The 57,671-nt window shown below is 44.0% G+C and carries 55 protein-coding genes, 1 pseudogene and 1 riboswitch (2 of these 57 running past the window's edge); of the genes and pseudogenes, 18 read left to right on the forward strand and 38 right to left on the reverse strand.

All coding sequences use genetic code 11. From position 1 onward, the window contains the following. On the reverse strand, positions 1-383 hold the beginning of the coding sequence (locus tag OCU60_RS08650; protein WP_083602608.1) for a sigma-54-dependent transcriptional regulator. It extends 991 nt beyond the left edge of the window; the window shows 383 of its 1,374 coding nt (coding positions 1-383); the start codon lies at positions 381-383; the stop codon falls past the left edge of the window. Between the two features lie 281 nt (positions 384-664). Between OCU60_RS08650 and mobA the strand changes: the two genes are divergently transcribed. Next, entirely contained in the window at positions 665-1,255 is a 591-nt protein-coding gene (gene mobA, locus OCU60_RS08655) for a molybdenum cofactor guanylyltransferase MobA (RefSeq protein ID WP_074372488.1), read from the forward strand. Positions 1,256-1,301: 46 nt separating this feature from the next. Beyond that, positions 1,302-1,853, forward strand: a complete 552-nt coding sequence (gene mobB / locus OCU60_RS08660) for a molybdopterin-guanine dinucleotide biosynthesis protein B (RefSeq protein WP_074372489.1) — start codon at positions 1,302-1,304, stop codon at positions 1,851-1,853. A 65-nt stretch (positions 1,854-1,918) separates the two neighbouring features. On the opposite strand, the gene nagK is transcribed toward mobB, so the two are convergent. From nagK to OCU60_RS08675, 3 genes are all read right to left on the reverse strand, one after another. Then, positions 1,919-2,830: an N-acetylglucosamine kinase gene (nagK, locus tag OCU60_RS08665; protein WP_074372490.1), complete on the reverse strand. Its 912-nt coding sequence runs from the start codon at positions 2,828-2,830 to the stop codon at positions 1,919-1,921. Between the two features lie 242 nt (positions 2,831-3,072). Then, complete coding sequence (locus OCU60_RS08670; protein WP_074372491.1) at positions 3,073-5,154, reverse strand: methyl-accepting chemotaxis protein; 2,082 nt, start codon at positions 5,152-5,154, stop codon at positions 3,073-3,075. A gap of 138 nt (positions 5,155-5,292) precedes the next feature. Further along, a complete protein-coding gene (locus OCU60_RS08675; protein ID WP_074372492.1) occupies positions 5,293-5,634 on the reverse strand; it encodes a DUF3802 family protein in 342 nt (113 codons plus the stop codon). Between the two features lie 297 nt (positions 5,635-5,931). On the opposite strand from OCU60_RS08675, the gene OCU60_RS08680 reads away from it, so the two are divergent. The 3 genes from OCU60_RS08680 to OCU60_RS08690 all read left to right on the forward strand — a co-directional run bounded on the left by OCU60_RS08680 (position 5,932) and on the right by OCU60_RS08690 (position 9,434). Then, positions 5,932-6,801 carry a fructosamine kinase family protein gene (locus OCU60_RS08680; protein WP_074372493.1) on the forward strand — a complete coding sequence of 290 codons (870 nt, stop codon included), beginning with the start codon at positions 5,932-5,934 and terminating at the stop codon, positions 6,799-6,801. A 119-nt stretch (positions 6,802-6,920) separates the two neighbouring features. Then, positions 6,921-7,643 carry a riboflavin synthase subunit alpha gene (locus OCU60_RS08685; RefSeq protein WP_074372494.1) on the forward strand — a complete coding sequence of 241 codons (723 nt, stop codon included), beginning with the start codon at positions 6,921-6,923 and terminating at the stop codon, positions 7,641-7,643. A 420-nt stretch (positions 7,644-8,063) separates the two neighbouring features. Continuing rightward, the gene (locus OCU60_RS08690) at positions 8,064-9,434 is read left to right on the forward strand and encodes an MATE family efflux transporter (RefSeq protein WP_074372495.1); all 1,371 of its coding nucleotides are present in this window, start codon (positions 8,064-8,066) and stop codon (positions 9,432-9,434) included. A gap of 155 nt (positions 9,435-9,589) precedes the next feature. Here OCU60_RS08690 and OCU60_RS08695 read toward each other — a convergent pair whose 3' ends face one another. The 7 genes from OCU60_RS08695 to OCU60_RS08725 all read right to left on the reverse strand — a co-directional run bounded on the left by OCU60_RS08695 (position 9,590) and on the right by OCU60_RS08725 (position 15,478). After that, complete coding sequence (locus tag OCU60_RS08695) at positions 9,590-10,432, reverse strand: DNA ligase (protein ID WP_083602609.1); 843 nt, start codon at positions 10,430-10,432, stop codon at positions 9,590-9,592. A 171-nt stretch (positions 10,433-10,603) separates the two neighbouring features. Beyond that, the gene (locus tag OCU60_RS08700; RefSeq protein WP_235862160.1) at positions 10,604-11,779 is read right to left on the reverse strand and encodes a tetratricopeptide repeat protein; all 1,176 of its coding nucleotides are present in this window, start codon (positions 11,777-11,779) and stop codon (positions 10,604-10,606) included. A gap of 2 nt (positions 11,780-11,781) precedes the next feature. Then, the gene (locus OCU60_RS08705; protein ID WP_074372498.1) at positions 11,782-12,408 is read right to left on the reverse strand and encodes an energy transducer TonB; all 627 of its coding nucleotides are present in this window, start codon (positions 12,406-12,408) and stop codon (positions 11,782-11,784) included. Further along, the gene (locus OCU60_RS08710) at positions 12,408-12,812 is read right to left on the reverse strand and encodes an ExbD/TolR family protein (RefSeq protein ID WP_021020272.1); all 405 of its coding nucleotides are present in this window, start codon (positions 12,810-12,812) and stop codon (positions 12,408-12,410) included. The genes OCU60_RS08705 and OCU60_RS08710 overlap by 1 nt, the downstream gene beginning before the upstream one ends. After that, positions 12,809-13,348, reverse strand: a complete 540-nt coding sequence (locus OCU60_RS08715) for a MotA/TolQ/ExbB proton channel family protein (RefSeq protein WP_074372499.1) — start codon at positions 13,346-13,348, stop codon at positions 12,809-12,811. The genes OCU60_RS08710 and OCU60_RS08715 overlap by 4 nt, the downstream gene beginning before the upstream one ends. Next, entirely contained in the window at positions 13,348-14,709 is a 1,362-nt protein-coding gene (locus OCU60_RS08720; protein ID WP_074372500.1) for a MotA/TolQ/ExbB proton channel family protein, read from the reverse strand. Before OCU60_RS08720 ends, OCU60_RS08715 begins: the two co-directional genes overlap by 1 nt. A 1-nt stretch (position 14,710) precedes the next feature. Then, positions 14,711-15,478 carry a DUF3450 domain-containing protein gene (locus tag OCU60_RS08725; RefSeq protein ID WP_074372501.1) on the reverse strand — a complete coding sequence of 256 codons (768 nt, stop codon included), beginning with the start codon at positions 15,476-15,478 and terminating at the stop codon, positions 14,711-14,713. A gap of 217 nt (positions 15,479-15,695) precedes the next feature. Here OCU60_RS08725 and OCU60_RS08730 point away from each other — a divergent pair, with 217 nt between their 5' ends. The 5 genes from OCU60_RS08730 (at position 15,696) to OCU60_RS08750 (ending at position 19,701) form a co-directional block, all read left to right on the forward strand. Continuing rightward, positions 15,696-16,430, forward strand: a complete 735-nt coding sequence (locus tag OCU60_RS08730) for a glycerophosphodiester phosphodiesterase family protein (protein WP_074372502.1) — start codon at positions 15,696-15,698, stop codon at positions 16,428-16,430. Positions 16,431-16,890: 460 nt separating this feature from the next. Further along, on the forward strand, positions 16,891-17,088 hold the full coding sequence (locus OCU60_RS08735) for a hypothetical protein (RefSeq protein ID WP_074372503.1): 198 nt from the start codon (positions 16,891-16,893) through the stop codon (positions 17,086-17,088). A gap of 403 nt (positions 17,089-17,491) precedes the next feature. Beyond that, positions 17,492-18,040, forward strand: a complete 549-nt coding sequence (locus tag OCU60_RS08740; protein ID WP_074372504.1) for a hypothetical protein — start codon at positions 17,492-17,494, stop codon at positions 18,038-18,040. Between the two features lie 81 nt (positions 18,041-18,121). Beyond that, positions 18,122-18,559, forward strand: coding sequence for an NUDIX hydrolase (locus OCU60_RS08745; RefSeq protein WP_074372505.1), 438 nt, complete (start codon positions 18,122-18,124; stop codon positions 18,557-18,559). 584 nt (positions 18,560-19,143) lie between these two features. Then, positions 19,144-19,701, forward strand: coding sequence for a hypothetical protein (locus OCU60_RS08750; RefSeq protein WP_083602610.1), 558 nt, complete (start codon positions 19,144-19,146; stop codon positions 19,699-19,701). A gap of 211 nt (positions 19,702-19,912) precedes the next feature. Here the strand turns inward: OCU60_RS08750 and OCU60_RS08755 are convergent, their stop codons facing one another. Next, positions 19,913-20,659 carry a chromosome partitioning protein ParA gene (locus OCU60_RS08755; protein WP_074372507.1) on the reverse strand — a complete coding sequence of 249 codons (747 nt, stop codon included), beginning with the start codon at positions 20,657-20,659 and terminating at the stop codon, positions 19,913-19,915. Positions 20,660-21,151: 492 nt separating this feature from the next. Beyond that, positions 21,152-21,245: riboswitch (glycine riboswitch) on the forward strand. Between the two features lie 107 nt (positions 21,246-21,352). Between OCU60_RS08755 and OCU60_RS08760 the strand changes: the two genes are divergently transcribed. Continuing rightward, the gene (locus OCU60_RS08760; protein WP_074372508.1) at positions 21,353-22,720 is read left to right on the forward strand and encodes an alanine/glycine:cation symporter family protein; all 1,368 of its coding nucleotides are present in this window, start codon (positions 21,353-21,355) and stop codon (positions 22,718-22,720) included. Between the two features lie 14 nt (positions 22,721-22,734). Here the strand turns inward: OCU60_RS08760 and OCU60_RS08765 are convergent, their stop codons facing one another. Both OCU60_RS08765 and OCU60_RS08770 read right to left on the reverse strand, forming a co-directional pair. Continuing rightward, positions 22,735-23,748: a zinc dependent phospholipase C family protein gene (locus OCU60_RS08765; RefSeq protein ID WP_074372509.1), complete on the reverse strand. Its 1,014-nt coding sequence runs from the start codon at positions 23,746-23,748 to the stop codon at positions 22,735-22,737. A 187-nt stretch (positions 23,749-23,935) separates the two neighbouring features. Further along, a complete protein-coding gene (locus OCU60_RS08770; protein ID WP_074372510.1) occupies positions 23,936-24,784 on the reverse strand; it encodes a DUF4123 domain-containing protein in 849 nt (282 codons plus the stop codon). A 418-nt stretch (positions 24,785-25,202) separates the two neighbouring features. Here OCU60_RS08770 and OCU60_RS08775 point away from each other — a divergent pair, with 418 nt between their 5' ends. Together OCU60_RS08775 and OCU60_RS08780 are read left to right on the forward strand one after the other, a co-directional pair. Beyond that, positions 25,203-26,687 (forward strand): carboxypeptidase M32, encoded by a 1,485-nt coding sequence (locus OCU60_RS08775; RefSeq protein ID WP_074372511.1) that lies wholly within the window; start codon positions 25,203-25,205, stop codon positions 26,685-26,687. A 245-nt stretch (positions 26,688-26,932) separates the two neighbouring features. Next, a complete protein-coding gene (locus OCU60_RS08780) occupies positions 26,933-28,213 on the forward strand; it encodes a hypothetical protein (protein WP_139302098.1) in 1,281 nt (426 codons plus the stop codon). A gap of 468 nt (positions 28,214-28,681) precedes the next feature. On the opposite strand, the gene OCU60_RS08785 is transcribed toward OCU60_RS08780, so the two are convergent. From OCU60_RS08785 to OCU60_RS08810, 6 genes are read right to left on the reverse strand one after another with little or no spacing between them, the layout of a single operon-like run. After that, complete coding sequence (locus OCU60_RS08785) at positions 28,682-29,278, reverse strand: deoxynucleoside kinase (RefSeq protein WP_074372513.1); 597 nt, start codon at positions 29,276-29,278, stop codon at positions 28,682-28,684. Beyond that, the gene (locus OCU60_RS08790) at positions 29,268-31,247 is read right to left on the reverse strand and encodes a TIR domain-containing protein (RefSeq protein ID WP_159439451.1); all 1,980 of its coding nucleotides are present in this window, start codon (positions 31,245-31,247) and stop codon (positions 29,268-29,270) included. Before OCU60_RS08790 ends, OCU60_RS08785 begins: the two co-directional genes overlap by 11 nt. Position 31,248: 1 nt before the next feature. After that, the gene (locus OCU60_RS08795; protein WP_074372515.1) at positions 31,249-31,884 is read right to left on the reverse strand and encodes an Nmad2 family putative nucleotide modification protein; all 636 of its coding nucleotides are present in this window, start codon (positions 31,882-31,884) and stop codon (positions 31,249-31,251) included. Beyond that, the gene (locus OCU60_RS08800) at positions 31,884-32,351 is read right to left on the reverse strand and encodes a TIR domain-containing protein (protein WP_074372516.1); all 468 of its coding nucleotides are present in this window, start codon (positions 32,349-32,351) and stop codon (positions 31,884-31,886) included. The genes OCU60_RS08795 and OCU60_RS08800 overlap by 1 nt, the downstream gene beginning before the upstream one ends. A gap of 8 nt (positions 32,352-32,359) precedes the next feature. Beyond that, the gene (locus tag OCU60_RS08805; protein ID WP_074372517.1) at positions 32,360-33,340 is read right to left on the reverse strand and encodes a thymidylate synthase; all 981 of its coding nucleotides are present in this window, start codon (positions 33,338-33,340) and stop codon (positions 32,360-32,362) included. A gap of 15 nt (positions 33,341-33,355) precedes the next feature. Continuing rightward, a complete protein-coding gene (locus OCU60_RS08810) occupies positions 33,356-34,306 on the reverse strand; it encodes a nucleotide kinase domain-containing protein (RefSeq protein ID WP_074372518.1) in 951 nt (316 codons plus the stop codon). Positions 34,307-34,809: 503 nt separating this feature from the next. On the opposite strand from OCU60_RS08810, the gene OCU60_RS08815 reads away from it, so the two are divergent. Further along, positions 34,810-35,169: a plasmid recombination protein gene (locus OCU60_RS08815; RefSeq protein WP_074372519.1), complete on the forward strand. Its 360-nt coding sequence runs from the start codon at positions 34,810-34,812 to the stop codon at positions 35,167-35,169. A gap of 294 nt (positions 35,170-35,463) precedes the next feature. Continuing rightward, positions 35,464-36,381 (forward strand): annotated as a pseudogene (locus OCU60_RS08820) (IS481 family transposase); the annotation flags it as partial. A gap of 229 nt (positions 36,382-36,610) precedes the next feature. Here the strand turns inward: OCU60_RS08820 and OCU60_RS08825 are convergent. Both OCU60_RS08825 and OCU60_RS08830 read right to left on the reverse strand, forming a co-directional pair. After that, on the reverse strand, positions 36,611-37,357 hold the full coding sequence (locus OCU60_RS08825; RefSeq protein ID WP_074372522.1) for an AraC family transcriptional regulator: 747 nt from the start codon (positions 37,355-37,357) through the stop codon (positions 36,611-36,613). Between the two features lie 120 nt (positions 37,358-37,477). Next, positions 37,478-37,939 carry a carboxymuconolactone decarboxylase family protein gene (locus tag OCU60_RS08830; protein WP_074372523.1) on the reverse strand — a complete coding sequence of 154 codons (462 nt, stop codon included), beginning with the start codon at positions 37,937-37,939 and terminating at the stop codon, positions 37,478-37,480. Between the two features lie 874 nt (positions 37,940-38,813). Here OCU60_RS08830 and OCU60_RS08840 point away from each other — a divergent pair. Then, complete coding sequence (locus OCU60_RS08840) at positions 38,814-39,545, forward strand: helix-turn-helix domain-containing protein (protein WP_074372525.1); 732 nt, start codon at positions 38,814-38,816, stop codon at positions 39,543-39,545. Here the strand turns inward: OCU60_RS08840 and OCU60_RS08845 are convergent. The 16 genes from OCU60_RS08845 to OCU60_RS08920 all read right to left on the reverse strand — a co-directional run bounded on the left by OCU60_RS08845 (position 39,542) and on the right by OCU60_RS08920 (position 55,699). After that, a complete protein-coding gene (locus tag OCU60_RS08845) occupies positions 39,542-41,032 on the reverse strand; it encodes a lysozyme family protein (protein WP_139302099.1) in 1,491 nt (496 codons plus the stop codon). The two genes, OCU60_RS08840 and OCU60_RS08845, sit on opposite strands and share 4 nt — an antisense overlap. An 85-nt stretch (positions 41,033-41,117) precedes the next feature. After that, positions 41,118-42,080: a hypothetical protein gene (locus OCU60_RS08850; protein WP_074372527.1), complete on the reverse strand. Its 963-nt coding sequence runs from the start codon at positions 42,078-42,080 to the stop codon at positions 41,118-41,120. A 77-nt stretch (positions 42,081-42,157) separates the two neighbouring features. Then, positions 42,158-42,553 carry a DUF4280 domain-containing protein gene (locus tag OCU60_RS08855; RefSeq protein ID WP_074372528.1) on the reverse strand — a complete coding sequence of 132 codons (396 nt, stop codon included), beginning with the start codon at positions 42,551-42,553 and terminating at the stop codon, positions 42,158-42,160. 2 nt (positions 42,554-42,555) lie between these two features. Continuing rightward, positions 42,556-44,151 (reverse strand): hypothetical protein, encoded by a 1,596-nt coding sequence (locus tag OCU60_RS08860; protein WP_074372529.1) that lies wholly within the window; start codon positions 44,149-44,151, stop codon positions 42,556-42,558. 5 nt (positions 44,152-44,156) lie between these two features. Next, entirely contained in the window at positions 44,157-45,230 is a 1,074-nt protein-coding gene (locus tag OCU60_RS08865; RefSeq protein WP_074372530.1) for a type VI secretion system protein IglI family protein, read from the reverse strand. Then, positions 45,217-46,062 carry a hypothetical protein gene (locus OCU60_RS08870; protein WP_074372531.1) on the reverse strand — a complete coding sequence of 282 codons (846 nt, stop codon included), beginning with the start codon at positions 46,060-46,062 and terminating at the stop codon, positions 45,217-45,219. Before OCU60_RS08870 ends, OCU60_RS08865 begins: the two co-directional genes overlap by 14 nt. Then, positions 46,055-46,294 (reverse strand): hypothetical protein, encoded by a 240-nt coding sequence (locus OCU60_RS08875; protein ID WP_074372532.1) that lies wholly within the window; start codon positions 46,292-46,294, stop codon positions 46,055-46,057. The genes OCU60_RS08870 and OCU60_RS08875 overlap by 8 nt, the downstream gene beginning before the upstream one ends. 3 nt (positions 46,295-46,297) lie before the next feature. After that, entirely contained in the window at positions 46,298-47,842 is a 1,545-nt protein-coding gene (iglH, locus tag OCU60_RS08880) for a type VI secretion system baseplate subunit TssF/IglH (protein WP_074372533.1), read from the reverse strand. 4 nt (positions 47,843-47,846) lie between these two features. After that, positions 47,847-48,275, reverse strand: a complete 429-nt coding sequence (locus tag OCU60_RS08885; RefSeq protein WP_074372534.1) for a hypothetical protein — start codon at positions 48,273-48,275, stop codon at positions 47,847-47,849. Then, on the reverse strand, positions 48,272-48,616 hold the full coding sequence (locus tag OCU60_RS08890) for a GPW/gp25 family protein (RefSeq protein ID WP_074372535.1): 345 nt from the start codon (positions 48,614-48,616) through the stop codon (positions 48,272-48,274). Before OCU60_RS08890 ends, OCU60_RS08885 begins: the two co-directional genes overlap by 4 nt. Next, entirely contained in the window at positions 48,600-50,057 is a 1,458-nt protein-coding gene (tssK, locus tag OCU60_RS08895; protein WP_074372536.1) for a type VI secretion system baseplate subunit TssK, read from the reverse strand. The genes OCU60_RS08890 and tssK overlap by 17 nt, the downstream gene beginning before the upstream one ends. An 83-nt stretch (positions 50,058-50,140) precedes the next feature. Then, positions 50,141-50,716: a hypothetical protein gene (locus tag OCU60_RS08900; RefSeq protein ID WP_074372537.1), complete on the reverse strand. Its 576-nt coding sequence runs from the start codon at positions 50,714-50,716 to the stop codon at positions 50,141-50,143. Positions 50,717-50,744: 28 nt separating this feature from the next. Beyond that, on the reverse strand, positions 50,745-52,727 hold the full coding sequence (gene tssC / locus OCU60_RS08905) for a type VI secretion system contractile sheath large subunit (RefSeq protein WP_074372538.1): 1,983 nt from the start codon (positions 52,725-52,727) through the stop codon (positions 50,745-50,747). Continuing rightward, complete coding sequence (locus OCU60_RS08910) at positions 52,727-53,323, reverse strand: type VI secretion system contractile sheath small subunit (protein ID WP_074372539.1); 597 nt, start codon at positions 53,321-53,323, stop codon at positions 52,727-52,729. The genes tssC and OCU60_RS08910 overlap by 1 nt, the downstream gene beginning before the upstream one ends. Before the next feature lie 30 nt (positions 53,324-53,353). Further along, the gene (locus OCU60_RS08915) at positions 53,354-55,099 is read right to left on the reverse strand and encodes a hypothetical protein (protein ID WP_074372540.1); all 1,746 of its coding nucleotides are present in this window, start codon (positions 55,097-55,099) and stop codon (positions 53,354-53,356) included. A 57-nt stretch (positions 55,100-55,156) separates the two neighbouring features. Beyond that, the gene (locus OCU60_RS08920; protein WP_074372541.1) at positions 55,157-55,699 is read right to left on the reverse strand and encodes a transcription termination/antitermination NusG family protein; all 543 of its coding nucleotides are present in this window, start codon (positions 55,697-55,699) and stop codon (positions 55,157-55,159) included. Between the two features lie 552 nt (positions 55,700-56,251). On the opposite strand from OCU60_RS08920, the gene OCU60_RS08925 reads away from it, so the two are divergent. Both OCU60_RS08925 and OCU60_RS08930 read left to right on the forward strand, forming a co-directional pair. Next, positions 56,252-57,064, forward strand: coding sequence for an antibiotic biosynthesis monooxygenase family protein (locus tag OCU60_RS08925; RefSeq protein ID WP_074372542.1), 813 nt, complete (start codon positions 56,252-56,254; stop codon positions 57,062-57,064). Between the two features lie 253 nt (positions 57,065-57,317). Further along, positions 57,318-57,671 carry the 5' portion of a DUF2799 domain-containing protein gene (locus OCU60_RS08930; protein ID WP_074372544.1) on the forward strand. 267 nt of this gene lie beyond the right edge of the window, so only the first 354 of its 621 coding nucleotides appear in the window; it begins with the start codon at positions 57,318-57,320; the stop codon falls past the right edge of the window.

Below are 57,671 nucleotides of genomic sequence, written 5' to 3' on the forward strand. Positions count from 1 at the left end.
ACGGTATATTTTTGGGTTTCAATCAACCGTTGTAAGGCACACTTAACCGCTTGCTGAATCTGATGCGCATTTAGCGGGGGCAAGAGATAATAACGTCCTTGAACAAGATCTGATTTGAGCTCATTTTCATTCAACAGCAGCAGAATCTCACCTTCAAAAGATGACGAGATTTGAGTAAATTCATGGGATTGGCACGCATTGACATCCAGAATAATCAGGTCATAAAGCGCCAATAACTGACGATCATCTTGCGGATGACTCATCGTATCTAATCCGGAAACCAAACCCGATAAAGCACGGACAAACTGCACTAAAACTTCTGGCTGATGACTAATCACCAGGACAGAAAAAGTCAGAAATTGTCGTTCGGTTAGTAATTTCACAAGTATGACTCTCGGCTAGATGATCTGCTGTTTTCAGGTAAGGAATCGATTATTCAGAATGACATACGGAATATTGTCGCCCACCTTGACACTATTGTCACCATTTCATGAAACGATTCATCAAATCCATGTTATTTCTGCAATCGTTTCGTGATCTTATTTCAAAAGTCATCAAACCAGAGACTTTCGTGTATACCACCAGCCAAGTATTGATATTGTAGTTGAGATAAATTGTGATTGAGATAAAGTGAATGCTTGTCTCGGTATGAAGTAAATATTATATGCTCGAAGAACATCAAATCACTTGGGTGATTCTTGCCGGAGGACAATCTTCGCGGATGGGCGGTCATGATAAAGGATTGTTGGTTTATCAGGGACGGCCATTAATTCAGCGGGTGATTGACGCACTGCAACCTCAAGTCTCCTCTCTTTGGATCTGTGCCAACCGTAATCAGGCAGCTTATCGGCAATACGCGCCTGTCATTGAAGATCTTTATTCGGATTATCCCGGCCCCTTGGCTGGGCTACACAGCGCCTTAAAACATGCTGAAACGGAATGGGTTGGCATTCTTCCCTGTGACGGCCCACAAGTCAGCCATGATTTGGTTGAGCGCTTCTGTCAGGCAAGCGAGAGCGGTGGAAAGGTCTATGTCGCTCATGATGGTGAAAAATATCAGCCGGTTTATGCACTGGCTCACCGTTCTGTGCTCAGTCCGCTTGAACAATTTCTGGCACAAGGCGAGCGAAAAGTGATGCGTTTTTTTGATCAGGTCGGTGCCCGAGCTGTTGATTGTCACGATATTCAGTCGATGTTCATGAATGTGAATACCCCAGAACAATTGTTAAATCCGCAAGATCAGCAGCTGGCTTAACCCCAAATCCTGAACCCAAAACAACTTTCTAAGGTACATCGTTAACATGACGAGTCTTTCAGACAAACTGCCCAATATTGCAGTGCTCGGCTTCGCTGCTTTTTCCGGAACCGGAAAAACAACCCTGCTTGAATCATTAATTCCTGCCTTGATGGCGCATGATATCCGCGTGGGGGTTTATAAACATTCACATCACGTCATCGAGCAAGATAAACCGGGAAAAGACAGTTTTCGACTGCGCAAAGCCGGTGCATTTCAGACATTGCTCTCAACACCGGCGCGAGCCATTCTGACGACTGAATTTCCCGAGACATCGACATCTCCTGATTTCTATCATTTGCTACACCAGTTTGATACAGAGAGTCTGGATATCATTCTGGTTGAAGGATGTAAGGAACAACGCTTTCCCAAGATAGAGTTACACCGTCACGAAATTAACAAGCCATGGCTCTATCCTGATGACCCGGATATTATTGCGGTCGCGACGGATCACATGATCACCTGTCCTCTGCCTTGTCTCGATTTGAATGACACCGCTCAGATTGCTGAATTTGTGATGCAATATGTACAAGGCTTTCAGCCGTCATCAATACAGTAAACGGCATTGCAGCCTGAATCAATCAGGCTGCTAAACCACCGTAGAACAGATAAACATCATCGTTTTCAAGATTGAAGATTCAAAAATGCAGCCCCCCGGACACCACCGGTTGCACCGTATTTTGCTCTTCTGATTTCCGGACATTGTGCGATTGGTAACAAATAGCGCGAGATCCGTTGCGGCAGCTCCTGATAGAGCCGTTCAAAATTTGATAGTCCGCCACCAAGCACAACGGTATGCGGATCATGCGCCGTAAATATATTCCCGAGACATATCGCCAGCAATTCGATGAAAAAATCAATAAAGTCACTTGCTGTCTTATCATCTGCGTAAAAATTCTCAATGATCTCAACGGCAGGTTTGAATTGGCCGTACTGGTGCTGATACAACCCCTCAAAACCGCGACCAGAAATATAGCTCTCCAGACACCCTTGCTGACCACATCCACATTGGAATAAAGGCGGATTGTCTCCTAACCAAAACCATGCATCAATTGGTATCCGCATATGACCGACTTCTCCTGCAACATGATTTCTGCCGGAAAAGACTTCACCGCGATAGACAAGTCCGCCCCCAAACCCAGTGCCTAAAATCAGTCCCATGACTGAAGGACTGTCCCGCAGTGAGTCATCCCACGCTTCAGACAAGACAAAACAGTTCGCATCATTGTCTATCCGGACGGGGCGTTGTAGTCGTTTTTCCAAGTCGTGACGTAAGTGACGGCCATTGACACTCGGAATATTGGCCGTCAGCAACGAGCCATCATCAACACGTTCTGTGCCGGGAAGTCCCACACCAACTTGACCAACACAGCCCAAAATTTCATCATACTTTTCAACCTGCTCTGCGATCACTTTGATAAACTGGTCGTAATCCTTCAGCGGGGTTGGCAAGCGTTCGGTTGCGACTCGGGTCAAGGTTGTATCGAATGCACCAAACTCAATTTTCGTTCCACCGACGTCAAAGCCATAGTACATGGCGCGCCTCCTTCATAATACGATAATGATCATTGTGTGACCGTTGCGGGCAGAGCCCCTGACGGTGACACTGCGTATCAGGAGACTATTTGCATACGAAAACCATACATACATTTGGATGTGATGCAACCAAGCTACCCATCACAATCGTACGGTTTGACCGTATTCCAATGCAGAACAATGATACATCCAGACATGAGCCGGTGCCAAACATGATGCTCGGCACCGCAATAAGATGGGATTTAAGCAGATGCAGCGGCTGTAGCAGTCGCTGATAATTGATGTGGTGCTAATTGATATTGTGACAGCATGGCCTGCTGCTGGTTGGCGATGTCGGAAACCTGCCCGGCACTACCGACGACTTCCTGTAAACTTAACGCCGTTTGTTGCCCTTGTTCAGCAATTAAAGCGATGGAATGATTCACCTCTGCTGTGGCTTTTTCTTGCTGTTCTGCTGCGACAGAGATCTGCTCAACCCGCGCACAAATACCTTGCACCGATGATTCAATCGAGGTAAATGATGATTTGACGTCTTCTCCTGATTCTAATGCCAGTGACATCTGGAGGCGCGAATCATTCACAGCCTGACGAGAACGATTCGCCGAGGTAACCAGCTCTGACATCAACTGACGAATGTTGGTGGTCTGCTCCGACGTACCGCTCGCTAACTTTCTCACTTCATCTGCGACAACAGCAAATCCTCTGCCCTGCTCACCCGCTCTGGCAGCTTCAATCGCTGCGTTTAATGCCAGCAGATTGGTATTATCAGCAATCCCGCTGATCAGATTGACCATCCCCTGAATTTGATCAACCCGCTCAACTAACTCATTCATTGCCTCATCACTACTGTCCAGTCGAGCATTGAGAGATTTCAATGCATCCTGATTCTGAAGCAGCACTTCGAGCCCTTTCTGAGCATGAGAAACGGATAGTTGGCTTTCCTGATGGGTCTCACCGGTAATTGATGCGATGTCACTAACCGATGCTTCGATTTCCGTCATGGTTGTACTCATGCCTGCCAGCGCTTCATTCTGGTGTGTCAAACGTCGTTGACTACTTTCTGAAGCTTGATGACTGATTTCAGAAGCCTGATAGAGTGATGAGGACGTTTCCGTAACTTGATTGAGTGACAGACGGATCGCGTCAATCACTTCATTCAGATTTCTGGCAACCCGTCTCAGTTCTGACGGGCCTGATTCAATCAGCGTATCCGAGAAGTCTTTTTGCGCGAGAGAATGCAATTCTTTCAGAATATGACGCAGGCTATGCAGCACCCAGCGACGTAAAAGAAACCAAACCATCACCAAAACAAGAATCGCAATCACCATGAACCATATCTGAGCCGTGGTTGTCAGACTGAGCGTTTCTTTTACCAGAGACTGATTCTGCTTAATCTGCTGACTGGCACCCTGTGAAATTTCATCCAGTTTTTGAATGGTTTGGGTTGCAATATCGATCGCTTGATTGAGTTGCTCATCCTGTTTGTGGATCAGGTCAATTTGAGCCAGTACCTGCTTGATGACACCGTGGTCAGCAAACCCTTTCTCCATGAGTTCGTAAGGTGCCGTCAGACTGGCAAACTCAGACACTTCAGGATACATTTCCCGAAAATCATCAAAAGCCAGTGACACTGCAGATTCTCGGGTTCTCAGCGTTTTATAAAATTGTTGCGCAGCCGCTTCATCTTTCTCCATCATCAGCATCAAAAACAGACTTTCCATTTTGGCGGCATTCGCGACAAAACGATTTGCAGCATCCATTGCTTCCGGATTTTCAAAAGCCAACATGTTGGCAATCCGGTTCATTTCCGGTCCGATAGAACTCACACCATAACGAAAAGTATCTGCGGCATCTTTTAATTGCACTTGCTCTTTTAACTTCTCAGCTTGTATCGACATCAATGAACGGCTGAGAGAGGCAAAGGTCTCCACATTGTGAATAATCGTATCAGCCTGAGCCTTGGTGAAACTGCTCTGCTGAACCGTATCGTCCGCCTTTTGCGTGAGCTGTTCTAGCAGACCTTGCGTGGCATTGATTTTTTGATCAATGTCAGCACGAATCTGAGTCAGTTGATCTTGTTGTGCGGTGCGAATACCGGCACTCATCAGCTTGGTATTCTCTAGAATTGCTTGCACAAGTTGTGCATTGGTAATTGCCAGAGGGAATGCCCGGTTAGAGAGGTGATCAAAGTGTCCGGCGACAGAATGGAGCCCGCGGAGTCCCTGATAAGAAAGCAGCACAACAAACAGAATAAAGGCTACGAAACAAGCGCTGATGATTCTGATAAGGGAAGATGAGGAAAAAAATTTGAAAATATTTAGCATCTGAGTTGGTCATCTGGTGAATACCTGCGTTGATGCTAAGAATAAAAAATTTCAGCCGTGTAACAGTTATATGACAAATACGTGACAGTGATAGTAATATTACTAAATGCTAACATGACAACTAATTATTCTTCATACTCAGTCATATTTTGCAACAGCCGTGTCAAACAGATTCTTCATTAATGAGACAAATTCATCCAGAAAACTAATCTGCTCATTGGTTGCTTTTTTCTTCCAGCACCCAGCCAGCACTTCTTCCAAATCTTCGGCAACCAGATCCGCTTCTTTCAGAAGTTGAAAACGGACACTTGAGTGAAGGTCAGGATTCTGTTCGAAAATATCCATAATATTACTTGCGACTAAATCCGTCACAACGTCTTCAACACTCTCCTGACCGATATCACCTTCGTGCATGAACACGTCGAGATTTAATGAGAGATGCTCGATCAATGCCAAATAGCCTTCGGTTTCTACAACCACTTTTGTACTCCACGATGATTCATGTCTAAGCCAGCGATTACTTCTATTCTAATTATAGAACGCAATTTTTACAGTAGTACTGTTCAGAAAATTATTGTTTTTGAACGTTTAGCACAGTCTATAGATAATTTGTAACAAATTTCAAGAACAGAATGTTCCAATCGGAACAGCAGAATATGCATTAAATCACACAATTCAGAGGATGTACCCTATCCAAGTCACTATTAATTATAAAGAATAGGAAAAATAATTCACTCTCACCTAGACTTACGAAGGCGTCGTTGCGAGGTAATCGTTATGTGGCAAGGTATCATAGAACAACTATCACTTACATTAGGCAAAGAGTTTCAACTTCATGAGAGACAAAAAATTCATGGTGGTGATATCAATGCCAGCTATGTCATCAGTGACGGACAAGAGAAGTATTTTGTCAAAGTCACGGAGAAAGATGGACTCTCACAATTGATTTGCGAGCAAGATAATCTCAAGGCTCTTGCGCGCAGTCATTGTGTCAATCTTCCCAAAGTACGATTGGTCGGCAGTTCAAAGACGCATGCTTTTCTGGTGCTGGATTATATCCATTTAAAACCGTTGGAGAGCGGAGAACGCAGTTACCTTTTCGGTGAACAGTTAGCTCGTCTCCATCAATGGGAAGAACAAAAAGAGTATGGCTTTGATCAGGATAACTATATTGGTGTGACCATCCAGCCCAATTCATGGAACAAAAAGTGGCATCGTTTTTTTGCCGAACAGCGAATCGGCTGGCAATTGCAACTGCTTTATGAAAAAGGCATCGTATTTGTTGATATCAATAAATTTGTCGATATCATCGCCCAGCGACTTGGATCTCATCAACCCAAACCTTCATTACTCCATGGTGATTTATGGCACGGAAATGTGGCAGACAACGGACTCACCCCCTTCTGTTTTGATCCCGCCAGTTATTGGGGGGATCGAGAATGCGATATTGCCATGACAGAGCTATTTGGTGGATTCGAACCTGAGTTCTATCAGGGGTATGAAAGTATTTTACCGTTAGAATTGGCATATCAGGAACGCAAGCATATTTATAATCTCTATCACATCCTCAATCACTGTAACTGCTTTGGCGGCCATTATCTTGATGATGCCCAACAGTCGATTCGCTATATTTTAGAAGAATCATAGTGAGGTAATCATCACCGGACTTGAGACGATTCATCATGAGAGAAGACACTAGGAATTAAGCGACAACTGGTTCAAAATACCGACGACACTGTCACACGGGTATAACAGGAGAAATAACGATGTTCACAGGTATCATTCAGTCGGTCGGTCTTATCTCATCAATCAGTGACCACAAGGGAATAAGAACATTTAATATTGAGTTTGAACCTGGTTTTTGTACCAACCTGGAAATTGGGGCGAGTGTTGCTGTTGATGGCGTTTGCTTAACGGTGACAGAGATAGTCACCAGCACCACAGTGAAGTTTGATGTTATGCTTAAAAGCCTGGAGATTACGACGCTCAGTGAATACGGGCAGAACCAAAGAGTCAACGTTGAACGTGCCGCAAAAGATGGCGCCGAAATTGGCGGCCACCCACTCTCGGGACACATTGATTTCAAAACGTCAGTGCTTGACGTGCAACAAATCGATGACAACTATCGTGTCCGTATTTCAGCACCGCGCGAATGGGGTAAGTATATTTTCCCCAAAGGGTATATTGCTTTAAATGGTGCCAGTCTGACGGTGTCGGATGTGAATAAAAATGAAGGCTGGTTTGATGTTTGGTTGATCCCGGAGACCCGAAGAATGACCGCTTTCGAAGAAAAGCAGAGCGGTTCAAACATTAATGTGGAAATTGAACGTGGTACGCAAGTCATTGTAGACACGGTTCGCGATGCCATTGATGAGAAAATGGGCGCTTTAATGCCATTATTCGAGCAGTTCTTAGTCTCAAATAACACCGATGTTGAGTCTATCGGTCAAGCCGCTCAAAAAGCACTCTCCAAGTCCGACCACTCATAATCGGTTGCATGCTCAGCGAGGGGCAGAGCCCTTCGCTTTAGTCATACCAAGCACCAAGCGCAACTATATGAATATCAAAGATCTTTTTTGCGCGCTCTTCGAACCGCTTTTACTGTACTTTGAACGATTCCTATCAACATTCTTGCTGCCTCCTGAGTATGACAGTGATAGAATATATTCAGACGACATCCATATGACGCGAATATAATAGCTGCATTGAATATCGTTAAGCAGGGATATGCAAGATGAGGTGACTCCGGTTTATCCATGTCATCTCAAGCAGGGCTCAGGCTATCGGGCTGCAGTAATATACCGAATGACACGCAAGATATCGAATACGATCGCTGTCTGGAACATTGGGGTATATATGAATAGCAGTGAATTTAACTCGTTTTATTTTTTGTCTCATTGGGTAATTTTGTGCATCTCTATAAAGCAGAAACAAAAAAATTATTTAACCTTGCAGTTCCCGTTTTAATCGCCTCAGTGGCGCAGACGGGAATGGGGTTTGTTGACACCGTTATGGCTGGTGGTGCCAGCGCTGTCGATATGGCCGCTGTTGCCGTCGCCGGTAGTATCTGGATGCCAACGATTCTTTTCGGTATGGGGATTCTAATGGCCTTAGTGCCAGTCATTGCTCAGTTGAATGGTGCCGGCAAACAGAGCAGCATTCCTTACGAAATTCAGCAAGGCATCTATGCAGCGCTTTTACTGACAATTCCGGTCATTCTCATTTTATTGCAGACCAACCAAATTATGGTCTGGATGGATATCGATCTCCCTCTGGCGGTAAAAACCCGCAATTACATGTATGCCATGATGTTTAGTGCGCCGGCCTTCTTGCTCTTTCAAGCGCTGAGAAACCTGACGGATGGGATGTCGATGACCAAACCAGCTATGGTGATTGGTTTCCTCGGCTTACTGATTAACATTCCTTTGAATTGGATCTTTGTCTACGGTAAGTTCGGTGCACCGGCATTGGGCGGTGTGGGGTGTGGGGTCGCGACAGCGATTGTCTATTGGCTGATGTTCTTGATGTTATCTTTTTATATCGTCACAGCAAAACGACTGGCACCGTTCTCCCCTTTCAAGTCACTTTCTCGTATCAATAAGAAAGAACAAATACGGATTTTCAGTCTGGGGCTACCGGTCTCGGCTGCCATTTTCTTTGAAGTGTCACTCTTTGCCGTGGTTGCCCTTCTTGTTGCCAAATTGGGGGCAACCGTTGTTGCTGCACACCAAATCGCCGTTAACTTCTCATCGATGGTATTTATGCTCCCGATGAGTATCGGTGCTGCGGTCAGTATCCGTGTGGGCCATAAGCTGGGTGAAGATGACTTTGATGGATCGATCATTGCCTCAAAAGTCGGCATCGGCTTAGGTCTCAGTACAGCGGTGATCACCGCAACATTAACGGTCTTGTTCCGTGAACAACTGGCTTGGATGTATACAGATAATCTTGAAGTCATTGCATTGGCGGCTCATCTGCTGTTTATTGCCGCGATTTATCAATGCACCGATTCAATTCAAGTTGTCTCTGCCGGTGCCTTGCGAGGCTATAAAGACATGAAGTCCCTTTTCTACATTACTTTTATTGCTTATTGGCTATTCGGACTGCCTTTCGGTTGTATTCTGGCCTTTACCAACTGGATTGTAGAACCCATGGGCGTCGCCGGATTCTGGGTCGGATTCATCATTGGCCTCTCTTCAGCAGCATTGATGCTGGGCGCTCGACTCGGATGGATCTTCAAACAACATGCGGTGCCTAAACTGAATGTGGCTTCGTCATAATCACCTGATGATTTGCCAATAACGGGGATGCATTGCATCTCCGTTATTTTTTTGAGTCTCACTGACCTGAAATATCCGTTTTCCATTTTTACACCCAGTCATTGCTATACTCAGCCATATCTAAACCCGGTCATAAAACATCGCAATACGCAGATTCAGGGCAACCATTCACGGAGAAAGCGCGCAAAGCGAGGTTTTCCTTTCGCCGTCATCCGGTCATAACGATAAGTAATCCAGCTCCCGATAGTCGGTGGAGACGCTCTCTGCTGATCGGTTAAACCACTCCCAACATAAAATTCTACCCCTTGGCGATTCCTGACCAACAACGCCCCGACTTGATTTCGATACTTCCCTTTTCCGTTTTTGTAACCAACTATCTGCGCTTCATCATCCCGATAAGGTTTTATCTTGAGCAAAGTATCACTCCGGCCAGAATGATAGACAGCATTCCAGTCACGCAACATGAGCCCTTCACCATTCGCTTGGGTAATACGCTGCATCAATTTGTCCAGCGCCTTTTGAGATGTCAGAGCAAATTGCTCAATCAGGTGAATATGGGCGGTGTCGGGCTGACTGAATAGCCATGAGGCAATTTTATGATAGCGCTGATGATAAGGACCGATACCAAAGGGAATATCGAACAGCATAAATGACATCTGCTGCCAGCTTTTCGGATCAGGACGCTGATCCAAAATTGTCTGCTGAACCAAGTGAAATTGCCCTCTTCCGGCCCAGAGTTCCCCCTCTACCGGAAACGGTGGCAGTTGGCGTAAAAACCACTGCGGTGCATGAATTGGCGTACCATTTCGAGTCCGTAACTGCCTGCCGTCCCAGACACCCCGAATACCATCCAGTTTTTCGCTGGCTCGGTAGTGGTTGAATTCAAGTTCATAACGGCCGGGAGTATATGTGTTGGCCAGCATGACTTGTTCAGGAGAGTCATCATGTAATCCGGCATCGGCCCCCTGTGACAGCATCAGGAGCGAAAGAAGAGTCATTTTTATTTTCACAGCGGCAATATCCTGTTATCGGTTGATCGGTCGATAACATGACAGCGAGTGTGAAGGGCGTCATCTCATGTCTGGCTTGAATTCGAGGGAGTATTCGGTTTCTCATTCACCAGCAACATGATGGCTCATCAATGTTGTGATATGACTCGCAACCCGCCGCTAAGATTCTCGGTTCTGTCGATATACATGCAGCTGAGTCAGATATTTAATCCAGCTTTTAGCTTCGCGAGACGGGTGAAGCCGATCAGCCTTCTTCGCTTGACTAAGCGCCTGCTCAAATTGGTTCAGCTTGTAAAGTGCTTGCGTCCGTAACAGCGCAATATCGGCTGGTTTATCATGTCCTTGTAACAAAGCCAATGCATCGAGCGCATGCTGATAATTGCCCTGCTGAAGCTGTAAACGCGCGACGTACCGATAATATTTTTTATCGTGTTGTGCAGCGAGCTGCCAGTTTTCAATCGCTTTATCCCACTCTTTTGCCTGCTGCCAGTAGTATGCCGTTTGGATAATCTCTTCGAGTGCCGGTGTCGGTTGCGCCACCACCCCAGCCATGACCCGGGCCGCTCTTTCCGGAATACCGTTTTGTGCATATAGATTCGCGAGCAATTTCAGGTTTTGCTCAGAAAGTGCCACCCCTTTCAAGCGCGCGAGTTCTAACGAAGCAAGCGCCGAACGGAACTGTTTCGTTTTGATCTCCATATTCACTAACTGTAGCCACAAGTTGCGTTGGTCCGGTTCGAGTGTCAATAATCGTTTAATGGTCGGAATCGCTGCTTGATAGCGAGTGAGCTGGATTTGTGCGCCCAGTTTAATTGAGAGTGGTGTCACCGCATCCGGCAGCCGGAATTGTTCATATCGGGAGATTGCAGCCAATGATTGTTGCCACTGAGATAACTGATAATAAATTTGTCCGATCCGAAGCCAGAGTTGAGACACGTCTTTTTTCGGTGGTGCCGCTTCTGCCAGTTGCCGATAATAGGTAACGGCTTCTTGATACTGATGATCATTGGCTAGCAAATCAGCCAGCATCCGCTTAGCCGTCCAAGCCAGATCATCTTTGAGCTGACCAGATGTGACCGCGTAACGAGCCTGCTCAATCGCCGGTTGACTTTGTTCATTTTGCCAGTAGTAATTGGCTAAGATTAACGCAACATAAGCCTGATCTTGTGGTTTCGCTGCGGTGACCGCCCGCAATGTCTGAATCGCTTGTTCCAACTGCTGCTGTTCAGCCTGTTTTTGCGCTTGAACCACTTGAGCGGCGACATGACGACTCAGTTCCACCGCGGAGACAGTGCTGGTATATAACCATAACAAACCGATAAAAATATATTTCATCTTCATTTATCCATCTCAAACTTGATGATCTGAGTCATCCCCACCTGCTTCTCCGCCTTGCCGTTGACAATTCTGGGCTGAAACTTCCACTGGCGGATCGCTCGTCTGGCCGACCGATCAAAGATCCGTTTCGGCTGACTATCAATCACTTGCACATTGACCGCCCGCCCACTTTCATCAATATCAAACTGTAAGGTCACCGAGCCTTCAATTTCTCGTCGCTTCGCCCGGGGCGGATAATCCGGTTTGATCTGATAGAGAGGAATCGCTTGCCGACTACCGCCGAGGGCACTGATATCAAATGCAGGTGCCTGAATCGCGACCCCTTCCAAACCGACAGATAATCCCAAATCAGGGACGGATGCCATCATCGGAACATGATCGACTGCCGACTGTTGCTGAGCGGCCGAAGTCATCTGTGGTGCTTCAGGCGGCTTTGGCTTTTCCGGCACAGTTCTCTGACGCCGTTGCACCGCATCATCCGGTTCAGTCATCACCATATTGAACTGCAAAGCACGGTGTTCTTCCGGTTTCTGGTGCGAGCCGTTATCCACCATCCAAGCCATAAAGCTAAACAGAGCGACAGAGAAAACAATGGCGACCGGCAGAGCACATAACCAGCGCATCATTACCGTTTCTCCGCTGCCAACGCGATTTGTTTAACACCGGCACTTTTGGCGGCGTCCATCACTTGGACGACCGTCCCGTTATAAGCGTGTTTATCGGCTTGAATCACCAAGGATGCATCGGGTTTATCCAGTAACATCTGTTCCAATGTAGCCTGCACCCTTTCAACATCGACACGCCGCTTATCAATATAAATATCATTCGCAGCCGTTATCGCCACAAAAACACCAGCCTGTTTCTGACTCACCGCATGGGCAGCTTGCGGGCGGTTGACTTCGACACCGGACTCACGCACAAAAGAGCTGGTCACGATAAAAAAGATCAGCATGATAAATACGATATCCAGCATCGAGGTCAAATCGACCTGTGCTTCATCCTGCTTTACTGAGCGTCTTCCCAGCCTCATAAACGACTCCTCAGCGATTTTTCGAGTTTCATTTCCAGCCACTGACATTTTTTATACAGTCGGGCATAGATAAACATCCCCACCAGCGCAGCAACCATACCCGCCATGGTCGGCAGTGTTGCCAGAGAAATGCCTGAAGCCATCAGTTTCGGATTACTGCTGCCTTGATTCGCCATCACATCAAAGACCGAGATCATCCCCGTCACCGTCCCGAGTAACCCTAACATCGGGCAAATACTCACCAGCACTTTGATAAAATTCAGGTTCTGATACAGTGCATCGTGAGCCTGCCCCAGCCACCCTTCACGGACTGAGCGGGCATACCATGACGTCTGATCATCACGTTCCGTCCACACTTGGATCCAGTGACGCCTCTGTTTGGGAAACTGAAAAAACAGATAGATCAAGCGCTCAATCACCAGTAACCAGTTCAAACAAACAACCGCAGCCAACCACCAGAGCACCGTACCGCCCTGAGCCATAAAATGGTTCAGCGGTAGCAACAGTTGCTCAAACGGCATGAAGAAACTATCCATCACGCAGCATGCTCCAAATCATCTTTTGAGACTTGATCGTTCTCTGCTTGTGCAGCAACTAAACCAATCCCCTGCTTTTCAAGGATGGTCCGAATACTTTCTGCCTGAGAAGAAAGGATGTTGTGTGCCAGTAACATCGGCATTGCGGCAACCAATCCCAGCACCGTGGTGATCAGCGCCATGGATATGCCACCGGCCATGACTTTCGGATCCCCGTTACCGAACTGCGTAATAACCTGAAATGTTTCGATCATACCGGTCACCGTGCCGAGTAACCCCAGCATCGGGGCTAATGCGGCAAGTAATTTGAGCATTGACAACCCTTTTTCGAGATGACTTTGTTCATCAACAACAACTTCCAGTAAACGGAGTTCCAATGCTTCAACGCTACGATTTTTTTCTTTGTTATACACACTCAGCACCCGGCCTAACGGATTGTTGCCCGGTTGCTGAGGCGCTTTAAGCTGTGCTTTAATTTTTTGCTTGATCATCGCCAGAGAAATGCCTCGCAAAATCGCGATGACAAGACCAATGGCAAGCAGACCCAGAATGATATTTCCGACAACACCGCCCGCTTTTAACCGATCAAGTAAGGTCGGTACATTTGCAAGCTGAGCCAGCAAGGTTCCTTTTGACGGATCAATCACCAGCGGCTGGGTCTGACCGGCCAGTAATGGCGCAATGCTGCTCAGTGTCGGACCATCATCGGGTTGTTTGAGATAAGGGAACGCGATCTGCTTGTTGTCATCCCAGTTCATGTACCCTTGGGCGGATATCAGGCCAAATGAACCGAGACGGGCTGCGGCCTCCGTGCTTTTGACCCCGGAGTCATTGACATAAGGCACCTTCACTTGAGTGACTTCACCACTCGCGCGAATTTGTTCGTTCATGCTCTGCCACAAACCATTAAGCTGCTTGAGTGACGGCAGAGATTTCGCAGCGACAATATCATCGACAACAGGTGTATACGTCTGTCGATCAATTTGCGTTATCGAATGAGACAAATCTGATTTGAGGGTTTTGGCGTTTTGCCGCACCACACCGAATATTTCACCCAGAGAGCCCGTTTCAAGCCGGAGTTGTTCTTCCTGCTTCGCCAACGCGCTTTCATTGTGACTGAATTGGGACGTCAGTGAATCGATCTCTGTTTGCAGGTCAGCTTTGGCTTTTTGTAAACGTTTCGCTTCTGCTCGCAATGTTTGCTCGGTTTCTTGAAACGATTTTTCCCGCACTCGGTTATGTTGTCGTTCTTGCTGTTGTGCACTTTGGGCTTGATTGACCAAGGACGTCTGGCTGTTCTCGGCCATAACCGGCAGCGTCAGACTCAATAAACAAAGGCTGAGGCATACTTTCAATTTCATCTTATTTCGCCTCCGTGACAGCTAGAGAAACCGGCACATCCAATAAAGTCGGAGCAATATGTTGATTGGCTAAATCAAACGCCTGATTGATACGCGTTAACTGCGCTGTATCACCATGGATCCACTGATGAGATTGCATGTCCCACACCCAGAACACCTGATGATTTAAACTTCTTGCGAGCAGGCTTAAACGACCGATATGGAGAATATCAACTTCACGGGTCACACCATCCGATGTGGTCATTTCATCCTGATAAGTCGCGATCTTATTCCCGTAATCCATTTCGATTTGATAGGCCTCTAAAATACGACGATACTTTTCCGCCTCACTCACATCGGCTCTTCCCATCAACGTAGTCAGTTTTTCGACGCGCTCCCGGCGTTGGGCAAGCTTGATCGGCTTATCTTGTGCAATGATCTGTTTGAGTCCGTCGATCATGTGGTACATCAAAGGAACAATCCCCTGTCGGGTTTCTTTGATATCGCTGATTTGCTGCACCAGACTGGTCATCTCTTGGTTCTGACTATCAATCAATGTCTTCAAGTGATGACGATACACCTCTAAGTTATTGACCTCTTCTCTCAATCTTTCAATTGATGCTTTGAGTTCAATGGAGGCCGAGGCACTTTTATCAATCACTTTCTGGCTACGGACGGAGGCTTGATTGGTCTTTTTCTGAATGGATTGAGCCTGGTCTACTGGTGCTGCAAGTATTGGAAATGCTGTTAATGCAGCCAAAACGAATGCACTGGATCTAAAACGATTCATAAGAATAAAGTTGGTTGCGTCAAATTGCTCTCATCTTAATGAGAAAAAATCTCATTATCAATAGGTAAATCAAATCTACTGCTCGATTGGCATGAAATATACAGCCGCCACGCCACGCGCTGATTGGGACTGCTTTCTCCAGATATTCAGACTCGATGCTATCGTTTACAGCCACTTCAGTCTATTATTTGGGGCACATTTTTGTAAGGAGTAAACAATGCTGCCCCGAATCGTCGGACACCGCGGTGTCGCCGGAAGTTATCCGGAAAATACCATGGCCAGTATCATGGCCGCGATTGACCTCGGCCTCGAATGGATCGAAGTGGATATTCAACCCACCAAAGATCAGGCACTGGTTGTCTGTCATGACTATAAGATTAATCGGTGCAGTAACGGGCGGGGACGCATTGATGAATTGACACTCGATGCGCTGCAACAATTCGATTTCGGCAGTTGGTTTGCACCAAGCTTTGCCGGAGAGAGGATCATGACCTTACAAGAATTACTCAGAGTGGTGAAAGCCACAGGGATCCATGTCAATCTCGAAGTGAAACTCGATCATGATGCTGTCAGGCCGGTGATTGCTTCACTCAAAAAAGAGCTTGAAACGAGCAATGTCTCCCCCGATTCAATTTTATTATCCAGTTTTCACCATGACGTCATGCGTGAAATGAGTCATCAGCTTGCTGATTTTCGTCTCGGCGTTTTGGCGGAAAGAGCGAATATGAAAGTCATGCGGCTGATTGACGAAACATCAGCCTTCAGTTGCCACCTCAATGCCCGCTGGCTCACCAAAAAACAGATCAAAAAGCTGCGCGAAAAGTCAGTTGAGATTTGGTGTTATACCGTGAACAACCCACGCTTTCGTCGTCTGTCTGACGTGGATGCGATTTTCAGCGACTTTCCGCAACGATTTTTAGCACCGGCAACGGCACAAAAAACAGAAGGTTGATGCAGAAGTGTTTAATATAAGCTGATAGTCTGAATGCAATCTATCAGCTTCGTTTCCCCGATATGACTGGATCTTACAGGCTACTCTAAATTAGTTTTGTCCAATTCCTTTTTAAAACTGACTGTCCCCAAATTCACTGATTCCTATGCTCAACATCCCAAAATCTCATACTTTTTTCATACTTTTGTCGATCTAAAAACTGATAGCCTGTGAATGCACTGGCAAAATCCAGTGTCGGGATTAGGAACCCTGTCTTTCCTTCACAAGACATGTAAAATGCTAGCTGTGCTGGTATTTTCATGTAACTTCAGCACGCCTGAATTATGGTGGGCTGGATAGGGGCGCTTTGGCGCACCGTTTCTTGTGAGCGGTAGTTCCTAACCCTGTTCAGTTCACCACTCAAAGATTAGGAACCTTTGTGTGGTGGTATATCGTTCATCACAAGAAGAGGTTACAACCTATGTACGAAACCATCCCTTACGATCATCAATTCGCCCAAAAAGCCCGCGAATACCTGCGCCAGTTAGAAGAAATGTTTGAAGCCGAACAGCGGCACAACAGTCAAGAGCTGCGCAACGTGCTGCTGTATCTGAATAACCTGATTACCACCCATTACGTGCGCTATCATGAGGAGTCAGATGAATCAGATTTGGTATGATGATTGATTGGTTTATTTAATTTTCGAGCCGCAATTGCGGCTCGTTTTGATCAAGTTCTAAGAGCCGGCCCTGCTCGCGGGACTGAATCACATGCTGAGCATCGTAGGTGTATTGTTTGCGAGAAAATTTTGATGATTAAAACGGTGGTAACTATGCCCCATAGTGTGCCAGCCTAAGACTTGGGACTCATTTATTTTGTCATTCATTGACCTGCTTTTACTAATGAATAATTATGTACTTAGTTTGGTATGGTGTGTTAGGCAGAGATTGTCTGTAATTGTCACGTTGGTTATACAAAATTATTAGTGAAAACAAATTGATAAAAAATTAATTCTGTATTTTCTGCTGAGTTTATACAGACAGAGTCTAGTTAAAAGGTACTGTTATGCCTAAAGGAGCCGCATGGACTGGCTTACATTTCTTTCTTCTGTAATAGATTCGATTGCGTGGCCATCAGCTCTGATTGTAGCCGTTGTTTTGCTTTGGACTGAGTTGGTAGAGGCAATAGGCCGGATTCAGAGCATCAAGCACAAAGAAACTCAGATTGAATTCAGCAATCATATTCAAGAAGCGAGCCGGGAAGCTGAGAGTTCGCTGCCAGAACTGGCTCTGCCCGAAACAAAGGAATTTACACGGCGCTTAGAGTTAGCTGAGCTTTCGCCAAGAGGAGCAATTCTTGAATCATGGCTAGACGTCGAGGTTGCCTTGGAGGAAATGGGAGCGAGGTATGGGATTCCCGCAGAGGAGATGAAGAGCTCAAACACGCACATGCTTCAGCTCAAGCTCGCAGATTACAATACGTTAGGCAAAGGAACATTTGGCCTACTACAACTTTTGAGGGAAACGCGTAACAAGGCTGTTCATCTTACTGACAAAGAAGTTAAAACCGATGCGGCCAAAGAATACGTTTCCATGGCTAATCGTATAGTTACGCTGCTTCGAGAGGCATAACCAGCCGCTGTTGCCGGACAATTTTTCCACCGCTTCGCGGCTCCAAAATTGCCGCAAAGCTCAGCGTTAGAGAAAAAATCAATGAGAGCACCATTTCAAGTATTAGTATTTCCGTATCAAATACTCAATGAACAACCTCGTTACTTGATCGGAAAACGAAGTGATAATGGTGTATGGCAAGCTATTTCAGGCGGCGGTGAAGATAGTGAATCATTTATCGAGGCAGCAAAGCGTGAACTTAAAGAAGAAACTAGTTTAATTGGCTGTGATTGGCAGCAATTGGACTCATTGTGTATGCTCCCCAAAGTGTACTATGCTGGCCATGAAAATTGGACTAATCATCAGTTTGTAGTGCCTGAATATTCTTTTTCAGTTCGGGTGTCTACTGAGCCTCAGCTATCAAATGAGCATACAAAATTTCGTTGGTGTGGTTTTCAAGAGGCTAGTGAACTTTTGAAATATGACTCAAACAGAATAGCCTTATGGGAACTTAATCAAAGGCTTAAGAGTAATCTTTGAAAAATCGCATAACAAACGATTAAGATTTCAAGGTACTTTTCTAATCTAGTTCATGGGGTTGGAGCATCATATCTAACTCATTTATGTCCAGAAGTGTGCTGAGGGGCATGAAACACGAAAATGCCCCAAAGTGAGCTGGCACAATTTTTTCTCTTCAACTTAGATACGCGTTTTTTGCAATACTTGAATTCATGATAGCTAGAAGTCATGACCTAAGCCTATTTTGTTGATGTTGCCAAAGTTATTATTCAGAACTGTGTTTTGGAGGGATTGGATGAAACACTATGCATGGCAATCTAGTTGACCATTAATTTTTATTCACTTAAAATGTGATATGCATCACACTTTAATTGAGCGGGGATATATGAATCATCAACAATTCAAAACTCAGTGTTCTTATTGTCAGGCAGAAATTGATTGTTATTTACCAGTTGGAAAGTTATTAAGCTTCAGTAGTAATTATACCGTTGAGTGCTCAGTTTGCGGAGCAAATCATGTGTTCAAACTTCCTTATGGCACGTCAGGCTTCTTTTCCAGCGACCTTGCAAAAGGCAATCCGATGCTCGAGGAATTATAGAGGCGGCATGAATAAAAGATTTTCTGGACGAGATCCATTACGTAAATGGCTGGCTACTGTCAGTGGTGTGGTGATTTCAACCATTGTGTTGGTCAATGATGTGGACAAACTGGTGATCAATACCACTAACCCTAAGATGCTATCTCAACTTATTTATGAGCGTTCAAGCGAGTTTCTAGATCAACCATATTTGGTCAACTTTGAAAAGTCTGAGGATAAAAAAACAGATGTATCTATTGATTATTCAAAAATGATCATGGTTACTGCTTGGGAAGCAACATTAGCTCGTAATGGCAGGCGCATAGGTGGGTTAAAGCTTTTGCTCAAAGAGTTAGGCTCGTATCAGTACTGTTGTACGAGTATAATTGAAAATCGCGCCTTTAAAATTGCTGGTTTGTGGATAGTAGAGCCAACAATGCCAAACGAAATTGAAGAGCTAAAGTCAATCTTGGATAAGTTTGCGATATCATATGCTTTCAGTGATGGAAGTGGATTTATGACACTTAATAACTTTCGTTTTAATGGCAATGGAGTATCAATATACCCAGATATGCTAAGCAGCTAACAAATGCTCAAATCTCCAACATACTTTTCCTAATCCAATAGGAACGTTCTAGAGCATTAGATCTAACGAGTTTCTGTCCAAAAATGCCCCGTAGGATGCAGAATGTAGGTGTACGATGAAGTCACACGGTATAATCAAAACTGTCAGATCCAGTCGGGATGAATACAGATAAGCCAATAAACCGGAACGCCGTCCCGGTTCATTCACACATCTACTCATCAATCCCCAGATCTTTTGCCAGTGCCTGAATCTCTTTCAAATCCATCTGATTCACTTTGATCAGTTGGTTGACTTTACCCAAACGTTCATTGGCAGCATCTTGTTGATCACAAGCATCAGAATGGGCATCCCAAGAAGTACCTTGTAAATAAAGGTCACACTCTTTCTTCAATTCTTTCTTTTTCTGCTGGAGCGTGTCCCGCTCTTGTTCCAGTGACTCTAGGGATTGCTTTACTTTGAGTTCTTTCTGGAACAATTCTCGCGAACGCTCAAACATTGTCGCTTGAAGATCGGCCTGATGATTGAGCCGGTTATTCACTTTGTTGACCTGCGTGATCTTAGATTGCTCATTCGATAACTGCTTCGCCAGCGCTGTTTTTTCCTGCGTTAATTGGTCTATTTTTCCATTCAACACATCTAACTGTTGCTGGTAGGTATTTTTTTGCTCGGCCAGCTTCTGATCAAACTCTTTACTCAATTGCTGAATTTTCACATGCGTTTGTTGGTCTGAATCTACCAGTGTTTTCTGGTTGGCTTGTTCAAGCTGATGATAACGTGTTTCCAGTGTCTGATAACTCTGCTGCCAACTTTGCCCCGACAACAAGGCACCAATCAGTCCGCCTGCGGCAATACCGATGACGGCAGCAATACCAATGTAGAGATAAGTTCGTTTGTCTCTTTGTTCAATAACAACAACGTCTTCATCTCCATCATCCAAATTGTCAGATTGTTTATTCACAATAACTCCATCTGCTTTAACGTATTAGTTCACTTACAACAACGGCAATCAGGTAAATTACAAAAGCGCTACAAAGAACGACAATGATGCCCTTCTGTATGTTTTCACGAGTGTCGTATCGAACCAAAACATATGCAAGCGCAATCAAAACAATAATTGCAATGAGTCTAACCATAATTATTCCGCCTTACTCATCTGGGATTTATATCATGATTCTTTTATTTAAGGTCAGAGGAAAGTTGATAATACATCAAGTCATCATTTTTTATAGATTTACGTAAATTCTGTAAGTGACATCACAAATTTTTTGGATTAACATCAGCCCGTAAATCATCAAATCAGATGATTGTTCCAGTGAAGACTACAGGAGAGAGGTTGTTAACCTAATTTTAACATTAGAGCTAACATTTCCCACCGAAGAAGTAAATCTTTCAGGTGTATCACGCTTAATTTTGAGGAACGCTTAATTTTGAGGATACGAGGACTGTAGTTGGAGGAACCTCTGGAGAGAACCGTTGAATCGGTCGCCGAAGGAGCAAGTCCCATCCGGGATGAAACTCTCAGGCAAAAGGACAGAGGAGTGAAAGGCCCATTTTTGAAATTTATTCAACGCATCGTCCGTAATTTCAGGACGATCACTTTATAATCAACCTTTCCTCTTCTCCTTATTTGTACTTATTTTAAGGGGAAATCATGCAAAACCTGCAATCCATATTTAGTGCTATCGATAGTTTTATTTGGGGACCACCATTACTCTGTTTATTGGTCGGAACCGGTATCTACTTCACGTTCAGTCTCGGACTACTGCAATTTCGTCACCTGCCCACGGCGTTAAAACTGGTGTTTGGCCGTTCCCCGCAAGGGAAAACCGGTGATGTTTCCAGCTTTGCGGCATTATGTACCGCCCTCTCCGCAACCATTGGGACCGGCAACATTGTCGGTGTCGCAACCGCCATCAAACTCGGTGGACCCGGTGCGCTGTTCTGGATGTGGTTTGCGGCCTTGTTTGGTATGGCCACCAAATACGCAGAGTGCTTGTTGGCCGTTAAATATCGCAAAACCGATGAAAAAGGCCAGATGGTTGGCGGGCCAATGTATTTTCTACAGTACGGGGTCGGCTCAAAACTACTGGCAACTGCCTTTGCAGTGTTTGCGATTGGTGTTGCATTCTTTGGGATCGGAACATTTCCGCAGGTCAACGCGATTGTCGATGCATCACAACTCTCATTCGGGGTGTCCCGAGAACTCGCGGCCGGTATCCTGACGCTGCTCGTTGCCATTGTCACCATTGGCGGCATTCAGTCGATTTCGAAGGTTGCCAGTAAAGTGGTGCCGACCATGGCCTTATTTTATATTCTGGCCTGTCTGTCGATCTTAATCATGCAAGCGGATCAGTTTGTTCCTGCGGTCCTGCTGGTGATTCAGTCCGCCTTCACATCAACGGCCGCAACCGGTGGTTTTGCCGGTGCAACCATTATGTTAGCGATTCAGGCCGGTGTCGCTCGCGGGGTATTTTCCAATGAATCCGGCCTTGGCAGCGCACCGATGGCGGCCGCGGCCGCAAAAACCGATTCTTGTGTGCGACAAGGGTTGATCTCGATGACGGGGACATTCTTCGATACGATCCTGATCTGTACCATGACCGGGTTGGCGTTAATCCTCACCAATACATGGCAGGGGGATTTGTCCGGTGCCGCCATGACAACCCATGCGTTTGCGCTCGGTCTTGATTCAGCAACGGTGGGTCCGCTGCTCGTATCCATTGGATTAATCTTCTTTGCGTTTACCACAATTCTGGGCTGGAACTATTACGGTGAGCGTTGTGTCGTCTTCTTGTTCGGCACCAAAGGCATATTGCCCTATAAACTGATCTTCATCGCGCTGATTGCTTCCGGGTCATTTTTACATCTGGATTTAATCTGGATTATTGCCGATATTGTCAATGGCCTGATGGCAATTCCGAACCTGATTGGCTTGCTGATGTTGAGAAAAGTCGTCATTGAGGAAACCGCGTTATTCTTCCGCCACGGCATGATGAAGTCTGCGCCCACAGAAGCCTGAATACCGTTCAAGATTTAACGGTGAGTGGAGCGCGTCATGTGATCGATCACAGGCGCGCTCAATCCCGGTTCACCAAACCGTGTTGTATTTCCTGCTATAAACTGTTGCCCGAGTGACTCTTGCGACCAGAGCGTTAAATTCCCTTGCTCACACCGCCCCGTATCCAGATTCCAGTTCTTCAGCCAATCTGTTGCATCATTGTCATAAACACTCCGGCCGAGCAACCGCTGATAATGAACCACATTCGCGACCGTAAAATCAAACACCTGATCATAGTGCCAATAGCCATAAGGCGTCTCCAGATGTGTAATGTACTGCTGATCAATGGCTGAAATCTGTGGATAGACCAAACCGAGAAAAGCCGCGACATGACGAGAAAACGGAAATAACCGATATTGGTCTTCCACCAAGGCCATGACACGAATAAAAGCGACATACCATCCATGAATATCCGGCATCCCGAACCGTTGCCCGTATGTATCCAGCAACGACTCGCGCCAGACCATCTCAATCACATGATCAATCTGATTCGGTGACTGTATTTCCGCACAGTGCAGCAAATGACGTGATAATCGTTCAATATAACCAATGTCACCCAGCCCCATCCGTTGCCAGATAAATGCATCCTGATGCATCTCGCACTCCCGATGCTGTGGTTTATTCTGGTCGTAATCCCCGACTTTGAGCTCAATCACCGGATGAATGGTAATATCGGTGATCACATGGGCGAGAAACCCACTCAGCCAGGCAAAGGCACGATCCTGCTGCTCGCCATAGAGACGACGCACATGCGCAATCATACCGCGCACCAAATCACCGACATAGTGATAATGCATTCGATCAGCCCATGCTGCCTGAAGAGAATCGGTAATTTTCAGATAAGGAAAATCCGGAGAAACCGCCCCCATTTCGACGTAACGCTGATTCACCAGTAAAATACGTTGCATTCGGCTGGGTAAAGCATACCGAACATCACCTTGCATGAATGCCTGATTAACCGCTGTGATATGAGCAAATGCACCCGGCATAATAAACCTTCATCATTGATTACCCGATGATGACAAATTACGTGATTTTTATGACATTTATCTTGCATGAAAAGTGATAAATCCCGATGTAATCATCGCTTGCTGTGATTAAACATCTCTTGCTGTGATGGTTGTACGCTTTCTTCTGAACCAACACGCTGGCACCGGCTAAGCACGCATCTGCCAATCACACACCCAACGCATACTGTTTTGCGAACCGAGCCGCCTGACGAATCCGCTGAGTCGGTGTCCTTGCCGGTGAGGGAAAGTGAATCAGTTGATAAATCTCCGGATACGACTCCCCTGCCACCGCCGACTCACCCAACCAACCAATGATATTGAAGTAATTCAACTGATCCTGACGGGTGACAAATCCTTTCTGACGGGCAATCTGAGCATGAGCTTCAACCCAAAGATCCCCGCGATCTTGCTGGAACAGCACCTCAGGAAAATGGCGCTTCATATGGTGGTATATCGCTTCAAGTAGGCTCTGCCATGCAATATGGCTAAGTTGCTGCCACTGCACTGGCGTGAGTTGTAACGGTAAATCAAACTCGACCATCGGTTCAAAATCAGACCGGACGATGACTTTCCAGCCCAAAGACGTGGGTAACCAAACCTTATCCATCGGCAGCCAAAACCAATGACACGACGCGCTGAGTAACGTCCACGCAACATCTGCATGAGCCATATTGAGATAACTGGTCGTCCCATAAGGAGACAGCACCTGTATCTGCTGACGAAAATGTTCAGCGAGTGTCTCGATCGACCAGGATGAACAGAAGAAAAATCCCTCCGTCCCGCGCTGGTGTCGCAAAAACCATTGCTTCACTGAATCATCCACGGCCAACAGATAAGGCGACTGTTCTTCATCCGATTCATAGAGATACATAGCGGCCGATTCGACGATTGGCTCATCAGGGAAATAGCTTCGGTAATACGGTGGCAATTGGCGACCATCAACAAATAAATAGAGATGATCGCCCACCGTTGTCGGTATCCGATCCAAGGCTTGTTCAGGTTGCAACATGTTCATCGTGTAAAACCATCCACGATGAGCCGACGAGGTAACCAAACCGAACGATTCCACATATGGCGGGTATAACGAATAGAGGCATCGCAAGTGACTATCATGATTATTCCTTTTATAGATAGGCGAGAAACGGTTCCGTCAAAACACGACGGATTCAACAAATGGTTTAGCATACAATAAGTCTCATTTGAGAAATAATTTAAACTCATATGAGAAAAATCAATTCTATCAATATTCTTTCCATTATGAAGATGCCATTTTGCTGTTTAGATCACTTTTGGGAGTCACTTAACAAATAAAACCCATAATAAAAATCACATAAAAATCAATAAGTCATAAAAAATGAAAATCATTGTGTGTTTCACTGCATCTTGAGATACCCTTGAATTCATTTGCTACCACTTAAATAAGAGGTGAATCTATGAACGCATACCATCAGTTGGTTGAGCATACAAAAAATATCACTCACTTCGAGCATCTTTCTGCAATCTGCGGCTGGGATCAGGCCGCGATGATGCCAAAAGGCGGGGCTGAAGCGCGTGCCCAAGCGATGGCCGCGTTACAAGTCCATATTCACCAGCTAATGAATCAGCCCCAACTGACCGAGTGGTTTGCTCAGGCAGAACAGGCACCACTTTCAACAGAACAGCAAGCCGTGCTCCGCGAGATGAAACGACTGTGGCAGCAAGCCACCGTGCTGCCTGAATCATTAGTTCAGGCACAATCAATTGCCGGCGCCCGATGTGAACATGCCTGGCGGCAACAAAGACAAGATAATGATTGGGCCGGTTTCGCGGCCAACTGGGAGGAAGTGGTCAAACTCTCACGCGAAGAAGCGCAGATTCGGGCCGCAGCGACAGGCAAGACCCCATATGATGCGATGCTTGACCTTTATGAACCCGGCGCATCGACCCAAACACTGGACAGCTTGTTTGACGACGTCAAATCTTGGTTGCCCGCGCTGATTGACCGTGTTCTTGAGAAACAGTCGCATGAGTCGGTTTTATTACCGCGGGGGAACTATCCGAGTGAGACGCAAAAATCGCTGGGATTAGCCGTGATGCAACAACTGCAATTCGATTTCGATCACGGGCGGCTGGATGAAAGTACCCACCCGTTTTGTGGTGGTGTGCCTACCGATGTCCGTATCACGACACGCTATAGTGAAACGGAATTTGTGCAATCGCTGATGGGAATCATCCACGAAACCGGACACGCGCGCTATGAACAGGGATTACCCAAAGCATATGCCGGCACACCGGCCGGTGAAGCACGGTCGATGGGGATTCATGAATCTCAATCACTCTTCTTTGAAATGCAGATGGGTCGCAATCCTTTGTTCATCAATCATCTGGCCGATTTGGCATCGCAGCATTTCAACGCACACAATGACCCCGTGTTTGCCAAAGCCAATCTGCAAAAGCTTTACTCCAGAGTGAGCAAGGATTTCATCCGCGTCGATGCTGACGAGCTCACCTACCCGGCTCATGTCATTTTGCGTTACGAAATCGAGCGCGACCTGATCAACGGTGTAATCGAATTGCGTGATGTACCAGCGTTATGGGATCAAAAAATGCAGAATTATCTCGGGTTATCCACCCAAGGCAATTACCGCCAAGGCTGTATGCAAGATATTCACTGGACGGACGGCTCATTCGGCTACTTCCCTTCTTATACACTCGGTGCAATGTATGCCGCGCAATTTATGGCAGCGATGAAGAAAACGGTCGATGTTGATGGAGTCATCCACAGTGGCGATTTGACACCGATATTCACTTGGCTATCTGACAATATTTGGTGTAAAGGGAGTTTGTTAACCACTGATGAACTGGTGAAACAAGCGACGGGTGAGACGTTGAATGCTGAGCATTTTAAAGCGCATCTTGAAAGTCGTTATCTTCGCTAGTTTGACAATATTATAAATAGTTTAGTTTTGGCATTACGTGATCCTCGCTTAATGCCAAAATATATACAAAGGCACTCGGGAAGAGTATTATTGACTTCATTCAATTGTCCTATTTTATTAATTTATTTTGTTATATTTCTGTTTTGAAACAGTTAAAAATTTTGAGATAGGATCAGAACAAATGAACTGGTATCGATCTAGTCGATAGCATTAAAAAGATTAAAACTAAAATAAAGGGAGAAGACTTGCAAAAAGAAAAAATGATAGCGCTCCATGCAGTCGCGACATCAGATAATTTGCTAAAATCAATTAAAATGTTTGAGAAAAACTTACCATTACTGCATGACTGTCATTTTGTCTTTGATGCGGAAAATGGTCCCTTGCCTGGTTATTCAGTAAACTTTGACTTCACAGATGGCTCCGCTATAAGAAGTTTATTTAAATCTCCGAAAGTGTTCGTTCTAGACTATAAAACTATCAGAGCCATGCAAACGGGAACCGCATCGTTCAAAGTTGATTACTCGATATCTCTTGATACCCAAGCACTAAGCTATCTCGAACCATTTCTTGAAAAACGAACTAGCAAACTTCCAAAAGATTTTGATGAAATATTTAAATTTATCTCTAAGGATGAAACTTCGATAGATCCCTTACCGTACATGCATGAGAACTACATAAACCTTAAAGATCCTCAAAAAGCTAATAAAATATTCCAGAAAATTAAAGCATACGAAGTTCTAAAGTCTCTAAACTATAAAATGCTATCTGAGCAACGCCTACTAGAATCGTACCTAAACGATCTAGAACTAAACAAAAATGCCCAAGAAAGCATTGCTTTCATGTATCAAGACTTATCTAACAGCACATATTTTGACACTATACGTACCCGCGTTTTTTCATATTATGCTCTGTTATTAAAAATGATTTATATCCAGATATATTCCCCAAAAAAATCAACTTATAATAAGTTAATAGAGTTCTTAGATTTTAGTCATTCAATTCTGTCTACGATGTTCTTCCGAGAAACTCTTATATCGAATAATTTTTTCGATAAAGGACAAGATTTTGGCTTCTTTAGTAAAATACAAAAGAACAAAACCGACCTCTTCGAGGTTGCTTTGGGAATGGCGTGGGATTTATATCATATACGCCAATTGGAATTGGGCTTAACGATAAGACCTGATTCAACAGCAGACTACTTTTTCCCGTCTCTACTCTCATGTGACAAACGTCTTGCTGAAGTTATGCATTTATATCCTCTACATTGTTGTGCTTATGTAAAAGACTCGTTTTATCCGATACCTTTCTATAATACAGATATAATAGAATCTATGACATGTACTGAGGATCAAAAAAATAGTATTAAAAATCGGTACTTTAGTCAAAATGCAATAGCAGAGAGAGATAAAAAGAGAAAACAAGCAATCGTAGATCTAGCTGATTCGGTAAGAACACTGGAGAAAGAACTATCTCAAGTTGCCAACGTCAAAATCAATGATTCAGTAATCGAGAGATTCAAATTGTGACTTTAGTTACGTATTCCACCTCACCCGATCATCTATTCGAGTAACGCGATCACAACCATTCCGATTGCACGACCAAGGGGATATTCTGCTCTTGCCGAACAGCCATTTACCCTTGTTAGTCTCTGCGGTCTGATGCAACGAAGTCAAGCAAGAGAATTATGATTTAATCAACGGTAAAGATGGCCCATGCATTACTTACGAGCGTAACGTTCTGGGGAGGGTTTTCTGGCGAATTTTTTCATCACTTAAATCAGGGTTTATATCGTTAGTACTAACCGAAGCATCAATGAACAATTCATAATTATTATTTTTATTCCACTCTATTAGAGACTATTTATATAGCTAATCGTATTCATGATGATAGCTAATGAATACTTTATTTTTATTTGTTGTCATTTCTCTTCCTACAATTTAGTTAGTTTACAAAATTTTCAATCAGTAACATAAATATAAAATTTCAGAAAGAAGCTAATTAACATTTAACAAGTTTATAATTTTATTATAAGTTGTAGAAACATCAGTAGTAGATGATACATGAAATATTTTTTCTTCACTTCCAAAATAGTAATTTCCCGTATGAACCACTTTCTTATACAACTCTTCTACTAAATTTAAATCTAGTTTATTTTCGTAATAACTATTATCTAATGTTTCGATTCTGTTTCCCTTTTCCAAAATGATAATATAAATATCAAATTTATCACTAAGATTACCGTATACAGAATTATGGATACTCTTTAACAATTGTATGTTCTTATTATTTTCCCCTTGAGCTGAACTATATACCAAAGCAGAGATGTAACTTCTATCCATTATAATAGTCTTATTAATAGAAGTAATTAAATCGTAATAATCAACAATATGGCTACAGGTATGAAGTAATTGTCTAGCAAGCTTGTCAAACTCCTTATCATTCGACTTTAATATATCCCTCAAAAATCCTAACTTATTACTTCCGTTAGGCTGAATTAAAAAATCACAATTTAATGAATCTTTTAATAGTTTTCCAATTGTGGTTTTACCTGAGCCATCTACACCTTCTAAGATAACTAATTTATTTTTCATTGATAATCTTTATACCTTTAAAAATAAGCATAAGAGCTTCATTTATATCAAGCGTATGAAAAAGTAATTTATTTTCTTCTACAGATAGACCATTATTGTCAGATAATAATTCTATCGATACCCCTTTAATGATGTCAAGTGAATCACTCCAACTAAACTGACTTAGTCTATTTAAATTTCCATAATCTTTATTATTTTTCTTTTGCCATTCAAAGGTAAGATCTTCACTATAAATATTCGACTCTATAATATTGCACACTCTACCAGTAATACCACCGAATGCACCAAGAAGATATAATGGTTTATCAAATGTTATTGAAAGTAATATTTCTTCAAAAACACCAGGACAGATACCTTTATAATTTTTAATTTTCCCAGAAACAAAAATTCTAGCATCTACTTGAACCGTTAGCATTTTCCTCATAGATGTAAGGCTTTCCCCCCATACATACTTATTATTAATAGTATCATATGGAAGGAATAATTGGTCATCATATGTAACATCACTAATCTTTGGTGGGGGAACTAATTCGAAAGTAGCTATATCTGTATATTGAGCCTTCCACAACTTAGTATTATCAGAGTCTAATAAATATATTGGCCAAGCTAAAAAATTAATCAGATTAATTGTACTCTTATCACTAGACTTACGGTCTTTTACTACATTCGCTTCATCAAAAATATATTTTGTATGACCCTCTGGTCGCAAATCTCCACCATATACCAAAGTGCCATTTTTAAATAGTACATGTTGAGCAATCGCCTGTGAAATATGTTTAAAATGTATAGAGTTCAATCCCAAGTCTAACATTTCTTTTTCATCAGGTTCAGATATACTAATACCTAACTTGAATCCAGTTAAGTCAAGCTCTTGATCTGTCAACGGAGTCACAACGTCTATACCAAAATCATCAAATAATTGTGTTTCAAATTCATATAATGGTGGATCAGGGTAAATTATACGATTAATCAGTTTTTTACCAGATCTGTGTATGCATTTCAGGTCAAACGGTTCAGGAGATCTAGATAACACATGAGTATTTTTGTCAGAATACTTTGATAACATGCTACGATTGTAGATAATCTTTAATGTTTCAAGCAAAGATGCTTCTAATATATTATAAGCATCTTCTTTAGTTAATGGGGTATTCGCATCAATATTAATTGATGGGACATTAGTAGAATATGGAAATATTCTATCCTCTCCGAACTTTAATGTACTAACTACAATAATAGGAATGTTTTTTTCTTTTGCATAATGAATTTCTTTTTGACACCAATATCTAGATGAATAGCTATCAGACTGTATAGATATCAAAGTAGATTTTTCTATTCCTCTTTTTATCTCTTCTGAAAACTGGAACCCAGCATGAATATTCTGAGCATCAAAAAAATTGTCTAAAGAGGTATTATCAATAATATTTTTTAGAAACTTAGCTATATCCTCAGCCCAACTATCATTCTTTGCATGGCTAAGGAATAATTTAATGGTAGCACTATCTCCATTAGTATCAGGAACAATATTTAATTTTTTTAAAATAGATTGAACTGTAGATACCAAGAACTCTGTCATCTTAATCTCAGGAGAAAAGTCACATTCTCTAATGAAGTTTAAATAAGAAAAATCACCACCCAATTTAAATGAATAATCTTTATCAAGTGCTATGGGAATTATAATTGAATCATTATCAAAAAGTTTTAAGTAATATTCTTTCCAATTGTAATCCCCCACAACGGATATACTAGAAAAACAGAAAACTATATTTTTATTATCATTAACAGTATAAATTGGCTTCGGTACCGAAGAAGTCGAAGATGTCCTGTAAAATATTGGGAAATTAATTGATCGAGACATTGGCTTTAAAACATCTCGGCTTAAATTATCTAAAAAATAATCATAATAAGGCTTAACCTTTTCACGATCATCTGGATGCCAAACAAAAAATATTTGATTAAAAATTTTGGACATTTTACTTCCCATCATATCTTTGAAATGTATGTGTAAACATTATAGGGTCTCCATTGATTCCCACATCAGCAGAATTATCGATCATTTTTAGTAACTGTTGTGCACAACTTTGCGATATTTCCCTATGACCCGGACCTCTTTTACATACAACACCAACCAATGCTTCAGGTATTTTTATACCATTAGAACCAAAGTAATAGAATAAATCAGAGATCAAGACTCTATCAGTAGTTTCAGTGTCTCGTTTAACATTTAATGGATTTTGTGTTCCATCTGGAAGACTGTGGTGCGAATCATCTTGAGCCCAATATAGTTCATCCGTTTCATCACTAATTTGGTGATAAATGTTATCGCCATACATTTTCTTTAAACTGCCATTCATTACAGGCTTCTTAAATTGATAATCAGGATTGCGGTAATAATCATTAAAGTTCGTAACTTCACTTATTTTCATAGCGAAAACTAAACGGGCACTAGCTCCCTTAGCAACAGAACTTGTTCCAAAGACCCAATCACCGACTTTAGCTACTTTTCTAATATTAGGTTTACAGGTTGCTAATGTGCATTTACCACCAAATGGGTTAGGAGCAAACCCATAATCCCTAGGTATAACATACGAAAAATATCTACATGCCATTAGCAAACCTCCCTTTTAGAACTTAATTTACTTTCCCAAGGGCTGCCGTCAACTTTTGACCATCCACTATATACGCCATTTATTGCGTCAATAATCTTATCTGAATTCCACCCTACTAGAGCATCACCATATTTTTGAAAACTATCTGGAACATCAGAATCTTTTGCTCCCTGAATAAATACTCCGATGATGGGCTTACCTAAACGATAAGCTAAATCAATTTCCCAATTAACCCACTCTCTGGTATGAGTTTCTGGACCAATCAAAACAATAGCTGAACCCGCCCATCGCATTTTGTCCCTTAAAAGAGATTTAATATAATCTTCGTTGCTAGCATCATTTGGTTTAGTACTATCTATAGAACTATTTTTCAGTGTATAACCGTTTTTTGATAACAGACTTTTTAAACTTTGAACACTCTCATCATCTTTCCCATAATGACTAATAAATACGTTTTTATCTGCCATATAAAACCTCAATAATTAATAGTTGGATTTACAAACTCTACGCTAGATTTTGTTATATATTGATATAAAACTTTTTGCCAATCATTCATAAAATCAGATTCTAAATCAATCAACTTAGTATTTAAATTTTGCCTCAACTCTCTTTCCCATATGGATAATTTCTTTAGCTTTGAATTAAATTCAGAAAATGAGCATATATCTCTTTTATATTTATAAATATCACAATCAAACTTAGATTTTGACATTTCAACAATTCTCTCTCTATAATCACCGTAATAATGCAAGTTATTAACCATATGATAATACGAACCAATATTTACATTAATAATTTGAGACAAGTATTCTTGTATGAATGTAAAATTAAATATATTAACTCCTGTCATACCCCATATAAAATCATTAGATCTCATGTGAACATATAAATCTAATTCATTCTTTGAATTTATTATAAATTGAAGAGTTCTCGTACAAGGATAATCTTTGGTTTTCTTTAGATTATTTCCAATAAAATTATCTTTGTTAGGATCGCCCAAATCAATCACTGCTCTTCTCGATGATTTTTCATTTGATAAACACCTTATAATATATGACAGTTGATCTACACTTGATAATTCTGGTTCAAATATTTCATTACTTGAATAATCTGATATTTCATTGTTAAATTTTCTTATTCTCGGACCATATCCCCCACGAATAAAATAGCCATCGTCAGAAAAATCGTTTAACTTAGGTAAATAACACGTCATGAAATCTAAATCGTTCCGCCCATTGGCTATCCACAGTGATTCAGCATAACCTATATGATAAGGCCACCTTCTTTCCTTTAACTTTATTAAACGGGAAGTTGGGTTATTTATCTTTATCATTATTGGCTCTGGCAGTTCATAACAATCCATACCTCTTGTTCTCCTAGGTACAGCCTCTGTTAGCAGAATGCCAGAAACTTTCACTAAAAGTTCATCAATACCGTTATACGTTTCTGCATGCATAGTTAGTCTCTAATTTTAATTATCTAAATTCCATTTTGGAGGAAAAAAATAGTCAATTTTTGAATTATTTATTTTAAACTTTTGTTTAATCCTTTTATTTTTTATAGATAATTCAGGCATTTTAACTCTTAGGTATTTATCAGTTTCACAAAAACAATTTTGAAAATCTATTAACTTTGGCTCTCGACCAAATAAGTTATCAAATTCTAAAGAATATTTATCAAGATAGTTTAAATAATTATCTTTAGTAAATAGAATAGCATCCTCAAATGTATATTTACCTAAATCAGAGAAACATTTTAAAATTCCCCTCTTAGCTCCAATTCCTGCTTTAACAAATGAGTTTTCCGAAAAATCAAATAAATGAGTATAGTTAAGGTCTATAGCATACTGATAGGCTAAAAAAGGACCAATAAAACTACAATGGGAAAGAACGTTAAAAAGTTCCTCCAGAGAATGACACTTTAAAAACGACTCAATCCTATTTGATTTAAGTATCTCTTCATTGAGCATTGAAAGCCATTTTTCATGTTTATACTTATATTTTTCATTATATTTAGAATGGCTACCAGTCATTAAGTAAGCGGGGCTAAAAATAGGTCTATATTTTATTCTCTCCGTGAGAATTTCAGATATTTCGTTAACATTAAAATTATTGTAAGACAGCCTACCGACTCTCGATTCCATATATTCCCATGTATCAATTCTATTAAATATCTTGAATAAAATAACTCGTAGTAACAAATCCTTTTCTGAATAATTATATGAATAAATAACATTTTTTATTAAGTACTGTGATACCCTATCAGTACTTCGATAAACATTGGTGAATTTATACTGTTCTAGGATGGGATCAGAAGTGAGCATAGTATTATCAGTCGGGTTATTATATCTCAACCAAAATATTTTCATTCTTTCGCTCATGAAGTAAAAGTAGTATTGGTATGCCTCTTCTCTAACTTTCAATTTACCTCCTTGAAACTACTCACCTAATGGATTGATTTAACACTAAATTGACACTGTAGCATATGAATTTTATGGTAATGCGATTAATATCACACATTGTAAATCAAACTCTAATAAACGGTATAATTAACTTTTGAAAACAATTATTTATTTTGGGGCCTGCGTAGCTGCTTAAAACCATAATTTTCTTTGATATTTAATCAATAACAACACCTTGATATTATATAAGAATTTACATAAGCCATTGTTATTAATAAGTTTTATTTATTTTTCCTATATTGTTTAGTATGATTGTTTTTATTATAACAATAAGGACTAAATAATGATTAGTGGCTATTAGTTTATACATATCGAACCCTACGCTTGCATTGCAAGCAAAAACAACAAGCGTCAGAGTGCTAGAGGAATGATAAAAGAGGCAATGAAGTGTCTTTGAAGCATGCCCTCATGTTTTGAAGCCTAAGCAACCTATTATTGTCTATGGTCAAAGCCCTTGAAGCGCATTGGCGTTAGCAGAAAAGCAAGCCGAAATAGCGAAAGATAACCTTGGGCGGAAGTTCCGTAAAGATGGGTTAATCATGATACAAGTCGTTGCGTCATATCCTACTCGGACTAATGAGGTAGCATGGGAAGATCCTAATTTACAGCATTGGCTCAAGCTGACAATACAATTTCTTTCATCCAAATATGGCAAGCAATTGAAGTCTGTGGTGGTTCATTCAGATGAACCTTTTCGGCATTGCCATTTTTCTTTAGTTCCTTCTGTGGGTAATGATAATAGACTTGATATTGGAAAAGTACACCCAAGTATAGCAGCTAGAAGTACAGTAAAAACAAAAAGTGCTCATACACTGAAGCTATGAGAACATTTCAGGATGAATACCAAGCGTCTGTTGTCGTACAGTGTGGTTTAACAAGAGATGGGTCTCGACGCTGGAGGTTGACGAGAAAAGAATGGCAAACAGAGAAAGCAGCGTCTAACCGCCTCGCTAAAATCTTGAGCACTTCTGACATGATACAAAGTAAAGTTACTCTTGTAGATAAGCTACTGAATGAGTAAAAAACAAAAAATTACTTACTTCAAATGAAAATAATAAAATTATTAAAATGTATTAGTTCCGACTAGATCTGACACTTCAATTTGAAAAGAAGAGAGTTACCAAGAGTTAGTTGAAACTGGTGGGAGCGATGCGCTGATTAATCAAAGCCGTAGAGCTCCAAACTTGAAAAACCGTGTCGATATCGAAACAGAGCAGGCCGTGCTCAAGTACGCCATCGACTTCCCTGCTCATGGACAAGTCAGAACAAGCAATGAACTACGTAAACTAGGTGTGTTTATTTCTCCAAGTGGTGTGCGTTCAATCTGGCTTCGCAATGATCTAGAGAACTTCAAGAAAAGACTTATTGCACTGGAAAAACAGGTCGCAGAGGACGGTATCATCCTAACGGACGAGCAAGTAGCAGCCCTTGAGCGTAAGAAGCATGATGACGAGGCGTGTGGCGAGATAGAAACGGCACACCCTGGTTATCTCGGCTCTCAAGACACGTTCTATGTTGGCAATCTTAAAGGTGTTGGACGCATCTATCAGCAGACGTTCGTTGATACCTACAGCAAAGTTGCTTTCGCTAAGCTCTACACGACAAAAACACCAATCACCGCAGCGGATATGTTGAATGATAAGATTCTACCGTTCTTCGAGGCGCATGAGCTGCCAATGCTGAGAATCTTGACTGACCGAGGCACTGAGTACTGTGGCCGTGTTGAACAGCATGATTACCAACTCTACCTAGCCATCAATGATATCGACCACACTAAAACTAAAGCGATGTCGCCACAGACAAATGGTATCTGCGAACGCTTCCACAAGACCATATTGAATGAGTTTTACCAAGTGACATTCAGAAAGAAACTGTATGGTTCAATGGAAGAGTTACAGAAAGATCTGGACGAATGGATGGACTACTACAACAATCATCGTACTCATCAAGGAAAAATGTGCTGCGGCAGAACGCCGATAGAAACATTAGAGGATGGGAAGTCAATCTGGGCTGAAAAGAATCTAGCCCAGATATAATCTGACAGGCACCGAGTCGAAAAGTGGGTAACTGTCAGATCAGGTCTGAATTAGTACAAGCGATTTGGGTTTGATCTATCTTGGTCTAAAGCTATCTTGATCTAAAAATAGCGGCTTAAGTAGAGATGCTTTCAATAGTCAAAAAGCGGAATTCATTCCGTTTTTTGACTTTCATGTCACGAGCTGATGATACCAGCCGAAATGACTCACCATATTATCGGGTCGCCGCTTAATTAAAGCCTGTTCGGCTTTTTCTCTTCCGCACAAACTGTTTGGGTGTCATACACGCAATCTGCTTACATTCCCGGGTCATATGGGCCTGATCAGCAAAGCCCTGCTCCAGCGCCAGATCCGACAAAGAGATGTCAGGCTGTGCCCGAAGCTGCTCTAAAGTCTGTCTCACCCGTGTAATGCGCTGATAATGTTTCGGAGTAATCCCCAGCCATTTCTGAAACTGACGTTCTCTCTGACGCTGACTGATCGTAGCTCGCTCTTGGTGGATAATATGACTGACATCCTGAGGCTCATATGCTGCAATCAGATCTTGGCACCAGTGGTATAACGCAACCATTCTCGCTGACGGCGAATACGCTGTTTGCAGAGATGCAAATGTCGCTAACGTCAAAGAGGCGAGCGGATGCTCCCCCTCAATTCGTAACGGCTGTGCTAAGCGTTGACCAAACAACTGATAACCGACCGCAGGATGAAAGCGCACCCCGGCCATAACAGTACCGGGCGGCAGACAAACCTGATGCGCCAGTGTGCTGACAGGCAGTAACAGAACCCCCGGGCTCTGCCACTCGCCGTCCATCTGCACCTCATTTTGCAAAATGAACGTCACACCGGTTCCGGCATCACTGAGTAATTCCTTACGCACCGTTTGCACCGTGTCAGACGCGACGGAAACCGACCAGATTGCCTGAATATGGCCGGCTAACTTCCCCTGAGGTTTAAATATCTCAAAGTCTAAACTCAAACGAATTATCCTATTTAACCGCGACTCAGAGAAGAACGTCGTATCAATTGATACGCTTTCTTCTTGGTCTTCAGTTAAAGTATAAACAATGAAGTCCCGATTAGATGAACCCGAGTTCAATTATTTGGGCTGGTATACCCCCACCTGAGGCTTAAATGCCTTCACGATTCGATTCCAACTATTGATGGCGTTGATCGCAAACGTCAGGTTGACCATCGCTTTTTCACCAAAGGTATTCAAAGTCAGTTGATAGGTATCATCATCGACCGGCAGGCCGGCCGTCAGTAATTCAGCCCAGCCCAACGCAACTTGTTCTGGATCGCTGTAGAAGTACATGTCTTTCCACGCACTAAGCCCCCATATCCGTTCAGGCCTTTCTCCCAGTTTAAGTGCGTCTTTACTGTGCATATCGATACAAAATGCACACTGATTGATTTGTGAAACACGCAACTTGACCAGTTCCCATATGATCATATTCATGGTGTCAGATTGACGAAATTGCTCATGAAAATACGCTTCCTGAGCATACAAGATGTCAATTGCCTTCGGTGCGATGTCTGCATAGCTGAGTCGTTTTTGCATGGTCTTTCTCCTTTATTTTTTACATGATAAAAAACGTACTGAGCAATAGATTGAAGATTTTCGACATGTTGCTGAAATTACCCCACAACCATATTTCGGTCATCAACGAAACATCTTTTTTCAGTAATAAATAACGGTGAGCCGGGAATGATTTACTCACGCTTCGTTCAATCCCGTGTTTACAACAGAATGTTCTGAACTATCCTACTCCCCACACAACTACTTAGATTTCAATAAGCTATATAATAGCAACCCGTTTATTCAACATTAAGCGATTTACGCTATGAACAAAGTAGTAATGAGCGAGAGATAAAAGACCTGCGCTCGAAAATTACCGACAAAACCAATTTACCCTTAGTTAATTTTTATGACAAATAACCTTGATTGGTTTTTATGACGTAAGTTATTGAGGCTTAAGCATACAAGCGTTCAAGAGGGATTCGTGCCGCGTGGCATTTTTGGTATGCGGTGATTTTTGTGGTGAAAGTGTTCTGCGGAAACTTTGTTTATGCGGCACTCTACCAACCAGCTTGTAATAAGGTGTAATTGATGTTGGGTTTTTAACAAAATAGACTAGAAAGCCTATTTAATTTGTTACTTTTGCCACCATGATATTGCACTGAATTCAGCCAACGAACAACTACTCGAATTGAGCATCAACTCCGATAATACTCGGCTGGAAAATAGTAAATATCAGCAAGCTCATAAAATAAAATGCGCAGTCTTTTTCTGCCAATTGAGTAACCTGGATTGTAATCAAGCAAGACAGAGTGCGAAGTACAGGTCATGTTGAGAGGAAAAGGTGTATACCAAAAATGCAGAGCCCAATATATGCCTGATTAACTGTAATATCAAAGCACACAGGGATATTAATATGTTGGTATCACCACAAGGGTTTAATACTATGCACATCAGTGATAAGGAGTTTGGCCAAAAAAACTTCGCTGTAACACCTGTGGCATTTTTAATAGATGTCGTTGCAAAAACCAAGATGGTTGCCAGTGCTATGTTGGATAAGGTAGTGGATAGTATTCAAAAAAAATTTGGCTTCCTCGTACCTGTAATAGCTATGGTTAGCGAGTCGTGTGGGCATAAACAGGTGCTGTTTGATCGGGGCGCGCTGGACTATGTGAGCTATCCCTTAATTCCCGCAGAGTTACTACATCGGCTTAACTGCCTTAAACACTTACTGACCTTTAGACAGGATGCCGGTCTAAATAATCTGGGAAATAAAAAAGCGCGTCTGGCGAGCGAGGCGGTTGAGATTTTGCGCGCCAGGTTGTCTGAGAATATCACTTTAGCTGAACTGAGTACGACCCTCTCAACGAACAGAAATACCCTAGCCGAAGCGTTTAAAACACATATGAATACATCGATTTTTAACTGGCTGAGAGAGCAACGAATGCTCAAGGGCGCACAATTATTGGCCGAAACGTCGTTAAGTGTGGTACAGGTTGCAGAGCGCGTGGGGTATACCGATGGCAATAATTTTTCTACCGCGTTTAAAAAACAGTTTAATATGTCACCTTTGAACTATCGCAAAGCGCGTCAATGCAGTGCCACCGCGCTGTATGGAAAAAATAACATAAACCGATTGAGCCTCTAATGTGCCGCCGCAGGTATTGATTGCAAAAATTGTCTGCGCGCCTCAAAGCGTGCTGCTGGTACATACGGCCAGTAATCTACGTTGCATAAAGCCTGCGTAAACCCGTCAAGGTCATTATTGACTATGTATTCTTGGATCACTTTGCGGCTGAGCGGAGTATAGTGCCCGCAAAAGTGTAAATCGCCCACCATTGCCTTTATCTTGTTATCCAGTGCAGGCCAGTTTACCTTGCCATAGGCTGCCACGCAGTCGGATTTGGCACAAATACTTTGCACCTCCTCCTCAACCGAGCGCCAAACCACCTCAAATAGTTTTTGCTGTACTTGCTTACTCAGCCAGAGCTGAGATAACTGTTCAACCAAGATAAACCGTTTCACGTCTTCGCCAACTAAACCCGCCGCTTTTGCCAGCACACAAGTCGTAGCAAAGTCTAATCCGGCGCGGGATAAATCATAAATGATCTGCTCAGCAGAGCGGTCTTTACAGTCATAACCCCTCACCAGTATCAGCCCGGCGTTGTCGCCCGGTGTGCACAAAATGCCTTTTTGGCAGCAAGTCTTGTGAGTATGTTCCTGCCACCAAGTAAACTCACTGGGTGAAGTGGTCATATTAACCTCGGGCTGCGCTGATGGTGCCGGTGCATCAATTTCTTCCATATCAGGCATAGCGGGCTCTATTTGTGTCTGATCATGTGGCCGAGTATGCCCGGAGTTGTCTTTCGGCCGAAACAAGCCCAACGCCTGAATGCGCGTGACCACACGATTGCGAATAACCTGTAGTGCGCCACTCAGGCGCATTAACCCTTTTGGTAAAAAGTGAATAAACAAAACCGTTGCAGCGGCGCCCAAACAGGACAACAAAGGTTTATCAATATCCAGAATCAACTGGCTCTTTATGCCATGCAGGCGCTCAATCGGCAGATAGATACATAACAGCAACCCACAGCTTGTGCCGATACTCCCTTTTATCCAGTAACAGGAGGTAAACTCGTCAAGAAAACGCATACTTTTTAGATAGTGCCCTGCAATTGCCCGGCTGGTGGCCGCAGCCCCGAAGCCGGCAGCGCACAGGTAAAGCATAAAGTTAGCAAGCTGTGGCCAGCCATACAAGTTGGACAACGTTTGGTTTAACGTCGCACTGGTGACATAAGGTGACATGGCCAGCGCGCCGACACTGATCAAACAAACCAGTAGTACCAGAAGCAACTGGCGTACCAGCGGGATTGCCCCTAAAAACCTTAGCCGGCTGTTTTCATGCCCCTGAACCAGCCGAATACAGTCAAGCTTTGCTGGGGCTATCAACTTAGTAAGTTGCTTGTGCGCTTGCGCAAGTTGCGCGGTGTCTTGCTCTGATAACCCCTCACCATTTTGCTGCTTGCATGTTACAGCAGCGAGAAAGGCATTGGTTTCGGGTTTAACCGCGATACCCTGCATACTGGCGTAGCGGTGCATCGCGTTGAGTTCATCAATACGTTTTTTTATTAGCATAATAGGTGTCGATTTGATTGTGGGAGGGTTAGTGCTATGAGCGCTCAATACGTTAAAACTTGAGCAGTCAGAAAAAACTTACTTTTCATTTCAAAATATTGACTATTTCATCTGATAGCGTAGCGAATATATCTCTGACAGCATCATTAGTAGTATTCTTATTGGTTTTATAGTTTGATTTTAGAGCCGAAATAGCTGTATTACCCGCTGCTTCAATATCGGCAGAGTAATCTCCATACTTACTCTTTCCCTTATGGGCTTGGATTATCCTGTGAAGCGGGAAATGTTTCTTATTTGATTCACTCCATAATCCTTTAACACGCCGCCAATAAGTTTCGTGAGACCCACTCACTGCTTCTCGACTGCATAAGTACTTAAGATCTTTGTAACGATTTGATTCGGTTACATCTACCTCAGCTTTACCAAAATCGAATAGCTTTATCTTTGGCCCAAGTGAAGTTGCAATCACTTTATAATTATTTAAGTGAGCATCACCATGTTTAACCTTCGCACGATATAGCATTTCATGGATATAAATAATCTGATGAATCATTTGTTCTGAAATTTCCAAAGCTGAGCCGTGCGTAGCACTTTTCTCGAGACCCTTCATGTAAGTTATAAAGTCAAAAAGGCTTGCTGTTTCTTGTTTATAACCAAGCATATTAATATTACATTTATCAAATTTATACATACTCACTCTAGATGGATGTTTTAAGTTTCTAGCTTCCCCTCCTAAACTTTTCTTTATATCGTTAAAAATAGTCTCATCAACTTGACTTTGAAAAGAAAATAAATTATCGTCATTGTAATCTTTCAGCGCTTTAGCACAATTTTCTTCTCTATCTGCATCAGCTAATCCAGAAGCAGTTTTTGGTATTACTGTCCCTGTACTCTTATCAAAGGCTTTATGTTTCCCACCGGGAAGCCCTTTTTTATCAGACAAAGCTTTAACTAAATTTTTAACATACTCATACTCCGATTTAATAGCTAGAGCATCTAATTCTTCATTAATTTTATTTATATTCTCAACATACTCTTCATATTTCATTATAAAGCCCTCTTTCAAGCTGTTGTTTATTATATGTTACTCTTGACAAGCAGGAAGTAACCGCTCTCATGTAATCTTTAGCCTGCTGATTTCACCTGCACCGGTATTTGCCCAGGGCTGGTCACGCTGATCACCCCTGCCCACATGCACATCAATTTACTGTTGTCGGTCAATATGGGCTTGTTGGCGAGCAACACGGTTGGTGCGCTGGGGATCCAGGGGGCTGGTATCGAAGGCACACAGGGCATGGGGGTGAGTACCCCAAATGCAGCGGCTGTTGCAGCGGCCACCGCCGGATTGGCAGGCGAGTTACATAGGCCAAAGGGAAGAATATTTTTAAAGGGAATGTGGTCCATAATATTGGCCATCGGGGTGTTTTGCATGACCTTGTTTTCTGGTGTCACTATCATTGTGGAAGGCGTCATACCGCATGAGCATTGCAGTACAGCCCCCATTGCTACGGCCTGTGCCATGGTTAGTCTCCGTCTGCTTCTTGTGTCTGAATGGTGATTTTTCCGTCCTGCCACTGCATCAGTTCTGTGTCTTTGTCTTTAGTACGCTTGATACTGAATACGGGCTTGTCGTCCTGATACTCATGTCTAATCGCAGTCTGATCTTTGTCATTATTGCCCAGCAGCAAGTGATTCCCCTGAGTGCTTTGTTCCATAAATACCGATTGTCCCCAGTCCAGTACCCGACAGACTCGCGCTTCAAATAAGCTTATTTCCAGCAGTACCCGGCATCCTTTATACAATGGAAAATAAAAATGAGGGGGCAAAAAATCTGGCCGGAATAATAGCTTAATCTCCTGATCCCACAGCGGAATGTGCACGCGGTACTGGTTTTGTTTGGTGCTCTCATCCTGGGCGTACTGGTAGCTTTTGTCTTCGTCAGCCCCCGGCTCAGAGAGGATAATCCCTTCAACAAAGCATGATTCAGGTAACGGGGCATCACCATCGCTGCTGTTGTCTTGTTGATGTTCAAATATTCCCTGATACTCGCACTGATATTGCGTGGTTGGCATATTAAGATCATCCGGTGCGCTTTGCCGGGTGGCGGTGAGCTTAATCCCGGTTTTGACTCCCTGATAGGGCTGCTGATAGGCCAGCGAAATTTTACTCCAGCCCGGGCGCTTGAGCTCTAATCCCACACCCGGATATAGCTGATTAACCGGTATCGCGCGCAGTGTAAACTGAAGCTTTGCCATTTGAGGTGTACTATGGCTGAGCTGTAACTGCTTCTGCGTATTCTCCATGTCGGTGAATGGGCTGCGCATTAGCCGGTCATTTTTAATACCTTGAACAAGCGGGTTCTGCGACAGCGGAATGATTTTTGCCTGAGCACTATTCGCATTCAGCAGGTTTTGCGACTGAATATCTACTTTGGGGTAATGGAGCTTAAACCTCGGCTTGTCGGCCGGAAGTAAATCTTGGTTTTGTGCCGGGCGCACCTTATCATCGGTGATGGTGTAACTATTCTTTTTATAATCATAGCGCCAGAAAACGCCCTGCTGTTTCAGATAATTCAATACAAACTGGTAAAAGCATATTCCCGTTGCCCCCATCGACAGGCAGATCAGTGGCTGAACTTGCTCTAATACGCGACTGCCAAACTGGATATTGAGTGCATCGGTTGTCTGGGCGCTGATCACCTCTTTCATAGACTTACCCACGTACAGTTCACATGGAAAATGCTGTTGCCACAAAAACTGTGCAGCATCAAAAAAGCGACACTGATATTTGCGATACAGCACCTTGTTCCCCTTTACATCCATAAATGTCTGCTCGTATACGGAGCGCTGAGCCACCAGCGCCCTCAGTGTCAGGGTGTCTTTGTCCGGATTGGTCGAATCCTGGGTCAACCCCAATGTCAGGTCAATCAACTGCTCGCTGGTAAAGTCGCCGATAAGGGGGTCACTGCCCGACTCGTCCGACAGCCAAAAATGTACTTCTCCGTTAAACCCTTGTTTATCTAAATGAAGCTGACAGAACTTAATGTTGCCGCCGGCCACCGTGTGGGCTTGATGGTTAACTGTGAGTGTCAGCGTAAGCGCTGCTTTGTCAGTAAACATGGTGATTACTCGTAGAAAGAGTTGAGTTCCAGCGCAATAAAGGCGTCCAAATCCATATGATACAACTCATTCAGCGCATCAATGCTCGCTTGCTGAGACAGCGCCATCTGCGCTTCCATCAAGGCCTCACCATGACTTATTTGTGCCTGCACATAAGGGCCGAATAGCGCCGGAAAATAAAGACGCGGGTCAAAGTTTTCGATAATGTGCGCGATGTCTTCTTTAATGATGGCTGCTTTAAGGTAATCCTGTTGCTGTAGCAGGTTTTGAAACACGGTCATTTTTTTGAGCAGTTGTGCCAGTGCATTCGATGTTTCAGGCTGTACAAATGAATTGGTCTGCGCTGGCAAGTCGCTACCGATTTGGGACTTTGTACTCGCAGGCTCAATGTCCTGCTCCCATTCACCCTCAGACTCAGACTCAGACTCAGACTCAGGCGCAGAGTGAGGCGCCTGAGCTGCGCTTGGTGATACGTCTAACAATGTAATTTTTTCCTGATACATTTTCAGGTACATGACAGAGCTCAGTTCAGTACCATCTAGGTGTTGCAGCAGCCCTTGCGTGAAGTCCTCGATTTCTTCTAGGTGTGCACTTTGCGTGTCCGTATCCAAATCATCAACAAGCTGTTGTAATGTCGAGCTACTTTGCGTGAGCTTAAATCCCAGTTTGCGGGTGATCTTTTTAAACAGCAGCGCCAGATTAAGGTCAATTTCCGCAAGTTCAGCTTCCGCAGTAAACGTTTGTGGCAGCAGTTGATGGCGGTACTCAGTGAGTAACTCTGCCAACAAGGGAAGCAAAGCACACATCCCGGCTCGACTCAGCCACAGGTCGCTGGCATACAGATACAGGCAGATCACTCTAATATCGCTGCATCCCTGAGAGAATAACGTCAGACAAGTTTGAGTGACCGCAGGCAATACCCGAACGCGCATGTGCTCATCAATTGGCGCTAAAACCGCCTGATCAAAATCATCAGGGTAAGCGTAAGGCACTTGCAACGACTCATAAACCGCAGCGTAAATTTCTCGCTCTCCCATGTCCTCTGCCAGATCGTTTTGGTTTTGATTATGATTGTTCACTCGACCTCCCGTAGCCATAGGTTTGCCCGTAAAACAGTGTTACTTTGCCCGCCGGTTGGGGGCTGCCCAGTGCGTGAAAGCCAAGTGGGGTAGCAAAGCCCGCGTCACCCGTTTTTAACGGTCGCAGCCGCCCCTGGATCCGTACTTCCAGATGCAATGATAACGGTGCTAGCAAAGGCAGAATGTGCAGCCGGAGCCGACGTTGTAGCTGCGCTATGTCGAAATGCTTGTCTTGCTCAAACAAGGTCACAACAATCCCTTCTTCTTTGACAAAGTCGGTATCACCCAGCAAGTAATGGTTGCCAGTCACGACTTGGCCTAACGGGATTCTGGCAAGCTGCTGTACTTTAATTTTGTGGTTGGGTTGTGTGCGTATGTGGTATTCAGGATAAATGTAGTCAAACACACTCTGGATAGTGCGCACTGACTTGAGGTTGGTCAGTGCCAGTGTTTGCGACTGATAATTGTGCCAGTGACCAAATGCACTGTGATTGAACTCAGGGAACAGGCTGTGCACCAGCTGTTGCAATATAATGTGATCAAAGTAGCCAATAAAGTACCTGAACTCCTCAGCGCGGTCCATCAGGGTGTCTCTTAGCTGCAAAATATATCCAGGCAGCGGGCTTTGCGGGCTAAGCAACCCCAGATTCAGACTGATCACCACAGCATCTGAGGTAAATTCAATCGTTTCGACAATGCGCTGCTCAGAGATCAGGCTGTCGTGACTGGCAAACCAGATGTTGCTGTAGCCCAGGTGCCTGAGTAATCGCAATAACGCAAGTAAGTCAAAATGCTGAATATTGTCTTTGATCTGTTGTGCTGCTTTATCCATGGGTCACTTGCCTTAGTACACAAACATCCAGAAAGTCCTCTAGCAGTTGCAGTTGCTCAAACAGCTCTGCCTTATCAGCGCCACCTTGGAACGACTCAAGCAGCTGAGTGCTTAGCATCACCAAGCAAGCTTCATGCGCGGGCTCTAGGGGATAGTCCAGTTCGCTGATATCTTGTTTGAGCTGACCGATAAGCTGTGTTAGCAGCGCTTCATCGCGCACGGGCGCTGTCATACTCTACATCCCCCCGGGATTTGCCTGTTGCAGGTGTAAACGAATGTGCTGAACACCAAACCAGTGATTCACCCCCATCTCAAAGATCCGGATAAACAGACGAACGGTCAGCTCATTGGCATCTCCATAGCTGATGACCATCACAAAGTGCGCCGGATCAGAGGTTGCTTCAACCCCTCTGAATCCGTGTGCGATCACGTCAAACTCGCGCGCCAGCTGTGTGGCAAAGACATAAAAAAGCTCAGTCAGATGCTGTGTCGTAACCACCTCGTTGCCACCAATAGCCAGCAAAGACATGGGTGGTAAGGCGCTGTTTTTATGAGCCAAAGTGCAGGCTTGCCGGGCTTCGTTTAATGACCAGGTTACGCCGGGAAGTTCCATCTTATTCGGTGTTGCCGTCAGTTTATGCCACAGCCAAGGGCTAAACGCAGGGTTATGACCGTTGGCTTGGATGCTGACTGTGCGCGGCTCGGCAAAGGCATCGGGCAGATTCAGGTCCAGCTCCCAATGTTGCTGGTCATTTTTTGTCAAATTGTAGGTATTGTCTGCCTGACTGAGCAGTGAGGGCAATAAGGGCAACTTCTTATCGCCCAGATGCTGAAAGACCCCACGCACCGAATGGATCTCAACATCTGGCTCGTCGCCGACAATGGCATATTGTGAGCGGGTGCCATCACACCAGATACTTTTCGCCTGAGTTTGGTATAAATTAATTGCTGGTGTGCAAAACAGTCTGAAACAGTCTTTCGACAACGCAGGCAGTGTGCGGTGCTGTTTTAAGTGAATGCTCAGATAGAAACTATGCCAGTGCTTAGGTGCTTGCTTGATTGACAGTGCCAGACAAAGGTAAGCATAAGGAAAGTGCAGCAGGTTGCGAACGGTTTCTATGGGATGCATCCCAAACTGACATTCAGGCTGGCGAAAAACCAGCGCACAGGGGATGCGCTGCGTGTCGTTATCAAAAGTTACTTCAAGGCGAGTTTCTTTGTCCTGAAGCGCAGTAAGCAACGCCAGTGTAGCATTAAAGTCATTGCATACATTTAGATAAACTGGCAGCTCCCCCGGCGCCTCGTGCATTCGGGTGAAAGCGTCAAACCGCAACCTGAGCGTCTGATCGGTTAGTCCCGTCGGCGCACAGTCCAGATGACTAAGCTGCACAGGCTGCAAAGCAAGTGCATTGCAAGCGCTAAACATGGCGGTTTTAAAGTCTTCATTTTGTATCGCAAACGGTGTTCCCGCCTCAATCTGATAGCGCATCGTCATTTTCGCATCCGGGTGCGCCTGAATAATGGTTTTTGCTGGCAGCGCGGTCGCCATGTAGGGGTGGGTCTGTATCAGTAATTGCTGCTCATGACTGTGCAGTGAAGACAGCGCAGCCTGCTGAGTATGCGCGGTGCAATAGGCAATGGCCTCTGTCAGCCGTTTGAGCTCCGGGTCGTCCCTGTCCAGCGCAGCGGTCGCAAACGCACTCTGGTACTGCGATCGGAACTGCTCCAGACCTTGAAGCTGAGAAAGATAAATTTGATGGATATGATGACTATCAGACATGTGTTTAACCTTGCTTTATCAGCGCGCCTTTGATGTTAGTGATGCTTTGGCCTTCCAGGGTCGTCATATTGCCCTTCACGTTCACCTGCGCATTAGCTTGTGCCTTGAAGTTGCTGCCAGCCTTAATACTGGTTTCTGATCCGCTTTCAACTGACACGCTGCCACTGGCTTTAAGGGAAAAGTTTGTGCAACTCATTTCAATCGTCTCTTTGTTCATCGATAGCACACTCTTTTTACCGTCGACGTCAATGCTCAGCGAGTCTGCGGTTTGCGTTGTTTGCGTGGTCGACGAGCCGTTTTTACTGATGAGCGTGATACTGGTATTACTCAGTTGTATCTGATGCTCGTCGCTGGAATCTTTATTTTTGACATGCACAGTGATCCCTTCGCCCTCGTCTTTGCTGAGCTCAATGGTGCAGATCAGGGTGCTCATATTGTCGGCCCGCGTAATTGCACCCTAAATTGACAAGGCGCGCCGTCAATTTCACCGCACAATAAAATGCTCGACTCGCGCGCATCTAGTTCGTAGCGCACGTCTGTCAGGCTAAAGCGGCTTTCCCAACGGTTTATCTGTATCCTGATATGCTCACACAGGCTTTGCATCAGTTGCGGTGAAGGACGCTCACCAATTTCACAGGGGATCCCATAATCAAAATCGAAATGGCTAAACCCAGCCGTGGCGTTAAGCAGAACTGTCAGGTGATCTTTCACCGCATCCGTGACCGTGTGGGCGGCGTAAACCGGCTTGCTACAAAACTTACCGACGAGCCGCATAGTTTTTGGTTTCCGTTATAAATTCAAATAGGTAGCCCCTGAACTCACTTTGTCCATAAAAGGCGAAGCTGTGTGCTTTAACGATGTTATGCCACTCGCCATCTTTATGTACCTCATAGTATTGTGCAGCACGATTATGCGGGCGATTGTTGTTCAGCCGTACCAGCACCGTATCGCTGGTAACCTGAGTCAGTTTCAGGCTTTCAATATTATCCGGGGTGGCACTGCGCAGTCTGGTTTCCGAAGTGACCAAACCCGGTACCGGACATTGTCCCACCTGAGCCTGGCTTTCATGGTAAATGGCCAGATAAAAACGCGTGTTTTCTTGTGCTGCATCGGCATCAACCGCGCAGGAGTAAATGCCGTTGGTTTCGCGCAAAGCACTATGCCGGTAACTGTATTCTTTGAGGAAAATCACCTCATCCAGCAAGTCGATGAGTTTGTCAAACACCTCTGCCAACGCATTGTGGCGATAGACGATGGCGTCCGTGTTGGGCAGGCCATTGCGATAAAGTTTACAGTCGATATAAAACGCTTCGAGCTGACAGAACAGCTCATACGGGTGCACTAACACCTCGCTGTCGGTTTGCGTGATGGTGTTGAGCATCCGCTGCGTTTTGTACAAGCTGCTCAGCAGGCTCAGCTGATGTGTTTTGATCACCTCCCCCGAGTGCTGTTCACTGGCGTGTCTTTGTTGTTGGCACTCAATGGCTGACAATTCCGCTTGCTGTGAATTTCTGGCTTCGATAGCCTGTAAAATCGGCTCTTCGAGTTCTGTTTTGAAGCAGGTCAGGTACTGCTGTAGCCTCTCCGCCCGCTTAGCAAACAGTGAAGAGTGTGATAGCACCAGCAGTGGCGGTAAGTAGCGTTCATCTGGCAGCCAGTTTTGTGCGTTATTCTTTGCAAAGTGAACCAGTTTAAACTGATGAAGCTGGGTCAATTTGCCACGTCTGGAGAGCATTTCAACTTCTGACGTGGCCTCGTCTGCAAAGTTTGGCACTGAGATGACCTCCAGCACATAGCCTTTGCGTACCACATCGTCATTTCCGGGCGCGATATTGGGCTCTGCGTCCTGTTGCATCTCAAGCCGAATGTCTTTTGCTGTCAGTGCATTATGTTCATAGATATTGATGTAGAGATCGGCACAAACGGCGCTTTTTGGCAGGATCACTTGCCCCCGGTTAAACAAAAACTCAGCATTGGCATTGAGCTTTATGAGCTCGCCGGAAGGTAAAATGCAACAAAACTCCGAGATCCCCACTATGTCCTTCGCAGTTTCGGATAGGTCCAGGGCCAGCTGCGCCAACCCATAAAAGGGTTTACCAGTCAGACTAAACCTGATTGAACTGTCGGTTAACAGAGCAGTCTCTTGTGCGACAAAATGTTCCGGCAGTAGGGTTTGTCCGAGCTGCCAGTGGACCTGAGCCAGTTCTCCCAGCATGTGTCTCTCCAGATGTAAAATATTAGAACCAGAAAATAAGGGAGCAACCATGCAGGATAAGTCGCTCCCTGAGGCAGGGTGGATTATTCAGAGACGCTGACACCCCATTTCTTGACGAACTTGGCACTGGTATTGACGGCAAAGTGCGCTTCCTGTTCTTCCTCTGTTGGCATGACACCCAGGAAGAAGCTGAAGTTTTTCGGCGAGACCACGTCGTCGGCCTGGTCCAGGTCAACGCCAAAGTCCAGCTCACCGCCGCTTTTGGCCACCAAACCGTTCAGGTCGGTTTCATTAGAGTGGAAGTTGGGATAGAACTTCTTCTCTTTCGGGTCATAATCGTAAATGACAAAGGAAAAAGACACACTGGTATCGCTCATCGAGGTATGTTGCAGCAATACACTGCTTTCCTTGTTGTCTGTAGAAATACGACAGCCGAACATGATCGGGTCGGCGTGTCCGCCTTCCCAAAAGATATTTGAGATCACCCCCACCACTTTAACCTTATCGCCACTGATGTCTGTGGGTAAAGTGACCGCCAAGTCTTTTTTATATTCTTTGTCGCCAATTTTCAGTGAGGTAATGTGACCCACCTGTATTTGCGTATCTTTTTGAAAGTTAAATCCCTGCTCAACGCTGCAAGCCAGATTTGTTGAAGCCATAATAGTCTCCGCAATAATAAGTTAAATTTTAAAGTTGTGTTTCCAGTCTCAGCTCAGCATCCAGTCCTTCAAACTGCAAATGAGGAGAGACACTCACGGTGCATTTGTACCAGCCGATGTCCCCTTCCTGGGCAACGGTTTCAACATTGATTGCTTTGAATGGATAGCTTCGCAGAGTCAGGTCGTCCGGATTGACCACCGTCGTTACATAGTTGTTCAGCCAATTACTGATAGTGTTGGTAATGTATGGCGCATCGGCCGTCCCACCTATGTTGTCGCGCATAATACATTTGATGTAGTGAGCGATTTTGGTAATGGACAGCGTGTAAGACAGGTTTGTGACCAGCTGGGAGTTTTCTGTGTCTCTTGGGTCTTTAAAGCGCTTGGGCTTTTTGATCGACTGACAAGAAAAGAAGCACGCGTTCGTGGTGTCTTTTTGGTACACCAGCGGCATAAATCCGGCTTTGGCAAACTCCAGTTCACGATAATCCGGCATCACCAGTTCAACCGGTACTTTGGTCAGGGTCAAACCATTTTGTTTAAAGGTGTGACTGGTAAGATTGGGGATGTGACCACCGTTTTTCGGACCCCGAACGGTCTGGCACCAGGAGGTCTCTTCGTACGACTGTACAATGTTACGGGCAAATAACATCGCCGCATTGGCCCAAGTATAATGGTGATGGTCGTCCACTTTCTCAGTATAGTTGAGGCCCGGTACCGGATTATCTTCAATATGATAAGGCGCCCTGATCATAAATCTGGGGACTGTAAAGGCAAGGTAAGCGGCTTCATCCGAGTCTCTAAATTCGTTCCACTTAGAGAACTTGCCCTGTAGCATATGTGATTCTAGATTTTTGATTTCCGCCAGCTGGTTGATGTCGTCCTGCCCGACAAAAAACTTAGGCCCCACAGAAGAAACGAAGGTACAGTGCGATGCGTTGGCAATTTTACCCATGGTTCTTAACCAATTGATATCGCGCTCGCTGTTTTCAAACTCATAAAGCCCAATCATGGCACTGTAAGGCTGACCACCATACTGGTCGTACTCTTGGGTATAGAGCTTTTTGAACAAGCTGCTGTTGGCGATATCGCGGCGATTTTCGGCAAAGTCATCTTCCAGCTCTTTTTTGGTGACATCGAGCAGGTCAATCTTAATGTCTTTAGAAAAGTCTGTTTGCTCAATCAGGTACTCCAGTGCGCGCCAGTTGGCTTCCAGATGCTGAAAGGCAGGTTCATGAAGTGCATTGTCGAGCTCTTGCTGAATTGCGTTGTCTATCGCCGTGGTGTTATTGGTGATGTTTTCTTTGAGCTCAAACAGTAGTTCCGCGCCACTTGCGTCAGCGGCTTCGCTCTGCGGTAAGCAACCCGTGTGGCTCAACGCCGCAATTTGCATCAGCAGACGATCTACCTCTGTTTCTTTAATGCTCAGCTCAAACATCGGCTTGTCTTTGTCGGCAACGAATGCCGGTGTCCAGGTGGCTAATATGCCGATAGACTCCAGATACTCAGGTGATGCTTTAAGCGCTTCAATGGCTTCAATGGCTTCAGTGATTTCCTCTGATTCGCCCTCCTCAATAGCCGCAATCACTGTATTATATGCTGTTTCAAGTTTCTTCACTTTCGTCTTATCGCCAACAAAGTCGGTTAGTTTGGTTAGGTCATTATCTGTCGCATCCAAAGAAGGCAAGGCCGCCTTAAGATCGTCGATATAAAATAGCAACGCATTCCCTGCTCCATCATCAAAATGCGCCTCCACCTTACCGAGCGCAGCGAGACATCGCTGCCAGGCTTTATATTGCTCTATGTTTTCTTTGCCGGGATCGTTTGGAGCACTGGCAAGATGACTGGCGGCCAGTATCAGTGAATCAATGGTCAGTTTCTGCTTCTTTTTGGCTAGCAAAGCTTGCACAGCCGATGAGTGACTTGCACTCCCTTCACTCTCTTCTCGGGTTATGAGGTTGACACTTTGGAGTACGTTATCAATAAAATTGGTTGCGGTTTGGTCGCTCATTATGAATTTCCTTCGCTCTGCTCAGTTTTAGGGAGGTAAATGCCAATGACTTTTTTAAGCTCGTCCTGCACCGTTTGTGAGTTACTGGCGATCAGCAAGTCTTGCAGTACCTGTCGATAGCGCTTGTTGTTGGTCAGGTTTGACATCACTTCATTCAGCAGACGCTTGGTTTCAAGTTTGTCTTTAATTTCCGGACGGCTATTTTCGAGGATCCTGTCGGGGCTAAATGCATCCAGATGGGTAAACTGAAGATCACCGCCTACCGCGCTTTTAACCCGCAATAACTTCATCACGGGGTTATATTGATCAATGGATGTCAGCTTAGTGCCGTTTTCGCTGTGTAGCTTGATATCGGTGATTTCCGTTGCATCAAAAATATGCCGTTTGTCCAGTGATAACCGCTGACCTTGCTCATCGGCCTGACCAATTTGCTTTTTGGCCTCAGTGTTTTGTTCATTACCTGAAAAACCGGAAAAATCGCCAGCGATGAGGATCCGCATCGGCAAAGTAATGTCTTCTGGTACACCGTTAATTTGGGTGCGATAACGCAAGGTTACGCGGGATTTTGGCATATTCTTATCATCTTGAATGGCCATAAAAACTCCTGTTTGTTTTAAATAAAGCGTCTAAGACTTTGTGAGTCTGGTATCGAGTAAATAGCGAATTTCACTCAGGGTGTTGTAAATCGCTAAATTGGATTTGGCTGCCAATGCGTCTGAGTTGGCCTGAAGGTTAGGTATTAGCTTGTCAGGGTTACTTTCATAGCCCAAGTATCGATACGCATAGCGGATGTGTGCCGGAGCTGCTTTGCTGAGCCCGGATGCTTCGCCATGCGCCTCGGTGAGTAACCTTTGTGTTGCGTGCTTTACGTTGTGATAGCAGGTGTCTCTGTCTATGGCGTGCTCTGCCTCGGGTTTGGCACAATACAAGACCTGCAATAAAGGTGGACTGTCGGCTAAAAAATGATAAGACACCCACCAACGCTCATTGGCTGTATTATGTGTCAGATAACCAAGGATATCGGTACACGGATAGTTAGGAGTATTTAGCTCATTGAAGTAACTGACTTTATCGCCGTAACTCAGCTTGCCATAACGGGAAATATAAAGCGTATTATCAGACAGCGGATACGCACAATAACCAAACCCGTGTAGTGACGCCGCGCCCGTTTGCTTGTCGACAAGCCTATGCGCTCTACCAGGTAGTGGGAGCACACTGAATGTGTCAGTTTCAGCATTTTTATAGCTTAACGCACCGATCCCACCGAGTACTTTATGCCAGATAACCCCCATTAATGCCGGTTTTGCGTGCAGGCACTTACGCTGATAAAAGCGCTGCCAGCGCTGACTTTGATTATCGTCGTCCAGAATAAAGTAACGCCTGCACTGCCGGAAATACACAGACTGTTCGATAATTAAATCCCGAAGTGCCGGGGTCAACAGCAAAATCGTCTTGGTGCGCCAGTCTAGCAGTTTACTCAGCCACTTAAATTTGCGCAGTGTGCCGTTGCCGCACAGCATGCTGCTGCCAGGGCTCAGAGCTTTAAAACAACCTCCGGCGAACAGGCTGGTGAGCATGAGCTGATATCGCAGCGCCCCGGGATTCAGTACCGCCAGGGTGTCGTTTTTTTTCAGATCCAGCGCATAAATACTGGATAACATCAGGCTCTCAAAAAACATCCCGGCCGTTAATTTGTAGGGTTTGCAGGTGTCTGATGAGTCGGAGTCGAACTCGATACACACAGGCTCATCTGCGCTATATATGGCCGCGTTTTTTTTCACACTAATGAGCAGAAAATCGTCTGAACATCTAAGTGGCGTTGACACCTCGTCAGCGACATGCAGCCTGCACTTGGGCGGCTCGACAGACTCACTGAGCCATAATAGCTCTGCCTGGGTATTAGCAATGATGTGATCCGGTGTGATTGACGCTATTTTTTGCCCGAGCAAGAATAGCTCAAAGCGATTATCTCTGGGCATATCTGCTACACAAAACACGCATCCCAGATGCATCGCACTGAGTATATGAACCAGTAAACTCAGATCGGGCAAGTTCACCAGCATCAAAGTATCGCCGCTGGTCACGCCGTTTTCTTGCAAGCCAAGTGTGGTAATCGCAATCGCCCGTGCCAGCGCTGAGTAACTAACACGCTCAGAGCGAGACTCTGTCAGCTGCAGTGCTGTTTTCCCGCCATTTTGCAGTGGTTGTATGATCAGGTCCTGAATAAAATTGAACCCCAGAGCCGGGCTGCTCTGTTTTTGTCTGACACGTTTGTCCAGATAAATTTGCTGGATCACCAGCTCGGGCGACTGAGCACTTGCTTCAACCAGCTCGATATCCAGCAAACTATCGCCCTTAGGTTTCACAAGCACGACATACCCTATTAAATTGCAATACTACTTTTATCAGAGCAGCGCTTTTTTGACGGTTCAAGGTTGCGCCTGTGGATCCAGGTCCAGTAACTCAACCGGGATCGTGATGACCAAAGATCGTGACAAACCTTGCAGCGCAAGCGCGACTTTGTTGTCTGTTGCATCAGCCAACAGCGCCCCGCGATAGCCCTTTAAACTGCCCTCGCGAATAACCACTTGCGCGCTTTTTTTAAAGCATCTGTCTTCATACATCAGCGCCTCCGGGAACGCCTGCAAAACAGCCTCAATCTGCTCAATATCCTGATCTGTAATTCTTGGAAAAACTTTGTGTCGGCTATTGCCGCCGCTTTCATAAGCAACGAAGAAGCCAAATTCAGACAGTCGCTCGACTAAACGCATTTCTTCGGTGAGGAGCTTGGCAAACAGGTAAGACTTAAACGCTGGCTCTTCGACGGCCTTGACTCTGTCTGACCATTGCTTGGTTAATCTTCGCAGTGGCAGATAGCTCGTTAATTCCAATGCTTCAAGCTTTCTATTGAGATGTTTTTCAGCATTTGGCTGAGTGTAAATCTGATACCATTTTTTTCTGTCATCAAACATCTGGGCAAGCTCCGCCACGTCAGTCACAGTGTGCTAAAGTGGTTATTGATTATGTCGGGTTGTGTTGGCTCTAATTTTGCGCGCGGCACAAAGAGCTATTAGAAGTAGTATAATGTTCTTGGGAACTAGGAAGCTTTGTCGGATACATGCATTTCTTTGTGTAATGCACAAAACAGAGAATCTCACAATAACCAGCTTTATTTTGAAGAGGCTATGTTCCCGTAAATTGTTGCTATACTGGATATAGATCCAGTCAACGAGGATTTATTCATGCTCCTAGCACAATTTACAAAACTGATTGCAGATTTAGAAAGCTTAACTGATAGTCAAAGCCGCTACATAGAGAAGTACGATGTCTGCATAGCTGAGTCGTTTTTGCATGGTCTTTCTCCTTTATTTTTTACATGATAAAAACGTACTGAGCAATAGATTGAAGATTTTCGACATGTTGCTGAACTCACCCCACAACCATATTTCGGTCATCAACGAAGCATCTCTTTTTCAATTCGCTACAGTAGCTGCAACAATGAAGTGACATAGATAGGAAAAGACATGATAGCTGTATTATTTGAGGCAATGGCGGTTACCGAAAAGAAAGACCGGTATTTCCAGTTAGCGGAGCAGTTAAAACCACTGCTCAGTAATATCGAGGGTTTTATCTCCATCGAACGCTTTCAAAGCACAACGAACCCGGACAAATTTATATCTCTGTCTTGGTGGCAAGATGAAGAAGCGATCAAAAAATGGAAGAAAAATGTACAGCACAAACTTGCTCAAAACGAAGGAAAATCCTCTATTTTCTCTTCTTACAAAATCAACGTTTTAACCTCAACTACAACTAGCTCTCACCTATCTCGTCTGTTAAAAAGCAATCTTGTCATTTGTTTATCTCAAGGGCGACATAGATATTTTCGCCTATATAACAGCAGCGTCGCTGAATTACTCGAAAAAATGATGGGAATGACTTTTCCAGTCAGTCGTGCTTCTCGCGCCAAAGTGCCGAAGGAACTGCGAAAAGCAAGAACATGTTATGACCATTTAGCCGGTGAAATAGCAGTTAAATTATATGATTCTCTGGTCAAAAATCACTGGATTGAGAGCGATGGCAAAAAGCTTACGATACAAGGGCAAGAAAAGCTCTTACAGTTAGGCGTTCATCTAAATGCAAAAACCAGACGTAAAGCATGTTGTCCATGCTTAGACTGGAGCGAAAGAAAGTTCCACGTCGGCGGTTATTTAGGGGCATCATTACTCAGTTTTTTTGAAAATAATCACTGGATAGAAAGAGTCTCTGGATATCGCGAAGTGATGATTACGAGTAAAGGCAAAAAAGAACTGGATAAGCATTTTTTCAGTCATCAATAACGGTGAGCCGGAAATTATTGACACACGGTTCGTTCAATCCCGTTTTTAACACAGAATGTGAAGATGTCGGTTCCATTATTGACGATTCTGAACCATCCTACCCGCCACACAATCACTTAGATTTCAATAAGCTACATAATACCAATCCAAAAGCTTGTTCACAGTTATGTATGGTTCGGCAGATCCGCCAGGATTGACTGCGTATTGTTTGAGTGAAAACCCAATATTGAGATTAACAATAAAGGAGAAGTCGATGAAACGACTCTTGGTTGTTTTATTTATGGGCACAATTGTTTTATCCGGCTGTGCCACGCTAAGTAAAGAAGAATGTATGACGGCCGATTGGCATCAAATCGGATATGAAGACGGTGCTCAAGGGTACCCCGATACTCGGATTGCTTCTCATCGTGAAGCTTGTGCTGAATATGGTATTTCTCCCGACTTTAAGGCTTATCAAGACGGCCATAAAGAAGGTGTCACGCGTTTCTGTACCGCTCGCAATGGATTTGCGCAAGGTAAGCAAGGATACGACTACACCGGTATTTGCCCGCCGTCATTAGAAGGTGATTTCCTCAAAGGCTATCAAGCCGGTCATGAAATACATTCC

Source organism: Vibrio spartinae (assembly GCF_024347135.1).
Classification (GTDB): domain Bacteria; phylum Pseudomonadota; class Gammaproteobacteria; order Enterobacterales; family Vibrionaceae; genus Vibrio; species Vibrio spartinae.

Coding starts and splice junctions, on each gene's coding strand:
- OCU60_RS08850 (WP_074372527.1), bottom strand. CDS start 42,080: ATGAAATATGAAGAGTATGTTGAGAATATAAATAAAATTAATGAAGAA.
- OCU60_RS08885 (WP_074372534.1), bottom strand. CDS start 48,275: ATGAGCACCCTGATCTGCACCATTGAGCTCAGCAAAGACGAGGGCGAA.
- OCU60_RS08795 (WP_074372515.1), bottom strand. CDS start 31,884: ATGGCATGTAGATATTTTTCGTATGTTATACCTAGGGATTATGGGTTT.
- tssC (WP_074372538.1), bottom strand. CDS start 52,727: ATGAGCGACCAAACCGCAACCAATTTTATTGATAACGTACTCCAAAGT.
- OCU60_RS08730 (WP_074372502.1), top strand. CDS start 15,696: ATGCTGCCCCGAATCGTCGGACACCGCGGTGTCGCCGGAAGTTATCCG.
- OCU60_RS08750 (WP_083602610.1), top strand. CDS start 19,144: ATGAATAAAAGATTTTCTGGACGAGATCCATTACGTAAATGGCTGGCT.
- OCU60_RS08855 (WP_074372528.1), bottom strand. CDS start 42,553: ATGGCACAGGCCGTAGCAATGGGGGCTGTACTGCAATGCTCATGCGGT.
- OCU60_RS08860 (WP_074372529.1), bottom strand. CDS start 44,151: ATGTTTACTGACAAAGCAGCGCTTACGCTGACACTCACAGTTAACCAT.
- OCU60_RS08800 (WP_074372516.1), bottom strand. CDS start 32,351: ATGGCAGATAAAAACGTATTTATTAGTCATTATGGGAAAGATGATGAG.
- OCU60_RS08720 (WP_074372500.1), bottom strand. CDS start 14,709: ATGAAATTGAAAGTATGCCTCAGCCTTTGTTTATTGAGTCTGACGCTG.
- OCU60_RS08700 (WP_235862160.1), bottom strand. CDS start 11,779: ATGAAATATATTTTTATCGGTTTGTTATGGTTATATACCAGCACTGTC.
- OCU60_RS08710 (WP_021020272.1), bottom strand. CDS start 12,812: ATGAGGCTGGGAAGACGCTCAGTAAAGCAGGATGAAGCACAGGTCGAT.
- OCU60_RS08890 (WP_074372535.1), bottom strand. CDS start 48,616: ATGCGGCTCGTCGGTAAGTTTTGTAGCAAGCCGGTTTACGCCGCCCAC.
- OCU60_RS08725 (WP_074372501.1), bottom strand. CDS start 15,478: ATGAATCGTTTTAGATCCAGTGCATTCGTTTTGGCTGCATTAACAGCA.
- mobB (WP_074372489.1), top strand. CDS start 1,302: ATGACGAGTCTTTCAGACAAACTGCCCAATATTGCAGTGCTCGGCTTC.
- OCU60_RS08770 (WP_074372510.1), bottom strand. CDS start 24,784: ATGAACATGTTGCAACCTGAACAAGCCTTGGATCGGATACCGACAACG.
- OCU60_RS08875 (WP_074372532.1), bottom strand. CDS start 46,294: ATGACAGCGCCCGTGCGCGATGAAGCGCTGCTAACACAGCTTATCGGT.
- OCU60_RS08685 (WP_074372494.1), top strand. CDS start 6,921: ATGTTCACAGGTATCATTCAGTCGGTCGGTCTTATCTCATCAATCAGT.
- OCU60_RS08830 (WP_074372523.1), bottom strand. CDS start 37,939: ATGCAAAAACGACTCAGCTATGCAGACATCGCACCGAAGGCAATTGAC.
- OCU60_RS08765 (WP_074372509.1), bottom strand. CDS start 23,748: ATGCCGGGTGCATTTGCTCATATCACAGCGGTTAATCAGGCATTCATG.
- OCU60_RS08785 (WP_074372513.1), bottom strand. CDS start 29,278: ATGAAAAATAAATTAGTTATCTTAGAAGGTGTAGATGGCTCAGGTAAA.
- OCU60_RS08910 (WP_074372539.1), bottom strand. CDS start 53,323: ATGGCCATTCAAGATGATAAGAATATGCCAAAATCCCGCGTAACCTTG.
- OCU60_RS08735 (WP_074372503.1), top strand. CDS start 16,891: ATGTACGAAACCATCCCTTACGATCATCAATTCGCCCAAAAAGCCCGC.
- OCU60_RS08760 (WP_074372508.1), top strand. CDS start 21,353: ATGCAAAACCTGCAATCCATATTTAGTGCTATCGATAGTTTTATTTGG.
- OCU60_RS08670 (WP_074372491.1), bottom strand. CDS start 5,154: ATGCTAAATATTTTCAAATTTTTTTCCTCATCTTCCCTTATCAGAATC.
- mobA (WP_074372488.1), top strand. CDS start 665: ATGCTCGAAGAACATCAAATCACTTGGGTGATTCTTGCCGGAGGACAA.
- tssK (WP_074372536.1), bottom strand. CDS start 50,057: ATGCTGGGAGAACTGGCTCAGGTCCACTGGCAGCTCGGACAAACCCTA.
- iglH (WP_074372533.1), bottom strand. CDS start 47,842: ATGTCTGATAGTCATCATATCCATCAAATTTATCTTTCTCAGCTTCAA.
- nagK (WP_074372490.1), bottom strand. CDS start 2,830: ATGTACTATGGCTTTGACGTCGGTGGAACGAAAATTGAGTTTGGTGCA.
- OCU60_RS08775 (WP_074372511.1), top strand. CDS start 25,203: ATGAACGCATACCATCAGTTGGTTGAGCATACAAAAAATATCACTCAC.
- OCU60_RS08920 (WP_074372541.1), bottom strand. CDS start 55,699: ATGTTTGATGACAGAAAAAAATGGTATCAGATTTACACTCAGCCAAAT.
- OCU60_RS08715 (WP_074372499.1), bottom strand. CDS start 13,348: ATGGATAGTTTCTTCATGCCGTTTGAGCAACTGTTGCTACCGCTGAAC.
- OCU60_RS08805 (WP_074372517.1), bottom strand. CDS start 33,340: ATGCATGCAGAAACGTATAACGGTATTGATGAACTTTTAGTGAAAGTT.
- OCU60_RS08680 (WP_074372493.1), top strand. CDS start 5,932: ATGTGGCAAGGTATCATAGAACAACTATCACTTACATTAGGCAAAGAG.
- OCU60_RS08840 (WP_074372525.1), top strand. CDS start 38,814: ATGTTGGTATCACCACAAGGGTTTAATACTATGCACATCAGTGATAAG.
- OCU60_RS08790 (WP_159439451.1), bottom strand. CDS start 31,247: ATGTCCAAAATTTTTAATCAAATATTTTTTGTTTGGCATCCAGATGAT.
- OCU60_RS08870 (WP_074372531.1), bottom strand. CDS start 46,062: ATGGATAAAGCAGCACAACAGATCAAAGACAATATTCAGCATTTTGAC.
- OCU60_RS08845 (WP_139302099.1), bottom strand. CDS start 41,032: ATGCTAATAAAAAAACGTATTGATGAACTCAACGCGATGCACCGCTAC.
- OCU60_RS08745 (WP_074372505.1), top strand. CDS start 18,122: ATGAGAGCACCATTTCAAGTATTAGTATTTCCGTATCAAATACTCAAT.
- OCU60_RS08740 (WP_074372504.1), top strand. CDS start 17,492: ATGGACTGGCTTACATTTCTTTCTTCTGTAATAGATTCGATTGCGTGG.
- OCU60_RS08695 (WP_083602609.1), bottom strand. CDS start 10,432: ATGACTCTTCTTTCGCTCCTGATGCTGTCACAGGGGGCCGATGCCGGA.
- OCU60_RS08705 (WP_074372498.1), bottom strand. CDS start 12,408: ATGATGCGCTGGTTATGTGCTCTGCCGGTCGCCATTGTTTTCTCTGTC.
- OCU60_RS08925 (WP_074372542.1), top strand. CDS start 56,252: ATGATAGCTGTATTATTTGAGGCAATGGCGGTTACCGAAAAGAAAGAC.
- OCU60_RS08900 (WP_074372537.1), bottom strand. CDS start 50,716: ATGGCTTCAACAAATCTGGCTTGCAGCGTTGAGCAGGGATTTAACTTT.